At 68.3% G+C, this 55,571-nt stretch carries 54 protein-coding genes (1 of these 54 only partly in view); 31 read left to right on the top strand and 23 right to left on the bottom strand.

Annotated elements, in window-relative coordinates; genetic code table 11:
- Positions 1 to 48 precede the first annotated feature (48 nt).
- On the bottom strand, positions 49 to 1,062 hold the full coding sequence (locus ACIP5Y_RS03045) for an LLM class flavin-dependent oxidoreductase (RefSeq protein WP_400349083.1): 1,014 nt from the start codon (positions 1,060 to 1,062) through the stop codon (positions 49 to 51).
- A 146-nt stretch (positions 1,063 to 1,208) separates the two neighbouring features.
- On the opposite strand from ACIP5Y_RS03045, the gene map reads away from it, so the two are divergent.
- From map to ACIP5Y_RS03025, 4 genes are all read left to right on the top strand, one after another.
- Positions 1,209 to 2,072 (top strand): type I methionyl aminopeptidase, encoded by an 864-nt coding sequence (gene map / locus ACIP5Y_RS03040; RefSeq protein WP_400347070.1) that lies wholly within the window; start codon positions 1,209 to 1,211, stop codon positions 2,070 to 2,072.
- Positions 2,073 to 2,125: 53 nt separating this feature from the next.
- Positions 2,126 to 2,509 carry a hypothetical protein gene (locus ACIP5Y_RS03035; RefSeq protein ID WP_400347069.1) on the top strand — a complete coding sequence of 128 codons (384 nt, stop codon included), beginning with the start codon at positions 2,126 to 2,128 and terminating at the stop codon, positions 2,507 to 2,509.
- Positions 2,506 to 4,047, top strand: coding sequence for a cobyric acid synthase (locus tag ACIP5Y_RS03030; RefSeq protein WP_400347068.1), 1,542 nt, complete (start codon positions 2,506 to 2,508; stop codon positions 4,045 to 4,047). The genes ACIP5Y_RS03035 and ACIP5Y_RS03030 overlap by 4 nt, the downstream gene beginning before the upstream one ends.
- 66 nt (positions 4,048 to 4,113) lie before the next feature.
- Positions 4,114 to 4,680 (top strand): alpha/beta hydrolase, encoded by a 567-nt coding sequence (locus ACIP5Y_RS03025; RefSeq protein WP_400347067.1) that lies wholly within the window; start codon positions 4,114 to 4,116, stop codon positions 4,678 to 4,680.
- 211 nt (positions 4,681 to 4,891) lie between these two features.
- On the opposite strand, the gene ACIP5Y_RS03020 is transcribed toward ACIP5Y_RS03025, so the two are convergent.
- A complete protein-coding gene (locus ACIP5Y_RS03020; RefSeq protein WP_400347066.1) occupies positions 4,892 to 5,935 on the bottom strand; it encodes an alpha/beta hydrolase in 1,044 nt (347 codons plus the stop codon).
- A 175-nt stretch (positions 5,936 to 6,110) separates the two neighbouring features.
- Here ACIP5Y_RS03020 and mqo point away from each other — a divergent pair, with 175 nt between their 5' ends.
- Both mqo and ACIP5Y_RS03010 read left to right on the top strand, forming a co-directional pair.
- On the top strand, positions 6,111 to 7,631 hold the full coding sequence (gene mqo, locus ACIP5Y_RS03015) for a malate dehydrogenase (quinone) (RefSeq protein WP_400347064.1): 1,521 nt from the start codon (positions 6,111 to 6,113) through the stop codon (positions 7,629 to 7,631).
- A gap of 18 nt (positions 7,632 to 7,649) precedes the next feature.
- Positions 7,650 to 8,099 carry a GNAT family N-acetyltransferase gene (locus ACIP5Y_RS03010; protein WP_397002429.1) on the top strand — a complete coding sequence of 150 codons (450 nt, stop codon included), beginning with the start codon at positions 7,650 to 7,652 and terminating at the stop codon, positions 8,097 to 8,099.
- 145 nt (positions 8,100 to 8,244) lie between these two features.
- Here ACIP5Y_RS03010 and ACIP5Y_RS03005 read toward each other — a convergent pair whose 3' ends face one another.
- Positions 8,245 to 8,655 (bottom strand): YybH family protein, encoded by a 411-nt coding sequence (locus ACIP5Y_RS03005; RefSeq protein ID WP_400347061.1) that lies wholly within the window; start codon positions 8,653 to 8,655, stop codon positions 8,245 to 8,247.
- A gap of 163 nt (positions 8,656 to 8,818) precedes the next feature.
- On the opposite strand from ACIP5Y_RS03005, the gene ACIP5Y_RS03000 reads away from it, so the two are divergent.
- The 5 genes from ACIP5Y_RS03000 (at position 8,819) to ACIP5Y_RS02980 (ending at position 13,947) form a co-directional block, all read left to right on the top strand.
- Complete coding sequence (locus ACIP5Y_RS03000; protein ID WP_400347060.1) at positions 8,819 to 11,095, top strand: magnesium chelatase subunit D family protein; 2,277 nt, start codon at positions 8,819 to 8,821, stop codon at positions 11,093 to 11,095.
- A gap of 2 nt (positions 11,096 to 11,097) precedes the next feature.
- A complete protein-coding gene (locus tag ACIP5Y_RS02995) occupies positions 11,098 to 11,238 on the top strand; it encodes a hypothetical protein (protein ID WP_400347058.1) in 141 nt (46 codons plus the stop codon).
- 132 nt (positions 11,239 to 11,370) lie between these two features.
- A complete protein-coding gene (cobO, locus tag ACIP5Y_RS02990) occupies positions 11,371 to 11,991 on the top strand; it encodes a cob(I)yrinic acid a,c-diamide adenosyltransferase (RefSeq protein ID WP_400347056.1) in 621 nt (206 codons plus the stop codon).
- Positions 11,985 to 13,415: a cobyrinate a,c-diamide synthase gene (locus ACIP5Y_RS02985; RefSeq protein ID WP_400347054.1), complete on the top strand. Its 1,431-nt coding sequence runs from the start codon at positions 11,985 to 11,987 to the stop codon at positions 13,413 to 13,415. Before cobO ends, ACIP5Y_RS02985 begins: the two co-directional genes overlap by 7 nt.
- A complete protein-coding gene (locus ACIP5Y_RS02980; RefSeq protein ID WP_400347053.1) occupies positions 13,399 to 13,947 on the top strand; it encodes a cobalamin biosynthesis protein in 549 nt (182 codons plus the stop codon). Before ACIP5Y_RS02985 ends, ACIP5Y_RS02980 begins: the two co-directional genes overlap by 17 nt.
- Positions 13,948 to 14,234: 287 nt before the next feature.
- On the opposite strand, the gene ACIP5Y_RS02975 is transcribed toward ACIP5Y_RS02980, so the two are convergent.
- Both ACIP5Y_RS02975 and ACIP5Y_RS02970 read right to left on the bottom strand, forming a co-directional pair.
- Positions 14,235 to 15,338 carry a hypothetical protein gene (locus ACIP5Y_RS02975; protein WP_400347051.1) on the bottom strand — a complete coding sequence of 368 codons (1,104 nt, stop codon included), beginning with the start codon at positions 15,336 to 15,338 and terminating at the stop codon, positions 14,235 to 14,237.
- Between the two features lie 8 nt (positions 15,339 to 15,346).
- The gene (locus tag ACIP5Y_RS02970; protein ID WP_400347050.1) at positions 15,347 to 16,483 is read right to left on the bottom strand and encodes a phosphotransferase family protein; all 1,137 of its coding nucleotides are present in this window, start codon (positions 16,481 to 16,483) and stop codon (positions 15,347 to 15,349) included.
- A gap of 356 nt (positions 16,484 to 16,839) precedes the next feature.
- Here ACIP5Y_RS02970 and ACIP5Y_RS02965 point away from each other — a divergent pair, with 356 nt between their 5' ends.
- Positions 16,840 to 18,195 carry a DoxX family protein gene (locus ACIP5Y_RS02965; RefSeq protein ID WP_400347048.1) on the top strand — a complete coding sequence of 452 codons (1,356 nt, stop codon included), beginning with the start codon at positions 16,840 to 16,842 and terminating at the stop codon, positions 18,193 to 18,195.
- A 4-nt stretch (positions 18,196 to 18,199) separates the two neighbouring features.
- Here the strand turns inward: ACIP5Y_RS02965 and ACIP5Y_RS02960 are convergent, their stop codons facing one another.
- Complete coding sequence (locus ACIP5Y_RS02960) at positions 18,200 to 19,144, bottom strand: hypothetical protein (protein ID WP_400347046.1); 945 nt, start codon at positions 19,142 to 19,144, stop codon at positions 18,200 to 18,202.
- 120 nt (positions 19,145 to 19,264) lie between these two features.
- Between ACIP5Y_RS02960 and cobA the strand changes: the two genes are divergently transcribed.
- Together cobA and ACIP5Y_RS02950 are read left to right on the top strand one after the other, a co-directional pair.
- On the top strand, positions 19,265 to 20,554 hold the full coding sequence (cobA, locus tag ACIP5Y_RS02955) for a uroporphyrinogen-III C-methyltransferase (protein ID WP_400347044.1): 1,290 nt from the start codon (positions 19,265 to 19,267) through the stop codon (positions 20,552 to 20,554).
- A 49-nt stretch (positions 20,555 to 20,603) separates the two neighbouring features.
- Positions 20,604 to 22,064, top strand: coding sequence for an MFS transporter (locus ACIP5Y_RS02950; protein WP_400349081.1), 1,461 nt, complete (start codon positions 20,604 to 20,606; stop codon positions 22,062 to 22,064).
- Between the two features lie 13 nt (positions 22,065 to 22,077).
- Here ACIP5Y_RS02950 and ACIP5Y_RS02945 read toward each other — a convergent pair whose 3' ends face one another.
- Entirely contained in the window at positions 22,078 to 23,070 is a 993-nt protein-coding gene (locus tag ACIP5Y_RS02945) for an SMP-30/gluconolactonase/LRE family protein (protein WP_400347043.1), read from the bottom strand.
- A 58-nt stretch (positions 23,071 to 23,128) separates the two neighbouring features.
- On the opposite strand from ACIP5Y_RS02945, the gene ACIP5Y_RS02940 reads away from it, so the two are divergent.
- The gene (locus ACIP5Y_RS02940) at positions 23,129 to 23,764 is read left to right on the top strand and encodes a metal-dependent phosphohydrolase (protein ID WP_400347041.1); all 636 of its coding nucleotides are present in this window, start codon (positions 23,129 to 23,131) and stop codon (positions 23,762 to 23,764) included.
- Between the two features lie 30 nt (positions 23,765 to 23,794).
- Here the strand turns inward: ACIP5Y_RS02940 and ACIP5Y_RS02935 are convergent, their stop codons facing one another.
- The 6 genes from ACIP5Y_RS02935 to ACIP5Y_RS02910 all read right to left on the bottom strand — a co-directional run bounded on the left by ACIP5Y_RS02935 (position 23,795) and on the right by ACIP5Y_RS02910 (position 30,608).
- The gene (locus tag ACIP5Y_RS02935; protein ID WP_397002401.1) at positions 23,795 to 24,280 is read right to left on the bottom strand and encodes an Lrp/AsnC family transcriptional regulator; all 486 of its coding nucleotides are present in this window, start codon (positions 24,278 to 24,280) and stop codon (positions 23,795 to 23,797) included.
- Positions 24,281 to 24,296: 16 nt separating this feature from the next.
- Positions 24,297 to 25,712 carry an NAD(P)/FAD-dependent oxidoreductase gene (locus ACIP5Y_RS02930; RefSeq protein ID WP_400347039.1) on the bottom strand — a complete coding sequence of 472 codons (1,416 nt, stop codon included), beginning with the start codon at positions 25,710 to 25,712 and terminating at the stop codon, positions 24,297 to 24,299.
- Between the two features lie 134 nt (positions 25,713 to 25,846).
- A complete protein-coding gene (locus tag ACIP5Y_RS02925; RefSeq protein WP_400347038.1) occupies positions 25,847 to 25,999 on the bottom strand; it encodes a hypothetical protein in 153 nt (50 codons plus the stop codon).
- Positions 26,000 to 26,089: 90 nt separating this feature from the next.
- The gene (locus tag ACIP5Y_RS02920; RefSeq protein WP_400347036.1) at positions 26,090 to 27,577 is read right to left on the bottom strand and encodes a gamma-aminobutyraldehyde dehydrogenase; all 1,488 of its coding nucleotides are present in this window, start codon (positions 27,575 to 27,577) and stop codon (positions 26,090 to 26,092) included.
- 156 nt (positions 27,578 to 27,733) lie between these two features.
- Positions 27,734 to 29,098 (bottom strand): aspartate aminotransferase family protein, encoded by a 1,365-nt coding sequence (locus tag ACIP5Y_RS02915; RefSeq protein ID WP_400347034.1) that lies wholly within the window; start codon positions 29,096 to 29,098, stop codon positions 27,734 to 27,736.
- A gap of 19 nt (positions 29,099 to 29,117) precedes the next feature.
- A complete protein-coding gene (locus ACIP5Y_RS02910; protein ID WP_400347032.1) occupies positions 29,118 to 30,608 on the bottom strand; it encodes a CoA-acylating methylmalonate-semialdehyde dehydrogenase in 1,491 nt (496 codons plus the stop codon).
- A gap of 81 nt (positions 30,609 to 30,689) precedes the next feature.
- Between ACIP5Y_RS02910 and ACIP5Y_RS02905 the strand changes: the two genes are divergently transcribed.
- Positions 30,690 to 32,294 carry a PucR family transcriptional regulator gene (locus ACIP5Y_RS02905; RefSeq protein WP_400347030.1) on the top strand — a complete coding sequence of 535 codons (1,605 nt, stop codon included), beginning with the start codon at positions 30,690 to 30,692 and terminating at the stop codon, positions 32,292 to 32,294.
- A 28-nt stretch (positions 32,295 to 32,322) separates the two neighbouring features.
- Here ACIP5Y_RS02905 and ACIP5Y_RS02900 read toward each other — a convergent pair whose 3' ends face one another.
- Positions 32,323 to 33,816, bottom strand: coding sequence for a UbiD family decarboxylase (locus tag ACIP5Y_RS02900; RefSeq protein WP_400347028.1), 1,494 nt, complete (start codon positions 33,814 to 33,816; stop codon positions 32,323 to 32,325).
- 69 nt (positions 33,817 to 33,885) lie between these two features.
- Here ACIP5Y_RS02900 and ACIP5Y_RS02895 point away from each other — a divergent pair, with 69 nt between their 5' ends.
- From ACIP5Y_RS02895 to ACIP5Y_RS02880, 4 genes are all read left to right on the top strand, one after another.
- Positions 33,886 to 34,794: a LysR family transcriptional regulator gene (locus ACIP5Y_RS02895; RefSeq protein ID WP_400347026.1), complete on the top strand. Its 909-nt coding sequence runs from the start codon at positions 33,886 to 33,888 to the stop codon at positions 34,792 to 34,794.
- 134 nt (positions 34,795 to 34,928) lie between these two features.
- Entirely contained in the window at positions 34,929 to 36,434 is a 1,506-nt protein-coding gene (locus ACIP5Y_RS02890; protein WP_400347024.1) for an alpha/beta fold hydrolase, read from the top strand.
- 55 nt (positions 36,435 to 36,489) lie between these two features.
- Positions 36,490 to 37,203 carry a response regulator transcription factor gene (locus tag ACIP5Y_RS02885; protein ID WP_400349079.1) on the top strand — a complete coding sequence of 238 codons (714 nt, stop codon included), beginning with the start codon at positions 36,490 to 36,492 and terminating at the stop codon, positions 37,201 to 37,203.
- A complete protein-coding gene (locus tag ACIP5Y_RS02880) occupies positions 37,203 to 38,510 on the top strand; it encodes an ATP-binding protein (RefSeq protein WP_400347023.1) in 1,308 nt (435 codons plus the stop codon). Before ACIP5Y_RS02885 ends, ACIP5Y_RS02880 begins: the two co-directional genes overlap by 1 nt.
- A gap of 51 nt (positions 38,511 to 38,561) precedes the next feature.
- On the opposite strand, the gene ACIP5Y_RS02875 is transcribed toward ACIP5Y_RS02880, so the two are convergent.
- Positions 38,562 to 39,260, bottom strand: a complete 699-nt coding sequence (locus ACIP5Y_RS02875; protein WP_400347022.1) for a hypothetical protein — start codon at positions 39,258 to 39,260, stop codon at positions 38,562 to 38,564.
- Positions 39,261 to 39,299: 39 nt separating this feature from the next.
- Here ACIP5Y_RS02875 and ACIP5Y_RS02870 point away from each other — a divergent pair, with 39 nt between their 5' ends.
- Positions 39,300 to 40,064, top strand: coding sequence for a S1C family serine protease (locus ACIP5Y_RS02870; RefSeq protein WP_400347020.1), 765 nt, complete (start codon positions 39,300 to 39,302; stop codon positions 40,062 to 40,064).
- A gap of 21 nt (positions 40,065 to 40,085) precedes the next feature.
- Here ACIP5Y_RS02870 and ACIP5Y_RS02865 read toward each other — a convergent pair whose 3' ends face one another.
- From ACIP5Y_RS02865 to ACIP5Y_RS02855, 3 genes are read right to left on the bottom strand one after another with little or no spacing between them, the layout of a single operon-like run.
- Positions 40,086 to 40,850: a glucose 1-dehydrogenase gene (locus tag ACIP5Y_RS02865; protein ID WP_400347018.1), complete on the bottom strand. Its 765-nt coding sequence runs from the start codon at positions 40,848 to 40,850 to the stop codon at positions 40,086 to 40,088.
- Positions 40,851 to 40,893: 43 nt separating this feature from the next.
- Positions 40,894 to 41,742 (bottom strand): helix-turn-helix transcriptional regulator, encoded by an 849-nt coding sequence (locus ACIP5Y_RS02860; protein WP_400347017.1) that lies wholly within the window; start codon positions 41,740 to 41,742, stop codon positions 40,894 to 40,896.
- Between the two features lie 46 nt (positions 41,743 to 41,788).
- Positions 41,789 to 42,091, bottom strand: coding sequence for a hypothetical protein (locus ACIP5Y_RS02855; protein WP_400347015.1), 303 nt, complete (start codon positions 42,089 to 42,091; stop codon positions 41,789 to 41,791).
- A 110-nt stretch (positions 42,092 to 42,201) separates the two neighbouring features.
- On the opposite strand from ACIP5Y_RS02855, the gene ACIP5Y_RS02850 reads away from it, so the two are divergent.
- The 3 genes from ACIP5Y_RS02850 (at position 42,202) to ACIP5Y_RS02840 (ending at position 47,466) form a co-directional block, all read left to right on the top strand.
- A complete protein-coding gene (locus ACIP5Y_RS02850) occupies positions 42,202 to 45,372 on the top strand; it encodes a BTAD domain-containing putative transcriptional regulator (RefSeq protein WP_400347013.1) in 3,171 nt (1,056 codons plus the stop codon).
- 67 nt (positions 45,373 to 45,439) lie between these two features.
- The gene (locus ACIP5Y_RS02845; RefSeq protein WP_400347011.1) at positions 45,440 to 46,651 is read left to right on the top strand and encodes an FAD-dependent monooxygenase; all 1,212 of its coding nucleotides are present in this window, start codon (positions 45,440 to 45,442) and stop codon (positions 46,649 to 46,651) included.
- Between the two features lie 227 nt (positions 46,652 to 46,878).
- On the top strand, positions 46,879 to 47,466 hold the full coding sequence (locus ACIP5Y_RS02840; RefSeq protein WP_400347009.1) for a methyltransferase family protein: 588 nt from the start codon (positions 46,879 to 46,881) through the stop codon (positions 47,464 to 47,466).
- A gap of 4 nt (positions 47,467 to 47,470) precedes the next feature.
- Here ACIP5Y_RS02840 and ACIP5Y_RS02835 read toward each other — a convergent pair whose 3' ends face one another.
- Positions 47,471 to 48,313 (bottom strand): hypothetical protein, encoded by an 843-nt coding sequence (locus tag ACIP5Y_RS02835; protein WP_400347008.1) that lies wholly within the window; start codon positions 48,311 to 48,313, stop codon positions 47,471 to 47,473.
- A 98-nt stretch (positions 48,314 to 48,411) separates the two neighbouring features.
- Between ACIP5Y_RS02835 and ACIP5Y_RS02830 the strand changes: the two genes are divergently transcribed.
- Both ACIP5Y_RS02830 and ACIP5Y_RS02825 read left to right on the top strand, forming a co-directional pair.
- Entirely contained in the window at positions 48,412 to 48,561 is a 150-nt protein-coding gene (locus ACIP5Y_RS02830; protein ID WP_400347007.1) for a hypothetical protein, read from the top strand.
- A gap of 5 nt (positions 48,562 to 48,566) precedes the next feature.
- Positions 48,567 to 49,016 (top strand): nucleoside deaminase, encoded by a 450-nt coding sequence (locus ACIP5Y_RS02825; protein WP_400347005.1) that lies wholly within the window; start codon positions 48,567 to 48,569, stop codon positions 49,014 to 49,016.
- Positions 49,017 to 49,097: 81 nt separating this feature from the next.
- On the opposite strand, the gene ACIP5Y_RS02820 is transcribed toward ACIP5Y_RS02825, so the two are convergent.
- Complete coding sequence (locus tag ACIP5Y_RS02820; RefSeq protein WP_400347004.1) at positions 49,098 to 50,303, bottom strand: MFS transporter; 1,206 nt, start codon at positions 50,301 to 50,303, stop codon at positions 49,098 to 49,100.
- A gap of 113 nt (positions 50,304 to 50,416) precedes the next feature.
- On the opposite strand from ACIP5Y_RS02820, the gene ACIP5Y_RS02815 reads away from it, so the two are divergent.
- Genes ACIP5Y_RS02815 through ACIP5Y_RS02805 form a run of 3 tightly spaced genes read left to right on the top strand, consistent with a single transcriptional unit; the run spans position 50,417 to position 51,828 of the window.
- Positions 50,417 to 50,740, top strand: a complete 324-nt coding sequence (locus ACIP5Y_RS02815) for an ArsR/SmtB family transcription factor (RefSeq protein WP_400347002.1) — start codon at positions 50,417 to 50,419, stop codon at positions 50,738 to 50,740.
- Between the two features lies 1 nt (position 50,741).
- Positions 50,742 to 51,110: a YrdB family protein gene (locus ACIP5Y_RS02810; protein ID WP_400347000.1), complete on the top strand. Its 369-nt coding sequence runs from the start codon at positions 50,742 to 50,744 to the stop codon at positions 51,108 to 51,110.
- 43 nt (positions 51,111 to 51,153) lie between these two features.
- Entirely contained in the window at positions 51,154 to 51,828 is a 675-nt protein-coding gene (locus ACIP5Y_RS02805; protein ID WP_400346998.1) for an NADPH-dependent F420 reductase, read from the top strand.
- Positions 51,829 to 51,892: 64 nt separating this feature from the next.
- Here ACIP5Y_RS02805 and ACIP5Y_RS02800 read toward each other — a convergent pair whose 3' ends face one another.
- On the bottom strand, positions 51,893 to 52,255 hold the full coding sequence (locus ACIP5Y_RS02800; protein WP_397002347.1) for a DUF4189 domain-containing protein: 363 nt from the start codon (positions 52,253 to 52,255) through the stop codon (positions 51,893 to 51,895).
- A gap of 155 nt (positions 52,256 to 52,410) precedes the next feature.
- On the bottom strand, positions 52,411 to 52,917 hold the full coding sequence (locus ACIP5Y_RS02795) for a nuclear transport factor 2 family protein (RefSeq protein ID WP_400346997.1): 507 nt from the start codon (positions 52,915 to 52,917) through the stop codon (positions 52,411 to 52,413).
- A 167-nt stretch (positions 52,918 to 53,084) separates the two neighbouring features.
- Here ACIP5Y_RS02795 and ACIP5Y_RS02790 point away from each other — a divergent pair, with 167 nt between their 5' ends.
- Positions 53,085 to 53,573, top strand: coding sequence for a carboxymuconolactone decarboxylase family protein (locus ACIP5Y_RS02790; RefSeq protein ID WP_400346996.1), 489 nt, complete (start codon positions 53,085 to 53,087; stop codon positions 53,571 to 53,573).
- Between the two features lie 102 nt (positions 53,574 to 53,675).
- On the opposite strand, the gene ACIP5Y_RS02785 is transcribed toward ACIP5Y_RS02790, so the two are convergent.
- The gene (locus ACIP5Y_RS02785; RefSeq protein ID WP_400346995.1) at positions 53,676 to 55,433 is read right to left on the bottom strand and encodes a proline--tRNA ligase; all 1,758 of its coding nucleotides are present in this window, start codon (positions 55,431 to 55,433) and stop codon (positions 53,676 to 53,678) included.
- Positions 55,434 to 55,491: 58 nt separating this feature from the next.
- Between ACIP5Y_RS02785 and yaaA the strand changes: the two genes are divergently transcribed.
- Positions 55,492 to 55,571, top strand: partial view of a peroxide stress protein YaaA gene (gene yaaA, locus ACIP5Y_RS02780; protein WP_400346994.1) — the 5' portion only. Its footprint extends 667 nt past the window's final position; 80 of the gene's 747 nt are visible here — the first part of the coding sequence; the start codon lies at positions 55,492 to 55,494; the stop codon falls past the right edge of the window.

Here is a 55,571-nt window from a genome sequence, read left to right as displayed (position 1 = left end):
TTTTAATCTTTTGTCTTTGTCTCTTCCAGATGAAGCCAGCCCACGTGCTCAACGCACCTGCGGCGCAACCTTTTCCCCGAGGAGGGCAATATTGTGCAGCACCTTCTCATGAGGCAACGTGCCGACACTGGTATGCAGCATGAACCGATCCAGTCCGAGAGTGTCACGGACGTCCGCGATCTTCTCCGCGACATAGTCCGGTGTGCCGAGAAACAGCGAACCCTCAGGGGAGCGGAGCGCATCGAACTGAGCGGGAGTCATTGGGCCCCAGCCGCGTTCACGGCCGATCCCGGACATGGCCCGGGCATACGACTTGTAGAAGTCGGCGACAGCGTCCTTCTCGGTCTCGGCGACGTACCCGTGTGCGTGCACCGCAACCGGCTGCGGCTCATGCCCACCCTCGTCCAGCGCGCGGTGGTACAGATCCACCAGCGGCTTGAACCGCGCAGGCTGCCCGCCGATGATCGCGATAGCCAGCGGCAGACCGAGCAGCCCCGCCCGAACCACGGATTCAGGACTGCCGCCCACCGCGATCCACACCGGCAGCGGCCGATTGTCGGTCCGCGGATACACCACGGCATCCTGCAGCGGTGCCCGGAACTTGCCGGACCAGGTGACCGGCTCGTCCTCGCGGATCTTCAGCAACAGGGCCAGCTTCTCCTCGAACAGGTCGTCGTAGTCCGAGAGGTCGTAGCCGAACAGCGGGAAGCTCTCGATGAACGAACCACGCCCCGCCATGAGTTCGGCTCGGCCGCCGGAGATTCCGTCGAGAGTGGAGAAGTCCTGGTACACGCGTACCGGGTCATCCGAGCTGAGAACCGTTACCGCACTCGTCAACTGAATGCGTTCGGTCCGTGCGGCGATAGCGGCCAGTACGACCGCGGGCGCGGACGCCGCGAAGTCCTTCCGATGATGCTCGCCGACGCCATAGACGTCGAGGCCGGCGTTCTCGGTGGCCACAGCCTCCTCGACGACCTGGCGCAACCGCTCGCCCGCCGTCGGCACCGGCCCATCCCCGCCGACCGGATGGGTCTCGGCGAATGTCGTCAATCCCAGTTCCACGGCTTCCGCCCCGCTCTCTGTCTCAGAAGTTTCCAAGTCAACCGAAAGCATAAACGGACCACGGTCCGGAAAGATTCCCGCCGGTTCCGATCCTGCTCGTACGGGCGCGCGCCGGTGTGGGCGGCGCCGAACGCTAGTCTTGATCCATGTCAGTGCGCACCCGCCAGCCCCTCGTTCCCGGGACCCAGTCGCCCATTCGCGAGGTGCCGAAATCCATCGAGCGGCCCGAGTACGTCTGGAAGAAGACCGTCAACGAGGGCCACGAGCCCTGGGTGCAGACGCCGGAGACCATCGAGAAAATGCGCCTCGCGAGCAAGATCGCGGCGCAGGCCCTGGAAGAAGCCGGTAAGGCCGTCGCGCCGGGCGTCACCACCGATCGCCTCGACGAGATCGTGCACGAGTACCTGTGCGATCACGGTGCGTACCCGTCGACGCTGGGCTACAAGGGATTTCCCAAGTCCTGCTGCACCTCGCTCAATGAGGTCATCTGCCACGGCATCCCGGACTCGACTGTCATCGAGGACGGCGACATCGTGAACATCGATGTCACCGCCTATATCGATGGCGTGCACGGCGACACCAACAAGACCTACCTCTCGGGCAATGTGGACGAGGAGGTGCGGCTGCTGGTCGAGCGCACCGAAGAGGCCACCATGCGCGCCATCAAGGCGGTCAAGCCCGGGCGTGCGCTCAATGTGATCGGCCGCGTCATCGAGGCCTACGCCAACCGTTTCGGCTACGGCGTGGTCCGCGACTTCACCGGCCACGGCGTCGGCCCGACCTTCCACAGCGGACTCGTCATCCTGCACTACGACAACCCCGCCGTCGAAGCCGTCATCGAGCCCGGCATGACCTTCACCATCGAACCCATGATCAACCTCGGCGGCATCGACTACGAGATCTGGAACGACGGCTGGACCGTCGTCACCAAGGACCGCAAGTGGACCGCCCAGTTCGAGCACACCCTCGTGGTGACCGACGAAGGCGCAGAGATCCTCACGCTGCCGTGAGGGAGAGGGGAAACGGGGGCCAGACCCCCGAACCCCCGAATAGCGGGGTAGGCGTGAGAAACGGTGGCCGTGCCCCCGCACCCCCGGACAGCGGGGCGGGCGTGGAGAAGAGAGGCCAGGCCCCCGAACCCTCGGGCAGCCGAGTGGGCGCGGGCACAACCCTCGAACCCCGGGCGAACGGGGTGGCGGCGGGAATGGGGTTCCGCGTCCCCGAGCCCCCGGATGGCGGGGCGGGCGTGGGGGAAAGAGGCCGGGCCCCCGAACCCTCGGGCAGTCGAGTGGGTGCGGGTACAACCCCCGAACCCCGGGCGCGCGAGGTAGCGGCGGGAATGGGGTTCCACGCCCCCGCACCCTCGTTCGACGGCTGGGAACACCGCCGTGGCGGGCGGGAACTTGTCGTCCGTGTACTCCATGTGGCCGGCGCGGTGTGCCTGTGAAGGGCGCGCTGCTGGTTGCCGGCACGACTTCCGACGCGGGGAAAAGTGTTGTGGTGGCTGGGCTTTGCCGGCTGCTGGCTCGGCGGGGTGTGTCTGTGGCGCCGTTCAAGGCGCAGAACATGTCCAACAACTCGGTGGTCACGCTCGATGGTGGGGAGATAGGCCGGGCACAGGCTTTGCAGGCGCGGGCTTGTGGGCTGGAGCCGAGTGTGCGGTTCAATCCGGTGTTGCTGAAGCCCGGTAGTGATCGGCGGTCGCAGCTGGTCGTGCGGGGTAAGGCGATCGATACCGTCGGGGCCAAGGACTATTTCCGGCATCGGCAGGAGTTGCGCGCGATCGTTGCCGAGGAATTGGCTTCGCTGCGGGCCGAATTCGATGTCGTCATCTGTGAAGGGGCCGGTTCGCCCGCTGAAATCAATTTGCGGGCAACGGATCTGGCGAATATGGGGCTGGCTCGCGCTGCTGATCTGCCGGTCATTGTCGTAGGCGATATCGATCGTGGGGGAGTGCTGGCGCATCTCTTCGGCACCGTCGCGATTCTGGAACCCGAGGATCAGCGGTTGATCGCCGGATTCGTCATCAACAAGTTCCGGGGAGATGTGGATCTGCTGCAGCCCGGCCTGGACCAGTTGACCGCGCTCACCGGCCGTCCCACCTTGGGTGTCATTCCGTTCACCGATGAGCTTTGGATCGACGCCGAGGACTCGCTGAGCACCGTGTCCGACGCCCCCGTCGGCCGTCCGCGCCCGCCGGTGGGGTCCGAGTGGCTTACTGTCGCCGCGGTCCGGCTGCCGCGCATCTCGAACTCCACCGATGTCGAGGCGCTGGCCTGCGAGCCGGGTGTCGCCGTCCGCTGGGTGAGTGATCCCTCGCGCCTCGCCGGCGCCGATCTGGTTGTCGTGCCCGGTAGCAAATCCACCGTGAGCGATCTGGAGTGGTTGCGCCGCACCGGAATCGCCGACGCCCTCACCGCTCGCGCGGCGGCGGGCGGCCCGATTCTCGGCATCTGCGGCGGCTATCAGATGCTCGCCCGCGCGATCGACGACCGCGTCGAATCCGCCGCGGGCACGGTGCCCGGCCTGGGGCTGTTGGACCTGGAGATTGTGTTCGACGATCCCAAGGTGCTGCGCAGGTCGTCGGGCCGTGTGCTGGATCATCTCGACGCCGCCGGTAATAATGATCTCCCTGTCCACGGCTATGAGATCCACCACGGCCGCGTTCGCGGTAATAGCGACAAGCCCTGGCTCGAACTCGACGGCGCACCGGAAGGCAGTGTGCGCGGGGCGATCTGGGGCACCCATCTGCACGGCGCCTTGGAGTCCAACGAGTTCCGTCGTGCCTGGCTGCGGGAAGTGGCCGCTCGTGCGGGTCGGACGGGTTTCGTTGTGGCCGAGGATGTTTCGGTGGCCGAAGTGCGCAACGGGCAGTTGGATCTGCTGGCCGATCTGCTGGAGAAGCATCTCGATCCGGCGGCGCTGGAGCGGCTCATCGAGGGCGGGGCGCCGACCGGTCTCCCGGTTCTTACGACCTATAAGTGACGCCGATCACAGAAATCCGGGCGACACCGGCTCCGCCGCTCCGGATGCCGTGTAGTTTTTATCAACATGGAATCTCGGCGGATCACGGTCGGTGACCGCGTGTGGACGGTGCGTATTGGCGGCCCCCAAACCCGGCACCACGTCCTCCTGCTGCCCGATGCGGGCGACCCGGCCGACGTTTACGACCAGGTCTGCGCCCGGCTGCAGACCTCGGACCTGCAGACCATCGCGCTCGAATCGGCCGAAGGCCTCGACGCCGATACCGCGCTGGCCATCCTCGACGAGTTGAAGGTGTCCTACGCCAACCTCGTCGGCCGCGGCAGTGGCGCGCAACTGGCCTGGCAACTCGCGGCCCGCGGCGGATTCCGCCGCTTCATGAGTCTCATAGTCGCCGACAACGGCCATCCGGCCGCCGCGGACGGCGACGGCGTGATCGCCGACGCCAGCTGCCCCCCGGTCGAGATCCCCACCACCGTGCTGGCCACCAAGCGCCTGCCGCGCAAGGTGGCCGAGGCCTCCAGCCGCTTCGTCTACGGCGAATTCCGACTCGTCCCAATGGATGTCACCGACGTGGCCGGCGAGGCGAGCCACGAACTGGCCACCGAGATCGTCCTCCGCACCAGCCTCTGGTGACAGCGCGCTGCGCGGTCGTGATGCCGGCCGCAATGTGTCAGGGACTGACCGGGCGTCGGTTCTGCTGACCGAGCTCCGCGGCGTACGGGCGGCGGCACCGCCGAGCCGTGGAGTGTCGGTCCGTGCCCTGGCTTCGATGAGTCGCTGCACAACGGGCCGAACGGACCCGTTGTGCAGCCCCGGCACCCCAGGCGCAGCCGCCCGGCAACCGCTAAGCGCCGGCCTCCGGCGCGGTGGCCAGCCACTCCAGCCAGGAATCCAGTTCCTTGAACGCGGCCGTGCGCGGCTGCTCCGAGGAGAGGAACACGTCGTGGCGGGCGCCCTCGATCGGCACGATATTGGTTCGCTCGCCGAGGCAACCGGACCAGCGCTGGATCTGCTGCACATCCAGCACCACATCCGACACGTCGGCGGCCGGCCCGTACTTGCGCATGAACTTGGTCACCTTCGAGCGCAGGATCAGCGACGGCACACCGATATCCAGGCCCTGGTGCAGTCGCAGATGCCCGCGGCGGATGGCGCGCAGCCAGCCCGCGTGAACGGGGAAGCCCGTCAACGGCTTCCAATCCAGGTTGTAATCCCATTCGCCGGACACGCTGCGGTGCAGGCTGTCTCCGTAGGTGCTGGCCTCGCCGAGCGGTAGCCGCGCGAATGCCCGCAACCGGCCCAGCCCCTCCAATACGGCGGTGCCCACCGACCGGTAGTACGACGGCCCCTGCAGGTCGAACCACGGGCTGTTGAGCATGAGTCCCGTGATGCCCTGCGCGCGTGCGCCGCCCGCGGCGTTCAACCGGTTCAGCCACAACGAGGTGACCAGGCCGCCCGTGGAGTGCGCCATGATCAGCAGCGGCAGTCCCGTCTCCTCGCGGATGATCTTCAGCGACCGGTTCAGCTCCGCGTCGTAGAGCGCCAGATCGCTCACGAAATGCGGCGTCTGCCCCTTACGGGTCGACCGCCCGCACTTGCGCAGGTCCAGCGCGTAGAAGGCATACCCCTGCGCGGCCAGATGCTCGGCCAGGTGCTCCTGGAAGAAGTAATCGGTGAATCCGTGTACGTACAGCACGGCTTTCGTGGCGGCCGGGGCCTGGGCGGGCGTGTAGCGGACCAGCGTGGCGACCACATCGCCCTGCCCGTCCGGATCCGGCCCGAGCGGGATGGTGAGCTGCCGGTAGTCGGCGCCGAGCACGTCGGGCTGCCAGGCTCCGGTGGCCGGAATCGATGCGGATGAAGGGGCGGATGACGTATCGGAGGTCACACGCCCAATCTAAACTCCGTCGTAGGGAAGTGAACCCGCGAGGTATCTCTCACATTCGGCCTTTTCGTTGCGGGATTTCCTCGTGTCCAGGGGCACAATCGAGCGTAGGTGAACGACGGGTAACCTAACTGCCGCTGGGTTGCCCGAACTATGGACAAGGAAGTCGACTAACGCCGTGTCGAACGCTGCCACGATTCAGAAGACCGATGTAGTACTCATCGGGGCCGGCATTATGAGCGCCACTCTGGGCGCCTTGCTCCGGCAGGTCCAGCCGGACTGGTCGATCACCATGTTCGAGCGCCTCGAGGCCGCCGCGCCCGAGAGCAGCGACCCGTGGAACAACGCGGGTACCGGCCACTCCGCGCTGTGCGAGCTCAACTACACGCCGCAGAACGCCGACGGATCCGTCGACGTCTCCAAGGCCATCGACATCAACGAGCGCTTCCAGGTGTCGCGCCAGTTCTGGTCCTACGCCGCCGAGAACGGCGTGCTCGCGACCACGAACTTCATCAACCCGATCCCGCACGTGAGCTTCACGCACGGCGCGGACGGCGTGGACTACCTGCGCAAGCGCTACGAAGCGCTGTCGCGGCACCCGCTGTTCGAGGGCATGCAGTTCATCGACAGCGCGGACGAGTTCAGCAAGCGGCTGCCGCTCATGGCCAAGGGCCGGGACTTCTCCGACCCGGTCGCCCTGAACTGGACCGATTACGGCACCGATATCGACTTCGGCGCGCTCACCAAGGAACTGCTCGCCTACCTGGGCCGCACCGGTGCGGACATCGGGTTCGGGCACGAGGTGCGCAACCTGTCCAAGCAGTCCGACGGCTCCTGGCTGGTGAAGGTCCGCAACCTGCGCAGCGGCAAGGACCGCGTCCTCAGCTCCAAGTTCGTCTTCGTCGGCGCGGGCGGCTACGCGCTGCCGCTGCTGCAGAAGTCGGGCATCAAGGAGATGAGCGGCATCGGCGGTTTCCCGGTGTCGGGTCTGTTCCTGCGCTGCAACAACCCGGCACTGATCTCGCAGCACGAGGCCAAGGTGTACGGCAAGGCCGCCGTCGGCGCGCCGCCGATGTCGGTGCCGCACTTGGACACTCGCGTCATCAACGGTGACCGCGGCCTGCTGTTCGGCCCCTACGCCGGCTGGACCCCCAAGTTCCTCAAGGACGGCAAGCTCACCGACCTGTTCGGGTCGGTCAAGCCGAACAACCTGTTCTCCATGCTCGGCGTCGGCGTGACCGAACTGGGCCTGGTCAAGTACCTGGTTTCCGAGCTGCTCAAGTCGCCGGCCGGTCGCGTGCACGCCATGGAGGAGTTCATTCCGCGCGCCGAAGGGCACGACTGGGAGCTCATCATGGCCGGGCAGCGCGTGCAGGTCATCCGTCGTAAGGGCGCGGGCGGCGTGCTGGAGTTCGGCACCGCCGTCATCACCGCCGAGGACGGGTCGATCGCCGGTCTGCTGGGCGCCTCCCCGGGTGCGTCGACCGGTGTCAGCGCCATGCTGGACGTCCTGCAGAAGTGCTTCCCGCGCGAATACGCCTCGTGGGAGCCGAAACTCAAGGAAATGGTGCCGTCTCTCGGGCTCAAGCTGTCGGAGAATCAGGCCCTGTTCCGCGAGGTGTGGGACTGGTCGAACAAGGCCCTTCACCTGGACGATGCCAACACGCCCAAGCATGCAGGGGTCGACTCTCACGCCTAGGTGTGATAGCAACGGGCGATGATGTCAACGGTTGCTCTCAAACGGTCGTGGTCCCAAGACCTGGATACCGCGACGCTGTACAAGCTGTTGAAACTTCGCGTCGAGGTTTTCGTGGTCGAGCAGAAGTGCGCTTACCCGGAGTTGGACGGATTCGACCTGCTGCCGGAAACCCGTCACTTCTGGCTCGATGACGAGGACGAGGCCATCTGCACCCTGCGCCTCATGGAAGAGCACGAGGATGGGGTGAAGTCCTTCCGCATCGGCCGCCTCTGCACCACCCCCGCGGCGCGCGGCCACGGCTACACCACCCGCCTGCTGCAGGCCGCATTGGCCGAGGCCGGCTCGGCCACCGTGCGTCTCAACGCCCAGACCTACCTGGTCGACATGTACACCAAGCACGGTTTCAAGACCGACGGCCCGGAGTACATCGAGGACGGCATCCCGCACATCCCCATGCGCCGGGGCTAGCCTCTTCTCCACCCGCCGTCCGGTTGTTCGTCCACACGGCCGCTACGCCTGCCTCCGGGCCCGCGCAGCGGCCGTGCTGCATCTCTGGCCACGTGGTAGGCCCGGCGCGGTGTATGTAGTAGTCCGGTCGGTGCTGTCCCGCTTGTCAGGGCTCCACGCCCCACGGATCGTCGATCGCGATGCCCCAGGAGTCGTCGCCGCGCCGGCGGAGGATGTCGGTGCTCGTGGCCGCCATCATGACGGGTCGGCCGTCGGGGCGGATCCCGGTGAGCCGCCAGGCGGTGACCACGAAGGCCACATCGCCCGCGATCACCACGCGGCGGACGTCGTTCTGCAACTGCGGATGCAGTCCCGCCAGCTCGGCCAGGGCGCCCCGGATGTCTTCCCGCCCGATCAGCGGATCACCGCCCGGCGCAAAGTAATACACGGCATCGGGCTCGTACAGTGCCGCCGCGTCATCGGGCCGGCCATCGGCGATTGCCGCCCCGCGCAGCGACAGCACCGCCTCGGGTGTTCCGGCGTGCGGTTCGGGCTTTTCGTCGAGGGGCGCGGTCATCGGATCCTCCCGGCACGCTCGATCATCGGTGGCTGCCATTCGGGTACACAGATTTCGCAAGCCATGTCGCCATCATCCGCCCGTCGGCGGCGTGTCGGCTCGGATGCGCCGATGCGAATGCCCCGCGACCGGGGGCTGCGGGCGGCGCGCCTAGAGTTGGGGCGTGTCGGTATCTCCTGTGGCTTACTCCGAAAGTGTCGGTGCGACATCCCGTGACGATGCCGGGTTCCCGTTCTCCGCGGTGGTGGGGCAGGAACGGTTGCAGCTGGCGTTGATTCTGTGCGCTGTGCATCCGGGAATCGGCGGGGTGCTGGTGCGCGGGGAGAAGGGGACCGCGAAATCGACCGTGGTGCGGGCGCTGGCTCAGCTGCTGCCGCCGGTAGTGGACGAGACCGGGGCGCGGCCGGCGAAGCTGGTGGAGCTGCCGGTCGGCGCGACCGAGGACCGAGTGGTCGGATCGCTGGATCTGGAGCGGGTGCTGCGGGACGGGGAACAGGCGTTCAAGCCCGGCCTGCTGGCCGCCGCCCACCACGGCGTGCTGTACGTCGACGAGGTGAACCTGCTGCACGACCATCTTGTCGATGTGCTGCTCGACGCCGCCGCCATGGGCCGGGTGCACATCGAACGCGATGGCGTATCCCATTCGCATCCCGCACGATTCGTACTCGTCGGCACCATGAACCCGGAGGAGGGCGAGCTGCGGCCGCAGCTGCTGGACCGGTTCGGCCTCACCGTGGACGTGGTCGCCTCCCGCGAGGTGGACGTCCGCATGGCCGTCGTCCGCCGCCGCCTCGACTACGAGGCCGACCCCGCGGCCTTCGCCGAGCAGTACGCTCCCGCGGATCGTGAAGTGGCCGAACGCATTCTGACCGCCCGCGACCGCCTCCCCGCCGTCGGCCTCGATACCGTCGAGTTGCGCCGCATCGCAGCCCTCTGCGCCACCTTCGACGTGGACGGTATGCGCGCCGATCTCGTGGTGGCCCGCACCGCCACCGCCCACGCCGCCTGGCGCGGCCGAGACACCGTCACCGAGGCCGATGTCCGCATCGCCGCGGAACTCGCACTGCCCCACCGCCGTCGGCGCGATCCCTTCGACGAACCGGGCATCAGCGAACAGCAATTGGACGAGGCGATGCGCAAGGCCGCCGAGGAAGCTGCTCGCGAGGGTGGCGACAGCCTGGGAAAAGATGAGGCGGTCCCGGCCGACGGCCAGGGACCGCAGGATCAGGCTGTAGCACAGGACGATTCGCTCGCCGGTGACGGTGAGGCAGATGGTGAGCCGGGCGCCGCGCCGCAGGGTCCCGGTGGAGCCGATGCCAGCGCCGGCGGACTCGATGACCGCGGCGCCGACGCACAGCGGCTCGACGACCGGGACGCGGACTCGCAGCCGCTCGACGGCCCCGACTCCGCTGACAACCACGGCGCGCCCGACTGCACCTGCGACCGCCCGGACTGCCCGTGCGCACGCTGGGACCGCGCGTGCGACAACCCGGCTTGCCCGTGTGGCAGCCCGGATTCGATGAATGGCCCGGATTCGAATGGAACCGGCCGGAATTCGCAGGGCCCTGCCGCAGAGTTCGCCGAAGATGGCCGCGATCAGCATGGCCGCCCCGCCCGGGAAGGCCGTGTAGCGGCCCCCACCGGCCTGCTCCCCAAACCGCCTCGCTGGGAGGTTCCCGGCGTAGGCGAGGGCGCCCCCGGCCGCCGCTCGCGGGCCCGCACCCGCCACGGTCGCGTGGTCCGTGCCAGCGACGACACCTCCACCGGCCTGCACCTACTCGGCACCATCTTCGCCGCGGCCCCCCACCAGCACTCCCGCGGCCGCCTGACCGGCCCCCTCGAATTCGAGGCCCCCGACCTGCGTGGCGCGTATCGCGAAGGCCGCGAAGGCAATCTGGTCGTCTTCGTAGTCGACGCCTCCGGCTCCATGGCCGCCCGCGACCGCCTCTCGGCCGTCACCGGCGCGGTGGTCGGCCTGCTCCGCGACGCCTATCAGAGTCGGGACAAGGTCGCGGTGATCACGGTCCGCGGCCAGCATGCCGAACTGGTCCTCCCCCCGACCTCCTCGGTGGACATCGCGGTCCGCCGCCTGGCCGCCATCCGCACCGGCGGCAAAACCCCACTCGCCCAAGGCCTCCTGAAGGCCCGCGAGGTAATCCATCGCGAACGAGTCCGCGACCCCCACCGCCGCCCCCTGCTCGTCCTCCTCACCGACGGCCGGGCCACCGGCGGCACCGACCCCGTCCCGCGGGCCCGCACCGCCGCCCGCCTCCTGGCCCGAGACCACACCACCGCCATGGTCATCGACTGCGAACGCGGCATGATCCGCCTCGGCCTGGCCCACGACCTCGCCGTCGAAATGCGCGCCGGCTACCTCCAATTGGCCGAACTCACAGGCGATTCCGTGGCCGGCCTGGTCCGCGCCACCCGGGTCGCCTGACCATGCGTCTCTTCCGGCGTCGCACCCGGCAGGAATCCACGGCTCGCGAATCCGTCGAGGAGTTCGTGGCCGAAGGCATTGTCGAGGTGGGCCTCCGGGGCCTGTTCGCCGCCGTCAAAGCGCTCCTGCACGGCCTGACCTGACATCGAAACCGCATTGCCTGTCACCGCCACCCGTTGCGGCCGCCGGGCGCCGGGCCGAGGGGTAGCGGGGGAGCGGCCCGGCCTGTGTGGCACCGTTGTCCTGCGAACGGTCGGGTGGAAGGAGCTCAGACGATGCCCAAGGGTGTGCCGCTGCCGGAAAGCATTCCGGAGGACGGGCTGACGACGCGGCAGCGGCGGAATCAGGCCGTGCTGGCCGTGCATACGGGGCCGGGCAAGGGGAAGTCCACCGCCGCGTTCGGTATGGCTTTGCGGGCCTGGAATCAGGGGTTCGACGTAGCGGTGTTCCAGTTCGTGAAGAGCGCGAAGTGGAAGGTAGGGGAGGAGGCCGCGTTCCGGACGCTGGGGAAGCTGCACGAGGAGACCGGGGCGGGTGGCGCCGTCGAGTGGCACAAGATGGGGGAAGGCTGGTCCTGGACCCGGAAGCAAGGGTCGGATGAGGATCATGCGGCCGCGGCGCTCGCCGGATGGCAGGAGATCGCGCGGCGGATCGGCGCAGAGCAGCATCGGTTCTATGTGCTGGACGAGTTCACCTACCCGCTGAAGTGGGGGTGGGTGGATGTGGACGAAGTGGTCGAGACGCTGCGGAATCGGCCGGGTAATCAGCATGTCGTGATCACCGGGCGGGATGCGCCGCAGGCGTTGATCGAGATCGCGGATCTGGTCACCGAGATGACCAAGGTGAAGCACCCCATGGATGCGGGCCGCAAGGGCCAGCGGGGCATCGAATGGTGAGTGTGCCGGCGGTCGTGATCGCCGCACCCGCCTCGGGCAGCGGCAAGACCACCGTCGCCACCGGGCTGATCGGCGCGCTGCGCCGGGCGGGCCACCGGGTCGCGCCGTTCAAGGTGGGGCCGGATTACATCGATCCCGGGTATCACGGGCTGGCGGCCGGGCGGCCGGGGCGGAATCTGGATCCGGTACTGGTCGGGCCCGAGCGTGTTGTTCCCCTGTACCGCAACGGCTCCCGGGATTGCGATCTGGCGGTTGTCGAGGGCGTCATGGGGTTGTTCGACGGGCGCATCGACGAGCAGCGGACGGAACCGATCGCCGAGGGCTCGACCGCGCAGATCGCGGCCATGCTCGGCGCGCCCGTGATTCTGGTCGTGGATGCGCGCGGCCACAGCCAGAGCCTGGCGGCCCTGCTGCACGGTTTCGCCACCTTCGAGTCCGGAATCCGTTTGGGCGGAGTCATTCTCAACCGCGTCGGCAGCGAACGCCATGAGCAGGTGCTGCGTGCCGCCTGCGCCCGCGTCGGGCTGCCGGTCCTCGGTGCGCTGCCGCGACTGGCCGAACTCAATGTGCCGTCGAGGCATCTCGGCCTCATCCCCGCGGTCGAGCACGGTGCTGCCGCCCGGGCCGCGGTGGACGCCATGACCGATCTCGTTGCGGCACATATCGATCTGGCGGCGGTGGCGGCGCTGGCGGCGTCGAATACCCAGGGCGACCCCTGGGATCCGGTCGCGGAACTGGCAGCCGCCCAGCCGGATTCGTCCCCGGCCCCGGCCGCGAACGGTGGTCCGCAGGCCGCGCCGATCCTCGCGATGGCGGGTGGCCCCGCCTTCACCTTCGGTTATGCCGAGCATCGCGAAATGCTGGAGGCCGCCGGCGCGCGGGTAGCGGTCTTCGACCCCATTCACGACGAATTGCCGCACGGCACAGCCGGATTGGTCCTGCCCGGCGGCTTCCCGGAAGAGCATGCCCCCGATCTCGCGGCCAATACGCCCCTGCTGGAGAGCATTCTCGGCCAAGCACATCTCGGCCTCCCCATTCACGCCGAATGCGCGGGCCTCCTCTACCTGACCCGCTCCCTCGACGGCTACGACATGGCCGCGGTGGTCGACGCCGAAGCCGAATTCGGCCCCCGCCTCACCCTCGGCTACCGAGACGCGGTAGCCCTCACCGACTCCCCGCTCTGGCGCGCCGGTGAACGCGTCCGAGGCCACGAATTCCACCGCACCCGCCTCACCGAAACCGGTGACTTCCCGCCCGCCTGGGCCTGGCGCTCCCCAACCGGCGAAACCGTCCGTGAGGGCGTGGTAACCCAGCACGTCCACGCCTCCTACCTCCACACCCACCCCGCCGGAAATCCCACCGCGATAAGCAGATTCGTCACCACCGCCACACACTTCGCCCAAACCCATGCCGCCCACACCTGACGCGGCCGCACCGGTCGCAACAGGCTGCCACCACGGCCCCTCCGCCGGCTGTCTGCGCGACGTCGCGCCCCGAGACACCGCCACCGGCGCACGCGTCGGAGCGGGTGCCGCGAAAGACGCTGCCCTGGCCGCAGCCTCGTGGGCAAGCCCGCCCGCCGTGGCGCCCCAGGTCCCGCGCCTGGCGGTAGGCGTCGGTGCCCGCCCCGGCGTCCCGGCCGACGCTATTGTCGCCGCTGTGCGGGAAGGTATGGGCGAGGCCGTGATTCATTGTTTGGCGACAGTGGATCGGCGAGCCGCCGAGCCCGGCCCGGCCGCCGCCGCCGCGATGCTGGGCGTGCCGTTGCTGGTCTTCTCGGCCGACGAGCTGGCGGCTGTGCCGGTTCCGACCCCCTCGCCGCGTACAGCGACGGCCGTGGGGACCGCCAGCGTGGCGGAAGCCGCCGCCCTGCTGGCCGCCGGCAGCACCGAACTCGCCGTCCACAAGCGAGTCCTCCACGGAATCACCGTGGCAGCTGCCGCAATTCGCCGCTAGTTTCCGCGAGAGGGACCTCATGGTGGTTCGCTCTCGACGTTTACTTCCACCAGTTCCCGCTCACCGCCTCGGGCCGATGGGCTGAACGCCGAGTGGCACCTGATCGGGAGATTCGACGGCGTGTCGTCTCGGTCAGGTGCCACTCGGCGCAGGGGGAAAAGAGGTTTGGGGCCGCCGCACCCACGGCTGGTTGGGAGAGCGGGGGGTGCGGAGGCGGGCGAGCCACCCGCACGCGCTGGGGTGGCCGCCGTCTTTGGTTGGGCGGCTCGGGGTTCGGCTCCTCGAGGTTAGGGCGCTACTGCGCCCCAGTTGGCGAAGCCGGTGGGGTCGTGGCGGCCCATGGTGCCGTGTTCGAAGAGGCCGTAGCCCTCGTCGGTGCCGCAGCGGGCCTTGCCGGCGTGGTCGATGACGCCGAAGGGGATGCGGCCGGCGATGGCGGGGTCGGTGATGTCGTAGAGGCGGGACTCGGACCAGTTGCGGCCCTTCCATTGGCCGTGTTGCCAGTCGGGGTCGCCGCCGTAGCCGCAACCGGCGTTGAGGGCGATGAAGGTGCCGGCTTCGACTTCTACTTCGAGGGGTTTGCCGTCGGGGGTGGTGAGGTCGAGGCGGACGGCGGTGGGGATGCGGGTGCCGGACTTGTAGGTGAGATGCACTCGCGGCCAGCCCAATTGCTCGATGCGGCCGTCTTTCCAGATGCGGGTGGCATCGTTGAGGGTGCGGAAGCCGTTGGGCTCCTCCTGCACGATTACGATGATCGAGTAGTCGTCGAAGCGCAGCGGCACGTACAGCCACCAGAAGCCTTCGGACGGCTCGTCGGCCACGCGGCCCGGCGGGTCGGATTCGCCGACGGGGCGGATGCCCCAGGAGCGGTCGCGGGTGCCGACCCAGGTGGACGGATCCACCGGGATATCGGTGCCGTCCACGTTCAGCGTGCCGGACCAGGTGCCGACCTGCGCGAACCGCTGGGCGTCGATGATCGGCCGGTTGAGCCCGGTGATGATGGTGTGCGGTTCCTCGCGCACCACCGGGAAGGAGCCCTCCCAGGTGAGGTCCGCGGACAGATCCTCGTGCTCGCACACCACGCGCAGCTTCTGCAGCGGTTCCAGCACCTCGATGCGGTAGCCGCCGACGGCGAGATCGGTGCTGCGCTGGACGAGTGCGTCGGAGAACCGCACCGCGCGCTGGGTGTCGCCGCGTCGCACGGTGACGAAGGCATCGGTCACGCCGAGGTTGGGGTACACGCCGAAGCCGGTGATGAGCATGGTCTCACCGGTGGTGTCGATGGCGTTGAAGTAGCTGCGGTCGTAGAAGTTCCGATCGCTGGTGGCCACCCGCGCCATGGGTAGCGGCGTCTGGTGGATGGGGAATTCATCGAGCGGTCCGATGATCATCAGTTCTCTCAATCCCAGGAGTAGGTGCCGTCGAGCAGGGCTTCCAGCAGGGGCCGGTGCATCACGTAGTCGTCGCGGTCGTCATTGTCGGCGGCCTCGCCGAAGTGGATCATGCGGCGGCGGATGCGGGCCATGACGATGCCGTGTCGCAGGGCGGAGTACATGAGGTACCAGTCGAGGTCGCGGACGGCGTGGCCGCTGAATTCCTCGTACAGTTTCTCGACATCGCCGCGCCGCATGTAGTCCGCGAGTCCGGCCTGGTCGAAGCGGGTGGCGATGTCCTGGAAGAACCGGTGGATGAGGATGGTCCAGGCGACGTCGAGTTCGCGCGGCCCGATGGCGGCCATCTCCCAGTCCAGGACCGCGACCGGATCGAATTCGTCGAACATGATGTTGCCGGGCCGGGCGTCGCCCCAGCTGAGCACGTCGTCGCTGGGTTCGGCGGGCCAGTTCGCTTCGAGCCACTCGAAGGCGCGTTCCAGGATCGGAATGCGGTAGCCGTCGTTCGCGAGCGCCCAGTCGTACCAGGCCTTCTGGGCGTCGAAATGCCGCCGCAGCGAGGAGCCTTCGCCCGCGAACATGGGGAAGCGTTCGGCCGGATTGTCGATCGAGTGCACCTTGGCGATGGCCGCGACGGTGTGCCGGGTGATGGCGTACCGCTGTTCGGGGGTGGCGTCGAAGAGCCAGCCGGTGAACACGTAGGGCGGATTGTCCTCGGGTACACGGCCACTCACGCGGCGCATGACGAAGAACGGTGCGCCGAGCGCATTGTCGGATCCGGTCTCCAGCCAGCAGAGGGTCGGCACCGGCAGATCGGTGGCCTCGGCGACGCCGGCGATGACCGCGAATTGCGTAGCCAGGTCGTACTTCTCGAAGACGGGGAAGGCGTCGGCGTCCGGCGCGAGCCGGGCCACGAAGGAGCCGCCGGCGGGTTGCCCGTGCTCGGACCATTCGGCGTCGAACAGCAGCGTGGTGCTGGACATGCCGCCCGTTTCCGGCCGCGTGATCGAGGTGACCTTCGGCTCCTCGTCGGCCTCGACCTTGGTGCCGAGCCACTGCGCCAGCTCGGTGGCGAGCAGATCGATGTCCTGGCCCGAGACGGTGAGGTGCTGCCGCTGGTTGGGATCGGCGTCGGCCGATGTCATGGGTCCTCCTGCACAGGGGATAGCGAGACGTGTCAACGGATTACGTACATCTGGACACTAGTGGCCCGGTGGTGTAAGCCGCGATTCCGCGTTGGCTGAAATGTAACGCGTTCCAATTAGCTCCGGTAGGGAAAACGTGAGGCCAATTTCACGAGTACCGGTCACCGGGATGGCGGCTTGGCCGCATTCCTCTACTCGTGCTGCCACGTAATACCCGAGGAGGACAAACGGAACATACTCCAGGTGTATCGACAGGGTGGGCGAAACCCGGGTGGGATCGAGGAAACCTGGATGCGCGGCAGCCTGCCCGCGTCCTACCGTCGAGAAGTTCACATGCTGACAGGAGGGGATGCGGGATGAGTCTGCTGACAGTCGATACCGGCGCCGCGCCGGAGGTGAGCGAACCGGATGTGCCGAAGAGCTGGAATCCGTTCACCCGCTTGGTTTTCCGCTTCACCTTCCTGTACTCCGGGCTGTTCTGCCTCTTCTATCCGCAGCCGATATTCGCCTTCCTCGGCCCGATCCAGCACTGGGTGCCCGACAACTGGTTCCGCTGGTGGGTCGACCTCAGCGCGCCCGTGGTGCGCTGGGCCGGCCGGACCGTGTTCGACACCCGGCTGGTCCTGCACGACGGCGGCAGCGGCGACCAGGCCATCCTCTGGGTGCTGGTGTTCTGCATCCTGGTCGTCGCGGTGGCGGGAACCGCGGTGTGGAGCGTGCTCGACCGCAGGCGTCGCGAATACCGTTGGCTGGCCGGGTGGTTCCTGCTTTTCATCCGGCTCTGCGTGGCGGGCCAGATGTTCTTCTACGGTTTCGCCAAGGCGATTCCGAACCAGATGCCGGATCCGGGTCTGGTCGATCTGCTGATGCCGTACGGCGAGTTCTCGCACATGTCGGTGCTGTGGTCGCAGGTCGGCGTCTCACCGGTCTACGAGAGCCTGCTCGGCATCGCCGAGATCACCGGCGGACTCCTGCTCCTGCTGCCGCGCACGCAGCTGGCCGGCGTGCTGCTGAGCATCGTGAGCATGGCGCAGGTGTTTGTGCTGAACATGACCTTCGACGTGCCGGTCAAGCTGCTGTCGTTCCACCTGCTGCTGCTCGGACTGGTATTGCTGGCGCCCGAGGCGCCACGGCTGGCCGCCTTTCTCACCGGCGGGGCCACCGGTCCCTCGACCACGCCGCAACCGTTCCGTACCCGCCGGTCGTGGCGCATCGCGGCCGCGCTGCAGGTGGTCCTCGCTGTGTGGTTCGCGATCCCCTGCATCTGGGAGGGGATGGACAGTTACCACCAGTACGGGCTGGGCCGGCCGAAGTCCGAGCTGTACGGCATCTGGGTCGTCACCGACTTCAGCCGGGACGGTCGGCCGGTGCCGCCGTTGCTCACCGATGAGACACGCTGGCGGCGAGTGGTTTTCGACTACCCGCAGTTCGCGTTCTATCAGAAGATGGACGATTCGCTGGCCGTGGCGGATGTGCAGATCGACAGCGGCGCACACCGATTGGTATTGAGCGACAAGACCGGCGCGGCGCAGGGCACCCTGACCTATGACCGCCCCACGCCGGACCACATGGTGCTGACCGGTGAACTGAACGGCCATCCGGTGGTCATCGCCCTCGACCGCACCGACCTGGGCAAGCTACCCATCCGGCGCAGCGGCGGTCTGCACTTGATCCAGGAGAACGCCGACTTCGGCGCGGTGGTCGGGGAGTGAGACGTCACCGGGGACCGAGATCCCCGATCTGGTTGATCCAGTTCGGATTCGGCGCATAGAACGCGCCGGTCCCCGGGACGAACGCCTGCCGGGCATCCGCATTGCCCAGCAGGCGGGCCGCCAGCCAGGCCGTGGGATACCCGAGATACCCGTACACGCCCTCCACACATGGCCAGGAGGCAGTGGCGCAATCCGGTTGTCCCTGAACATCATTGTGATTCGGCCCGATCAGCGTGCCCCACACCTTGGGCACGCCCGCCGGAACGGCGTCGTAATACGCGCGCATCGATTGCAGGCCGACCAGCTGTGCCGGCAGCCCTTGCTCCGACGGCGCGATGATGCCATCCGACGAGCCGTTCACCAGAAACACCGAACCCCCGGTCAGACTTCGAGTATCGGGACACCACGACCCGGTGCTGCACCAGATCTGCGCCGGCAGCTCGATCGGCACCGCCGTCCGGATCCGCCCGCCGGATCGGATCATGGCATTGAGCGCCCCGGTAGCACCCTGCGAATGCCCCACCGCCGCAACGGCATCCGCATCGAGCCGATCATGAAAGACACTGCCCGGATCGGCGGCACGCCCCAGCAGGTAATCCACCGCCCCGGCGATATCGGCCCCGGAACCGGTCTGCGCGTTCTCGGTGGCGATCACCACGAACCCCCACGACGCCAGATGCGAAAGCAGATAGGCGTATTGGTTCGGATGCGCGGCGGTGCCGTCGCCCCAGGTAATGATGGGGTGCCGGAAGCCGCCCGCGCCGAGATCGGCCGGATACCAGATGTCGTAGGCGGCGCCGGTGGAATCGCAGCAGCCGAAACCTTGCTGGGCGGTCACCGCCCACGGCCCCGGCCCGGAGTACTTCGTTTCGACTCCCGGGGAGGGGACATAGGTCTGGGCGTTCGCCGTGACCGGCACGGTGAGCGGCAGCAGCAGAGCAATTCCCATGGCAAGCATTCCGAACACCACACGGCTTCTCATAACCCCACGGCGCTTCATAGCAGAAGAGCATAGAAGTAAGCCGGGTGCGTGTGATGCGTGTGCGCGCAGGCCGTAATCTCAGTCCTTGTGCAGAATGCGTCAGCCACCCCCGAGGACCAGGCAGGATCGAATGCCGGAGGAGACCCCAATTACTTGGTGGGTCTCGATCTGAGCGGTCGCCGTGTCGTCGTGGTGGGCGGCGGGACGGTCGCCCAGCGTCGCCTCGGCCTGCTCATCGCCTCGGGCGCGGAGGTGCACGTGATCAGCCGTGAGGCCACCCCGGCCGTCGAGGGAATGGCGAGCTCCGGCCTGCTGAAACTGGAACTGCGCGATTACGCCGACGGCGATCTGGACGGCGCCTGGTACGCCATGGCCTGCACGAACGAACCCGATACCAATGCGGCCGTGGTCGCGGAGGCCACCCGGCGGCGCATCTTCTGCGTGCGCGCCGACACCGCCCGCCTGGGCACCGCGGTCACTCCCGCGACCGCGCGCCACGACGGCATGACCCTGGGCGTGCTCGCGGGCGGTCAGCACCGTCGTTCGGCCGCGGTGCGCAACGCACTGCTGGAGGCGCTGCAATCCGGTGTGGTGACCGATGATTCGGCTCCGGTGGCGCCCGGGGTGGCGCTCATCGGTGGCGGTCCCGGCGATCCGGACCTCATCACTGTGCGTGGCCGTCGGCTGCTGGCGCGGGCGAATCTGGTTGTGGCGGACCGGCTCGCGCCGCCGGAGCTGCTCGCCGAGCTCGGTCCCGAGGTCGAGGTGATCGATGCCGCCAAGATTCCGTACGGTCGCGCCATGGCCCAGGAGGCCATCAACAAGGCGCTCATCGAGGGTGCGCGGGCGGGCAAGCTCGTGGTTCGTCTCAAGGGCGGCGACTCCTATGTGTTCGGTCGCGGCTACGAGGAACTCGAGGCGTGCGTCGAGGCGGGTGTGCCGGTGACGGTGGTCCCGGGCGTGACCTCCGCCATCTCGGTTCCGGCGCTGGCCGGTATTCCGGTGACGCATCGCGGTGTCACGCACGAATTCGTGGTCGTCTCCGGCCATGTGGCCCCCGACCACCCGGATTCCCTGGTCGACTGGCCCGCCCTGGCCCGGTTGCGTGGCACGATCGTGCTGCTGATGGCCGTCGAACGCATCGAGAAGTTCGCCGCAGCCCTCCTCGAAGGCGGCCGCGCTGCGGAGACTCCCGTCACCGTCGTCCAGGAGGGCAGCCTCCGTACCCAGCGGATCCTGCGCGCCGACCTCGCTACGGTCGCCGAACGCGTGCGTGCCGAGGCGATCCGCCCGCCCGCCATCATCGTCATCGGCCCGACCGCGGGTTTCACCGCGGGCGCCCCCGATGACGTGCGCCGGGATGAGAGCACTCACTGACCGGGGCATCCACTACAGTGGCGGGGTGCTCGATAACCCCGCTGCGACGATGCAGTATCCGGTGACCAAGCGGGCGTTCGGGCTCGCCATTCTCGTGTTGAGCGGGCTGCAGTTGATGGTGGTGCTCGACGGCACCGTCATGATCCTGGCGCTCCCGCGGGTGCAGGAGCAGTTGGGACTGTCCAATGCGGGCAGTGCGTGGACGGTGACGGCGTACGGCCTGCCGTTCGCGGGTCTCATGCTGCTGGGCGGGCGGCTCGGCGACTCGTTCGGTCGTAAACGGATGCTGATCATGGGCGTCGCCTTGTTCACGCTGGCTTCGGCGCTGTGCGGTACCGCGCAGAACGAGGCCTGGCTGATCGCGGCCCGCGCCCTGCAGGGCACCGGTGCGGCGATTGCCGCGCCGACCGCATTCGCCTTGGTGGCCAGCACTTTCGCGCCCGGCCCGGCCCGTAATCAGGCGGTCGCGATCTTCGGATCCATGGTCGGTATCGGTTCGGTCGGCGGTCTGGTGATCGGTGGTGCGCTGACGCAGGTGGATTGGCGCTGGATCTTCTGGATCAATGTGCCGATCGGCATCCTGATCGTGATCGGCGCCCTCTACGAGCTACGTGACACCGAGCACCACCGCACCTCCTTGGATGTGCGTGGCGCGGTGCTCGGCACCCTGGCCTGTGCGGCCATCGTCTTCGGCGCGACCGAGGGACCCGAAATGGGCTGGGGCAGTCCGATAATCCTCGGGGCGCTCATCGGCGGTCTGGTGCTGCTGCTGGCCTTCGTCTTCGCCGAGCGTAATGTGCTGAATCCGCTGCTGCCGTGGTCGCTGTTCGACAGCCGCGACCGCGTGATCTCCTTCGTCGCCATCTTCCTGGCCTCCGGCGTGCTCGGCGCGACCACCTTCTTCGTGGCCCAGTTCCTGCAGAATGTGCTCGGTTACAGCCCGCTCATGGCGGGTCTGGCCAGCATCCCGTTCACGCTCGGCGCGGGCGTGGGCACCGGTATCGCGTCCAAGGCCGTGCAGTTCGTGCAGCCGCGCTGGCTGTTGTTCGGGGCGGCGCTGGTGCTGGCGGCGGGCCTGGCCTTCGGTTCCACGCTGGATCGTTCCGTGCACTACTTCCCGACGCTGCTGATCCTGCTCGGCGTGGTGGGCGCGTGTGTGGGCATGACCATCGTGATCCTGCCGCTGTGTGTACTGGTCGGCGTGGACATGGCGAATATCGGCCCGCTGTCCGCGGTCGGGCAGATGTTCATGAACATGGGCACCCCGTTCGCGGTCGGCCTGCTGAGCCCGGTGGCCCTCTCTCGGACACTGTCGCTGGGCGGCAAGTCCGGCAAGGTCACCGAGATGACATCGACCCAGATCGGTGCGCTGGGTAGCGGCTACATGCTGGTGCTGGGAGTGTGCGCCATCGGCACCGCGATCATGGGCGTGCTCGCCCTGACCCTGCGCTACACACCCGCCCAGCTGGCCCAGGCCCAGCACGCCCAGGACGAGGCCCAGAAGAACTGACGGCCGGGCCGAACTAGGGCACCTGTACTACGGCGATAGCCGTTTCGCTCAGGCTGCCCAGGTACAGCGTGCCGTTCTGTTCGGCCACGCCGGTCACCATGCCGTAGTCGGTGCCTTCGTGCTGCAGGTCATGGACCAGCCGGCCGTCGAAGCCGTAGGCCATGATCCAGACAGTGCGGGCCGGTTTCGGTTGCAGCGCTTCGGGAATCGCCCACACCAGCTGCCGCAGGATGCCGGGCAGCGGAAGCAGTGTGTCCAGCAATGGATTTCGCGGCGCGACCATCGCCACCCACACCAGTCCGTCACTACCCAGGCCCATATTGTCGGGGAAGGCAGCCAGGTTCTCGGCGAAGTAATCGGTGGTCCCGGCCTGCGGCCCGGTCAGCCAGTGCCGCCGGATGCTGTAGCCGCCGGTCTCGGCGACCAGCACGCACGAGCGGTCCGGGGCGAGCACGATGCCGTTGCCGAAATCCAGTCCGTCGATGAGGATTTCGACGCTGCCGCCGGGATTGCGCCGCATGAGCCGGCCGGTGCCGGAGTGCTCCAGCATGTCGCCCATGTATTGCTGCAGCGGCCAGTTCCGGGTGGACTCCGAGAAGTAGATGGTGCCGTCGGTATCGGCGACCACATTGCTGGGGAAGTTCAGCGGCTTGCCCTCGACCTCGGAGACAAGCACCTCGAGCTGCCCGCCCGGCTTGTCGAGGCGCAGCAGTCCGCCCCCGAAATCGCAGATGAGCACGGCCCCATCGGGTTCGGCGTGCAGGCCCAGCGGCCGGCCCTTGGTGTGCGCGATCTGCTCGACGGCCCCGGTCTCGGGATCGACCGCCAGGATCGCGCCGTTCTCCAGTCCGGTGAGTACCCGGCCGTCCGGGGCGAGCACCACATCCTCGGGTCCACGTCCGGGGAGTTCCAACAGCCGGACCGGCGGTAATGGTGGGACGCTGCGGGTTTCACGGGCGCGGGCCGTGGCCTTGGGCGGGGTCCAGCGGCGCGGTTGCATAGACATGGCTCACAGTAACCTCGAGAGGGTGTCGCCCGGTCGGCATATTCGGCAGACTGCCTGGATGGACACGAGTCTGGACACGGAGTTGCTGAACCGCTGGACGAAACTGGCCGGCGACGCTGCCCGTGCGGTGGGGGTGGACCTGGTGCGCCGCTACAGCGAGCCGCATCGGCGGTATCACACCGTCGAGCATCTGGCGGCGATGCTCGCGGTGATCGACGATCTGGCCGCGGACGCAACGGATATCGATGCGGTGCGGTATGGGGCGTTCTTTCATGACGCGGTCTACGAGGTGGACGGCACCGACAATGAAGAGGCCAGCGCGCGGCTGGCCGAGGACACGCTTCCGGGGCTGGGCGTCCCGCCGGACACGGTGGCGGAGGTGGCGCGCCTGGTGCGGCTCACCGGCGGGCATCATCCCGCTCCGTCCGATCGCAACGGCGCGGTGCTCTGCGATGCGGATCTGGCCATTCTGGCGGCCGACGAATCCACTTATGCCGCATACACTTCCGCCGTGCGCGCCGAATACGCCCACGTCCCGGACGAGCTGTTCCGCGCGGGCCGGGCGGCGGTGCTGCAGGGCCTGGTCGATCAGGAGCGGCTCTTCCGCACCCCGACCGCCCAGGCCCGCTACGCCGCGGCTGCCCGTGCCAATCTCGCGGCCGAACTCGCTGCCCTCACTGCTCCCGTGGAGTGAGCCGGGGGGATCAGCGAATTCGGCTGCAAATCAGCGGGTTCCGTATTTGTAGGTCTGCTTGCGCAGCTTGAGGTAGACCATGATCTCCGCGTGCCGGACCCCGGCCAGGGTCCGGATCCGCGTCGACACGAGTTCCAACAGCGCCGCGTCATCCGGGCAGACGGCCTCGCACAGCAGGTCGTAGCGCCCGGCGCAGACCACCACGTAGTTGATCTCGTCGATGAGGGCCAGTGCGTCCGCCACCGGCTGCACCGGCCCGTCGACGGTGATCGCGATCATGGCCTGCCGGAACAGCCCGACCTGCAGCGGATCGGTGACCGCGACGATCTGGATGACCCCCGCGTCCGACAGCTTCTGCACGCGTTGCCGGACCGCCGCTTCCGATAGTCCTACCGCTTTTCCGATCGACGCGTACGCTCGCCGCCCGTCCTCCTGGAGTTCGGCGATGATGCGTTTGGAGATGTCGTCGAGTACCGGGCCGCCCCGGCCGGAATTAGCGTCGGGCACAGGGGTCATCCTTGTCGTAGTCAATTCAGCTGTCGAATCCCAGGCCGGTGTAGTCGAGGGTCTTCAACCACAGGTTACGGCGGCCGTGGTGGGCGTCGGCGCGGGCCAGCGACCAGCGGGTGAGGTTGATTCCGGCGGAGCGCAAGGGTTCCGGCGGCAGCGGCAGCGGCCGGGTGCGGACCAGCCGCAGCCGGGTGCGTTCGGTGTCGAGCCCCCACAACCGGTCCAGCATGACCTCCGCGCCGAACCTGGTCGCGCCCACCCCGAGCCCGGTGTATCCGGCAGCGTAGGCGAGCCGGCCCTTGTAGGCCGAGCCGAAGAAGGCACAGAACCGCGAGCAGGTATCGATGACCCCGCCCCAGCGGTGGGTGAAATGTAAACCGTCCAACTGCGGGAAGGTCTGGAAGAAATGCCGCGCCAGTGTTTCGAAGGTCTCCTCGTTGTATTCCAGTTGCGGCGCTATGCGATTGCCGTAGTGGTAGATGGCGTCGTAGCCGCCGAACAGAATGCGATTGTCACGGGTGAGCCGGTAATAGTGGAATCGATACGAGGCATCGCCGAGTCCCATGCGCGAACTCCAGCCGATGGCGTCGAGCTGTTCGCGGGTGAGCGGCTCGGTCATGAGCGCGTAATCGTAGACCGGCACCACATGCCGCGAAATTCGCGCCAGGGGTCCCTGGAATGCGCTGGTGCACAGTGCAACCCGGGGTGCGCGCACTTCGCCGTGCGGAGTGTGCAGCGCCAGCGCGCCGCCGTGTGAACGTGAAATGCGTTGCACGGGAGTGCCTTCGTAGATGCGCACACCCGATTCCAGGCAGGCGCGCCGCAATCCCCAGGCCAGTCGCGCCGGGTCCAGCATGGCCACGCCGTCGCGGTCCCACCAGCCGCCGAGGTAGGTGGGGGAGTGCACGTGCCGTTGCACGGCGGCGGCGTCCAGCAGTTCGCTGCGGTAGCCGAGGGAGGTGGCGGCGTCGTAGTTCTCCCGCAGCCATTCCAGCTCGTGGGGCGCGGTGGCGACCTCCATTTCGCCGGTGCGCTCGAAATCGCAGTCGATGCGGTAGCGCAGCACGGCGTCCTCGATGGCATCGAGATTCGCGCGGCCGAAGCGTTCCAGATCGTCTATCTCGTCGGGGAAGCGTTCCATCCCGTTGCCGAGCCCGTGAGTGAGGCTGGCGGAGCAGAAGCCGCCGTTGCGGCCCGAGGCGGCGTGGCCGCACATTCCGGATTCCACCAGCACCACATCGGAGCCGGGGTTCCGTTCCTTGGCCAGCAGGGCTGTCCACAATCCGCTGTATCCGCCGCCGATGACGGCCAGGTCGGCGTCGGTCGCGGTGGTGAGGGGCTCGGTGGGGACGGGCCGGTCGGGCCGGTCGGTCCAGTACGGCGTCGGCGCTGCTGCGGACAGTGCCGACGCCCACAGTTTGCTTCCTTTGGCCTGCATGGCCGATCAACTCCTTCTCTCTTGCCGTACGGTCCGGCCGTCCGGCCCAACAACGAGGTGCGTTGGTCTCGGGATGCGCGAAAGCCGCCGGAGATCGCCCGAAGCGGGGGATCTACCGGCGGCTTTCGCGGAAATCAGCTGGTGGCGGCGCGGTCATCGGAGCGGCGGCGCATGCGCAGTTGCCCGGCGATGACGAAGACCAGCAGTGCCATGGCGATGATTCGCGACGCGGCAAGGGGCTGCATGATGGACCGGAACGCCTTTCGGGGCGTCGGAAGGGGGTCCATTTCGGGGCTCCTGCGGTTGGCACAACGTGTGTGTGCGCCCGAGAATAACCCAAAAACGGCCCGCCGGCTGGAACCGTCGCCCAAATGCGCCTATCGCGGCCGGAAAATCACGTCATGCCACGGTTTGTGCGCGAGCCCGGTGATATCCGACATGACGTGCTTGATATTGGTGTATTCGTCGAACGCGTACGTGGACATGTCCTTGCCGAAACCGGAGGCCCGGTACCCGCCGTGCGGCATTTCGCTGATGATCGGAATGTGGTCGTTGATCCACACGCAACCGGCCTGGATTTCCCGGCTCGCCCGCTGGGTGCGGAACACATTCGAGGACCATGCCGAGGCGGCGAGTCCGTAGGGCGTGTCATTGGCGAGGGCGATGGCTTCGTCGTCGGTGTCGAAGGGCAGCACCACCAGGACCGGGCCGAAGACCTCCTGCTGCACGATCTCGGAATCCTGTGCCGCGCCGATGATGAGCGTCGGCTCGTAGTACGCGCCGCCGGCCGGGGTGTGGTCCGGAATCCGGCCGCCCCGAACGATTTTCGCGCCCGCCTCGCGCGCCCGGTCGACCAGGTCGCTCACCTTGTCCCGGTGCGGCAGCGAGATGAGCGGGCCCAGATCGGTTTCCGGGTCCTCCACCGGTCCGAGCCGCACCTGATCCATGAGATCGGCCACCCGGCTCACGAATTCGTCGAACAACGGACGCTGGACATAGGCGCGGGTGGCAGCGGTGCAGTCCTGCCCGGTATTGATGAGCGACCCGGCCACCGCGCCACGCGCCGCCGCCTCGATATCGGCATCGTCGAACACCACGAAAGGCGCCTTACCGCCGAGCTCCAGGTGCACCCGCTTGACCGAGCCCGCCGCGGCGGCTGCCACCCGGCGGCCCACCCCGGTGGATCCGGTGAACGACACCATGGCCACCTCCGGATGTTCGACCAGCGCCTGCCCGGCCGCCGCACCCGTCCCGGTGACGATATTGATCACGCCAGCGGGCACACCCGCCGCGATCGCGGTCTCCGCGAACAGCAGCGAGGTGAGCGGCGTGAGCTCGGAAGGCTTGAGTACCACGGTGTTTCCCGCCGCCACCGCGGGCAGGATCTTCCACGCGGCCATCTGCAATGGATAGTTCCACGGTGCGATGGAGCCGATCACGCCGAGCGGCTCCCGCCGGATCGACGAGGTGTGATCGCCGGAGTACTCGGCCGCCGCCTTTCCCTCCAGATTCCTTGCCGCACCGGCGAAGAACGCCGTGTTGTCGATGGTCCCCGGCACATCGAACTCGCTCGCCAGCCGAATCGGCTTACCCGCGTTGCGGCTCTCCATCGCCGCGAATTCGGCTGCGCGCCCGCGCAATACCCGCGCCCACTCGTGCATGATGTCCGACCGCGCGCCCGGGGTCGCCCCCGCCCACTGCGGAAAGGCCGCACGAGCCGCGGCCACGGCGGTATTCACGTCCGAGGCGTCCGCGCCCGCCCCCGATACGATGACGTCGCCGTCGGCGGGCGCGAGGACGGACAGCGCCGCCCCCGAACCCGTACGTCGTGCGCCGTCGATGAACTGCAGTTCTTGTGCGCCCACTGCGCGCTCCTCACTGGTCGAATACACGATGCGGGACTCCAGATTCGCTGCCGCCCAGGCTGTGCCGCAAGTGCCCGCGGCACCCGTACGACGAGGTATGGCCCGGCGCGAGCGAGGGTACTCGGGCGCGCCGGGCCGGGCATGGTCTGTCGTAGCTCAGGTCGTGTACCCATCTGCGATGGTGAGGGCCTGGTCCAGGATGGCCAGGCCCTCCTTCGTCTCGCCTTCGGTGATGGTGCAGGGCGGCACCACGTGCAGGCGGTTGAAGTTCACGAACAGCAGCAGACCGGCGGCCTTGGCGGCGGCGACGGTTTCGGTCATGGCCGGGCTGGTGCCGCCGTAAGGGGCGAGGGGTTCGCGGGTTTCGCGGTCGCGCACGAGTTCCACCGCCCAGAAGACGCCGAGACCGCGCACCTCGCCGATGCTGGGGTGGCGTTCGGCGAGTTCCCGCAGGCCGGGGCCGATTACGCGGGCGCCGATATCGGCGGCGTTCTCGACTATGCCCTCCTCCCGCATGGCATTGACGGTCGCCACGGCCGCCGCGGTCGCGAGGGGGTGGCCGGAGTAGGTGAGGCCGCCCGGGTAGACGCGATTGTCGAAGGTCGCGGCGATGTGCGGGGCGATGGCCACGCCGCCGAGCGGCACATAACCGGAGTTGACGCCCTTGGCGAAGGTGATGAGGTCGGGCACGACGTCGAAATTGTCGATGGCGAACCATTTCCCGGTGCGGCCGAAGCCCGCCATCACTTCATCGGCGATGAAGACGATGCCGTGGCGGTCACAGAGTTCGCGGACGCCGGCCAGGTATCCCGGTGGGGGAACCATGATTCCGGCGGTGCCGGGCACGGATTCCAGGATGATGGCCGCGATGGTGTCGGGGCCCTCGAGCGCGATGGTCTGCTCGAGATGCTCCAGTGCCCGCTGCGATTCCTCGGCCTCGGTGCCCGCGTAGAACTGCGAGCGGTAGAGGAACGGCCCGAAGAAGTGCACGACGCCACTGTTGCCGTGGTCGTTGGGCCAGCGGCGGGGGTCGCCGGTGAGGTTGACCGCCGTCTCGGTGCCGCCGTGGTACGACCGGTACCGCGCAAGGACTTTCGGCCGTCCGGTGTGCAGGCGAGCCATGCGCACCGCGTGCTCGACGGCGTCCGCGCCGGCATTGGTGAAGAAGATCCGGTTCAGCTCGCCGGGGGTGTGCTCGGCGATCAGCCGGGCCGCTTCCGAGCGGGCGTCATTGACGTAGCCGGGCGCGATGGTGCACAGCTTGGCGGCCTGCTCCTGGATGGCCGCGACCACCTTCGGATGCTGATGCCCGATATTGGTGTTCACCATCTGCGAGGAGAAGTCCAGCAGCCGGTTGCCGTCGCCGTCCCACACGTACGAGCCCTGAGCGGCGCTGATCACCATGGGTTTCAGCGCCGCCTGCGCGGACCAGGAGTGGAAGACGTGCTTGCGGTCGAGTTCGTAGGCGCGGGCGGCCTGTGCCCGGGCGGTGTCCGGGGTGAGGCCATTGGGGAGGCTCATGGTGGCGGTCCTTCCGGGCTCAGTGGTTCTGCGGGAAGCCGAGGTTCAGCCCGCCGTGGCTGGGGTCGAGCCAGCGGGTGGTGACGGCCTTGGTGCGGGTGAAGAAGTGCACGCCGTCGACGCCGTGCGCGTGCGAGTCGCCGAACAGCGAGTTCTTCCAGCCACCGAAACTGTAGTAGGCCATGGGCACCGGGATGGGGACGTTGATGCCGACCATGCCCACCTCGACCTCGTTGTGGAAGCGCCGGGCCGCGCCGCCGTCATTGGTGAACAGGGCGGTGCCGTTGCCGTAGGGGTTGCCGTTGATGAGGGCGAGGGCCTCGTCGTAGGACTCCACGCGGACCACCGAGAGCACCGGGCCGAAGATCTCGTCGGTGTAGACGGTCATCTCGGTGGTGACATGGTCGAGAACGGTGGGGCCGAGCCAGAATCCGTCCGCCGCGCCGTCGGCCTCGACCGTGCGGCCGTCGAGCACGACGGTGGCTCCGGCCGATTCGCCCGCCGCGATGTAGGAGGCCACCTTGTCGCGGTGCACCTGGGTGACCAGCGGTCCCATATCGGTGCCCCGGGTGCCGTCGCCGGTGCGAATGGTCTCGGCCCGCTGCGTGATTCGCGCCACCAGATCGTCGGCGATATCGCCGACGGCAACCAGTGCGCTGATGGCCATGCAGCGTTCGCCCGCGGAGCCGAAGCCCGCGTTCACGGCGGCGTCGGCGGCCAGGTCCAGATCCGCGTCGGGCAGTACCACCATGTGGTTCTTGGCCCCGCCGAGCGCCTGCACCCGTTTGCCGTGCTTGGTGCCGTTCTCGTACACGTACTTGGCGATGGGTGTGGACCCGACGAACGAAACCGCCTTGATGGCAGGGTTTTCCAGCAGTTCGTCCACCGCGACCTTATCGCCCTGGACGACATTGAACACGCCGTCCGGCAGCCCGGCCTCCTGCCACAGCGCCGCGATCCACAGTGACGCCGACGGATCCTTCTCGCTCGGCTTGAGCACCACGGTGTTTCCGGCCGCGATGGCGACGGGGAAGAACCACATGGGCACCATGGCGGGGAAGTTGAACGGCGAGATGACGGCGACCGGCCCGAGCGGCTGGCGCACGGAGAAGATGTCGACCTTGGTGGAGGCGTTCTCGGTGTATCCGCCCTTCAAGAGGTGCGGTATGCCGCAGGCGAATTCGACCACCTCGAGTCCGCGGGTGACTTCGCCCAGCGCATCGGCGAGCACCTTGCCGTGTTCGGCGGTGATGAGGGCCGCGAGCTCTTCCTTGCGCTCGTTGAGCAGTTCGCGGAAGCGGAACAGCACCTGGGTGCGCTTGGTGAGGGAGGCGTCGCGCCAGGCCGGGAAGGCCGCGGCGGCGGCGTCCACGACCGCCCGCACATCGGCGGCGTCGGCGAGGGCGACCTGTGCGGTCACCGCGCCGGTGGCCGGGTTGGTGACGGGCGCGGTGGCGCTGCTGGTGCCGGCGAAGGGCTTGCCGTCGAGCCAGTGGGCGATGGTCTGCATGGCTACCACTCTGCATCCGATCGGCCGGTTCGGCGGCCGACGATATGTACATGTTTTCGGCTGTCGTATTACGATTCGTCGGTGCTCCTTACCGTCGCGGACATCCTTGCCATACCGGTGGTGCGTGCCGGGGAGCCGGAGGTCGCGGGCGGTGGGTCGCTGGATCGACCGGTGCGCTGGGTGCACGTGAGCGAACTGCCGGACGTGGCGAAGCTACTGGTCGGCCGGGAACTGATCCTGACCACCGGGCAGGCATTGTCCGGTGGCGAGGGGCCGGCGGTGGCCTATCTGGAAGCGCTTGCCGCGGCGGGGGTTTCGGGTCTGGTCGTGGAGTTGGGCACCTATCTGCGGGAGCTGCCGCCCGTGCTCGCGCAGACGGCGGATCGGCTGGGTCTGCCGATCGTGGTCCTGCACCGGGTGGTCCGGTTCGTGGAGGTGACCGAGGCGGTGCACCGCGTCATCGTGGCCGATCAGTACGCGGAGCTGGAGTTCGCGCGCACGGTGCACGAGACCTTCACCGCGCTGAGTGTGCGCCGCGCCGCACTCGCCGAAATCGTGAAAACCGCTGCGGGGATGCTGGACGCGTCGGTGGTGCTGGAGGACCTGACCCATCGCGTATTGGCCTCCGCCGCACGGCACATGTCCACATCGGTGCTGCTCGAGCGCTGGGAGACCACGTCGCGGCTGCTGCCCGACGAGGACGCGAATGTCGTTCCGGTGGGCCCGCACACGCAACGCTGGGGCCGGTTGATCGTGCGCTCCAGCCGGGTTCCGGGCACCCGGGCGCGCATGGTGCTGGAGCGCGCCGCGCAGACCCTGACCCTGCATCGCATGATCGAACGGGATCGCTTCGGCCTGCACCGGCAGGCCCAGACCGGGCTCATCGACGACATGCAGACCGGGCGCCTCACCGATGAGCGGGATGCGCTGGCCCTGGCCGCCGCCCTCGGCCTGGCTCGTCGCGCCCGCTATGTGCCCCTCGCGGTGGATGTCGCGGCGCCGGTCGAATCCGATCCGGTGGCGCAGCAGCGGCGTACGGCCGCCCTGCTGGACGCGGCCACCCACGGCATCGGCCTGGCCAAGGCCACCGCGCTGTGCGCACCCGACCACGGCAGCCGGATCAACCTGCTGCTGGCCGTATCCCGCACCGGGGAGCTCGACGAGATCCTCACCCGGGTCTGCCTGACGGTGCTGGCCGAGGTGCGGCGGGTGGCGGGCGTGGACCGGGCCGTCATCGGCGTCGGCACCGAATCCGAGTCGCTGCTCGATACCGCGCGCGAGCTGGCGCAGGCCGCGCATGTGGCGGAAGTTGCGCTGTCGCTGGTGTCCTCGGCGTCGCGGCCGTTCTACCGCAGCGGTGATGTGCGATTGCGCGGGCTGCTGTCGCTGATTCGCGACGAGCCCGGCGTACAGCGTTTCGCCGAAACCGAATTGAGCGCCCTGCTGCGCCACGACATCCGCCAGGCCGCGGATCTGACCAGCACCCTGCGGGCCTTCCTCGACCTGGCCGGCAACAAGACCGAACTCGCCAAGCGCCTCAATATCAGCCGCCCCACGCTCTACGACCGATTGTCCCGGATCGAGCGCATCCTGGACGTGGACCTGGACGACGGCGAGACCAGGACCTCGTTGCACGCCGCCCTGCTGATCCGCGACCTCGCGGCCGCGGATCTCGAAATACGCTGAGCGCCGGCGATAGCAGTGACGCTGCGTATCAGCGGTAGCCGTACTTCTCCCAGTTGTCGAGCACCAGCTGCTGCACTTCGGCGGGCCAGCCGTTCTGGAAGCTGCCCTTGATCGGTCGATCGTTCTCGTCGAAAAGGTCAGCCAGCAGGCAGTTGTAGACGACCTTGCCTGCCTTGTAGCTGTGCTGTTCCACCTCGGACAGGTAAACCGACAGCGCCGCGGTGAGTTCCGCGGGGAAATGCACCTCGCCGTGTTCCGGATGCGCGCGGGTCGCGAAGGCCCACACCACCTCGTCCACATTGGTGATGTCGATATCGTCCTCGACCAGCAGTACCTTCGGGACGCCGAATCCGGCCTTGCCCGCGAAGACGATATCGCCGACCTGCTGCGCGAGTTCGGCCGAGGACAGCCCCGTCGTCGCGTGCCAATCCGAGCGCACGGCGACGATCAGCCAGTGCACGGCGGATTCGTAGCTGAACCAGGTCGAGGCCACGGGCAGTTCGGCTTTGCGCAGTTCGAAGAGGATTTCGGCGGCGTGCATGGTGCCGATGCCGGTGTGGTCCTCCTCGACCGGCGGCCCGGCCGCGACCACCGGCAGGATGGCCCCGTCGCGGTAGGTGACGGCGGAGACGCGGAACAGCGGCTTGAGCGAATGCTCCCGGGCGTTGTAGCCGGGGTATTCGTTCATCGGCCCCTCTTCGACGGTCTCGTCGAACGAAATATGGCCCTCGATAACGATTTCCGCGGTGGCGGGCACCATGAGGTCGACGGTCTCGGCGGGCACCACCTCGATGCCCTCACCGAAAAGCGCGCCCAGGAAATGGGATTCGTCCGCGCCCTCGGGCAGCGGCATGGCGCCGACGAACGGCAGGCCGGGTTCGACGCCAAGGGCCAGGGCGATGGGCGTCGGTTTGCCTTCGGCGGCCCATTGCGCGCGGATGATGCCCAGGTGCTGCGGCCCGGGAATGAGGCACGCGAGGGTGTTCTTGCCGGCGACCATCATGCGGTTGACCGACCAGTTCGTCCAGGACCCGTCGGGCGTCTTGACGATGTTCATGCCCCAGGTCTGGATGTACCGGCCACCGTCATTGCCGTGAATCAGCGGTGTCGGGAACACATTCAGATCGACCTCGTTGCCGAGCACGATGTGCTCCTTGCACGGCGCGGTATCCGCCGCCACGACCTGCGGCGGAATGCCCGGCTTACTGCGCGCCGCGACAATGGCTTCGATGATCTCCTGCCCGGAGGCGCCGGCCGGCAGGCCGAGGGACAGTGCGATGCGCGCGAGCCGGTGTTCCGGCGCGGACAGTCCGCCGGGTGCGCCGAGCACCCGGAATCCGGTGTCCTCGTAGTCCTTGATGCTGGTGAACAGGGGTGCGGGTGCGCGCAGATCGTACGAGCGGCGAATGACGGCGCCGATCTCCAGATTCCAGTCGACGGTCTTGTCGATCCGCTGGATCTCGCCGATCTCCTCGAGCGCTTCGATGAACGCCCGCAAGCTCTTCAGATGTGAGGTAGCCACCGAGTCAGCGTTCCCCGGTTCGAGTTGGCTATCAATGGCGAGTTCCGGCAGTATCGATCAGCAATGCTAATGAGTGAATCAGCAGGTAATTTCCGGGTCGATCCAGCGGAATTGGAAGCCTTTCTCGTGCTCTCGGAGGAGCTCCATTTCGGCCGGACGGCGCAGCGGCTGGGGTTGTCCCAGCCGAGGGTGAGTCAATTGATCCGGTCCTTGGAGAACCGGATCGGGCGCAGGCTGGTGGATCGCACCAGCCGCCGGGTCCGGATCAATCCGCTCGGCGAGCAGCTACTGGCGGGGGTGGCGCCCGCCTTCGCCGATCTGTGGCAGGCCTTCGTGGAGGTCCGGGAGAGCGCGCGGCGCCTGCGCATCGGTTTCCTCGGACCCTACGGCAGCACGCTGGACGGGCCCATCGGGCGATTCCGCCGGCAGTATCCGGACTATCCGGTGTCGTTCATCCAGGTGCAGTGGACCGATATCTACGGCCCGCTGCGGCGCGGCGAGATCGACTGCCAGATCTCACTGGCCCCGGTCACCCAGCCGGATCTGACGGTCGGTCCCGAACTGGCGGTGTTCCCGCGGCTGCTGGCGGTCGGCCGCAGCCATCGCTGGGCGGGTCGCGCCGAGGTGGATATCGAGGAGCTGGCCGAGGTGCGGGTGATCCAGCCGCACCCGGATGTGGTGTTCGAGTTCGCGCGCAGCTTCTGGCCCGGGTCATCCACTCCCACGGGCCGCCCGATCGCGACCGCGCCCCCGGCGCGCACCGAGCCGGAGATGCTGAGCGCGGTGGCGCACGGCGAGGCCGTCTTCGTGACCACCGCCGCCATGCCGACCCGCTTCACGCATCCGGAGGTGGTGTTCGTGCCGTTCACCGGATTGCCCGCGGCGCGAACGCTGCTGGTGTGGCGCGCGGACAATGCCGACCCGAAGGTACTCGAGCTGGCCCGCCTCGCCGAGCAGGAGCGGGACGCCGTCCGATAACGCTGCCGCACCCCGGTTCGCGGATTCTTACACGCTTTTGTCATCGGCTTGCGAGGGCTTTGACGTCGCGCACCCAGGATCGTCCTCGACGTTCCGGGAAGAACCGGGACGCGAGGATCGAAAGGGGCTGCGGTATGCGCGTATTCGTGCGTTCGGCGGTGAGTGTGGCGCTGGCCGCCGCTGTCGTCGGCGGGATGATCACGGGGTGCGACAGCGCGGATTCGGGCACTGCCGCCAAGACTCCGGACTGGTGCCCGACGGTGGCCGGGCACACCGTCGACTGCGGTGTGGTGCAGCGTCCGCTGGTGGCGGGACAGCCCGATCTCGGCACGGTGGATGTGGGTTACGCGATGGTGCGGCGCACCGAGACCGGTACGCCCGCCGCGGGCACCGTGCTCCCCAATCCGGGCGGGCCGGGCGTGCCGTTGATTTCGCATGCCGCCGAAGCGGTGTCGGTGGCGCAGGAGCTGATCTCCGATCACGACCTGCTGCTGATCGACGCGCGCGGCACCGGGGTCTCCGGCCCGATGAACTGCGGCGTCGACAATGAACGCTTCGAATACGGCACCCGGGAAGAACAACTCGCGTCCGTCGAGAGCTGCGGTAAGCAGCTGGGTGCGCGCGCCGCAGGCTACACCACCGCCGCCACCGCCGACGATTTCGACGCCGTACGCGAGCAGCTCGGCATCGACAAGGTGGTGCCGTACGGCATCTCCTACGGCACCTATCTGATGCCGGTCTACGCGCAACGGCATCCCGACCACGTGCAGTCCATGGTGCTCACCGGCGCCTATCCGGCCGAGTTCGATCGGCTGCAGCGGCCCAATGCGGAGGCGGTTTCGCTGACGCTGCAACGCATCTGCGAGCGCAGCCGGGCCTGCGACGGCCCGACCGCGGTGGCGGACCTGACCACGGTGGCCGCGCGGCTGCGTGAACATCCGGTCGAGATTCAGCAACCGCATCCGATGCTGCTGGACGAGGGCAAGCTGGCGAACCTGGTCTTCGAGGCGGCCAGTACCAATGTCGGCGCGCAGCCCAAGGAGCTGACCGCGCTCGGCCTGTTGCCGTCGGCCCTGCACGCCGGGGCCCGCGGTGACGACAGCGGGCTGAAGGAATTCGTGCAGTCCGCCATGGGCGGTACCGGCTACGAGAACATGAACGCCTATATCACCGTGGCCTGCAACGACTATGCGACCTTGTGGTCGATGAACGCCCCGGTGCCGCAGCGGCAGCAGCAGTTCGACGCCGCGCTGGCCAAGGTGCCGGCGACGCTGGGCGCGTTCAGTGCGCGGGGCTGGGAGGACGGTCAGCGTGACGGCGGCGATATCTGCGTGCGCTGGCCGGGCATCGCGAATCATGAACGCCCCGACCAGGTCCGGACGGCGATGCCCGATGTTCCGGTGCTGGTGCTCTCCGGTGATCTGGATGCCATCACCCCGGATGCCAACGGCAAGCTGGTGGCCGCGAAGTTCGCCCGGTCCACCTTCGTCTCGGTGCCCAATACCGGTCACGTGCCGGACCTGGAGCCGAGCGGTTGCGTGGTGAGCATGATCGCCGGATTCGTCCGCACCGGCGCCGTGGCCTCGACCGAGTGCGTGGCCACCGTCCCGCCGATCGTGGTGAGACCGGTCACGAACTGAGCGCCCGCGACACACCGGCAAATCCACCACCGTCCAGACTGGACGCATGACCACCATGAGGCAGGCCATGGGCTCGAGCCAGACCGTCGCGACCGTCCTGGTCGCCGAGGATGACCCGAACGTGCGCTCCACCCTCGACCAGCTGCTGCGCTTCGAGGGCTACCGGGTCCTGCTCGCCGCCGACGGGCGCGAAGCGCTCGAACTGCTCGAGCGGGAGCGCCCGGACCTGGCGGTGGTGGATGTGGTGATGCCGCAACTGGACGGCCTGTCGCTGTGCCGGCTGCTGCGCCGGCGCGGCGACCGGCTGCCCATCCTGGTCCTCACCGCGCGCCACCAGGTCGGCGACCGCATCGCCGGACTGGACGCGGGCGCCGACGACTACCTGCCCAAACCCTTCGACACCGAGGAACTGCTGGCGCGCCTGCGGGCCCTGTTGCGCCGCAGCACCTTCGACGTCCCCGAGGACGCCGGCCTGCTGACCGTCGCCGATCTGGTGCTGGACCCGGCCACCCGCGAGGTACGCCGCGGCGGCGTGTTGCTCGATCTGACCCGCACCGAATTCGACGTCCTCGAACTGCTCATGCGCAACGAACGCGTGGTGCTGTCGAGAACCCAGATCTACGAACACATCTGGGGCTTCGATTTCGACACCGAATCGCGCTCGCTCGACGTGTACATCGGCTACCTGCGGCGCAAGACCGAAATGGGCGGCGCGCCCCGGCTGATCCACACCGTCCGCACGGTCGGCTACTCCGTCCGGGTGCCGTGATGTTGCGGGCTCGCTTGACCTTGGTGGCGGTGATCGCCGCGGTGGCGGCCATTCTCATCACCGTCACCAGCGCCTACCGCAGTGTCGCGCCGCTGGTGGCCACCCAGATCGAACGCGGCCTGTCCGACCGCGCCGACACCGTGCTGGCCATCCTCGATACGGCCGCCCCGCTGCCGGTGCGACCGGATATGACCGAGCAACTCCTGCTGCCCGACGGCGGCGTGCAACTGCTGACCCGGGGCCGGAAACCCTTGCCGGTCACCGATGCCGACCGGGCCGTGGCCGCCTCGGGGCAGGGCAGCAATTCGAACAGCATCGTCGTCGACGGCGTGAGCTACGACGTGCTCACCAAGGCCCGCCCGCACGGCGGCGGCGCGGTGATGGTCAGTCAGAACATCGCCGAGGTGGAACGCATCGACAGCGAATTCCTGTGGCGCACAGTATCGCTCACCATTGCCGCGGTGGCGGTGGTGTCGCTGCTGAGCTGGCTGCTGATCGGTCGCATCCTGCGGCCCATCCGCCGGTTGGCCGCGGCGACGGCGCACATCACCAGCACCCAGGAGTTGTCCGCGGTGCTGCCGGATCCGGGCAGCGGTGAAGTCGCCGAACTGACCCGCAACTTCAACAGCATGCTTGCGGCCCTGCGGGTTTCACGCGCCCAGCAACAGCGGCTGGTGCAGGATGCCAGCCACGAACTCCGCACCCCGCTGACCTCGATCCGGGGCAGCGCCGAACTGCTGAAGCGCGCCCGCGGCCGGCTGGCTCCCGAGGACGAGACCCAGGTGCTGACCACGCTGGTACAGGAAGCCAAGGCGCTCGACGACCTGGTGGGCGAGCTGGTCGACCTCTCCGCCGACCGATACGCGACGGAAACGCCGGTGCCGGTGGACCTTCCGCAACTGGCGGAGGACCGCGCCGAGCGGGTCCGCCGGCGCACCGGCCGCGTGGTCACCGTGACCGCCGACGCCCCGCTCGCCGTGACCGCGCGGCCACGCGCCCTGGCCCGCGCCATCGACAATCTGCTGGACAACGCCACCAAATACAGCCCGGACGAAACTTCCGTCGCCGTGCACATCCACCACACCCGGCTGGTGGTGCGCGATCACGGCCCCGGCATCGACCCGCAGGATTACCGGGCGGTTTTCGACCGCTTCTACCGCGCCGACCGCACGCGCGCCACGCCCGGTTCCGGACTCGGCCTGGCCATCGTGCACGATATCGTCACCGCGCATCAGGGTGCGGTCTTCGCCACGAACCGTGCCGAGGGCGGCGCGGAAGTGGGATTCAGCCTCCCGCAACAGGATTGAACTCGAGGGCGGGCACTACTGCGACGCCGAGCAGCCGGGCGGGACTCCGCGCTACGTCAGCCGGGGCCGTTCGAAGATCGAATTGTCGATGACGACGTCCATGAAAGACAGCGGGTCGACCTCGGCGAGGTAGATCCGCTCGGCCGGAAGATACCGATCCCGGTGCAGCGCTTCATCATTGTCGCGGGCCGCGCCGCGTCGCACCGAAACCTCCGGCGACACCTCCAGCCAGATGCGGAAATCCCAGTGCGCGTTGATCTCCGGGCGAAACGCGAAGACGCCGTCCACGATCAGCACCGCATTCTCGGCGACCTGGATCAGCTCCGATGAATGGTCGATCTGCGTCAGTGGATCGGTGGCGCACAATGCGCACCGGCCGGAACCGTCCGGACCGCAGGGTTCCAGCAGCAGGGTCCGGATCGCGGGATAGTCGAAGGCATTGCGGTAGTAGCCCGCACCGGACAAGCGGTCGTACAGATGCGCCTCACGCCACGGCCGTTTGAAGTCGTCCAGGCTCGCTCGCAATACCGGCCGTCCCGCTCGGCTGATCCATTCGGCGACCTCATGGCCGAAACTCGTTTTCCCGGCGGCCGTCAACCCGTCGATGCCCACCCGCAGCCGTCCCGGCCCCAGCGCCAGGATGCGGTCGGCCACCTGTCCGACCAGTGCGGTGCGCTCGGCCGACGCCGATGCGGGAACGGGTTGCTGCCAGGTCGAAGCCGAACGATGGATCTCCCCCGGGGAACTCATGGGCCGAGGGTATACCGGCCTCTCCTATAGCTTGGAGGGGTGAGCGGCGATCGATGGGCAATCGTGCGGCGGTGGATCGGTAAACCGGAGCGGGTCGGCGGGCTGTGCGTCGGGCTCCTGGTCGTGGCGGTCACCGTCTTCGCCGGCGAACATCTGCGCGCGGATCGGGATGTGCGGGTTCGGTCGCAGCTGTCTCACCTGGGCGATATGGCCGTGCAGCTGGCGCGGTCGGTGGTCGCGGTGCACGCCGACGGCAATGGGTCCGGGTCGGGGATACTGCTCGACGGGTCGGGGCTGGTGCTGACCAACAGTCATGTCGTGGATCGTTCGTCACGGATCACGGTCGCGGATTCCACCGGCACCCGGAGTTATCGGGCCACGCGCGTGGGCACCGACGCATTGCGTGATGTCGCCCTGTTGAAACTGGATAGTCCGCCCGGATTACCGGTCGCCCGTATCGATTCCGTCGCGCGCCCGGAAACGGGTAGTGCGGTCCTGGCCGTCGGCTATGCGGGTGGCAGTGAGCTGCCCGTCACCGCCACCGGCACGCTGGTGGCGCAGAACCAGTCGACGCGATCGGACGGCGGTGGCGACCGCCCGATTTCGCGTCTCACCGGCATGCTGGCCATCGATAACCGTGTCGCGCCCGGTGATTCGGGTGGCGGCCTCTTCGATGCGGAGGGCCGGGTGATCGGCATGATCACCAGCATCGATACCGGCGAACCCGCGCCGGGCGGCGTATCCGCCTTCGCCATTCCGATCGACACGGCGGTGGCGGTGGCCCGCGGTTGGGCGAGCTGGTAGCACTGTTCGACTATTCGAATATCAGAGGAGTTGGGCGGGCAGGGCGGCGATCAGGCCGCCGTCCACCAGCAGGTCCTGGCCGTTGATGTAGGACGCCTCATCGGAGGCGAGGAAGGCGACCGCGGCGGCCACCTCGTCGGGCGTGCCCACTCGGCCGGCGGCGACCGTGCCGGCTGCCGCGGCCTGCGCCGCGTCCGACAGTTCGGCGCGGAAGGCCGGGGTGCTGATGTAGCCGGGGCTCACCGAATTGACGCGAATTCCCCTGGGCGCCAATTCGGCCGCGAGGCTGCGCGCCAGATTGTGCACGGCCGCCTTGGTCGCCGAGTAGAGGGCGCCGCCGGGGACGCCGCGATGCAGCGACCAGGACGCATTGATCACCACCGCCGCATGATCCGGCAGTAGCGGCAGCGTCTTCTGGATGGTGAAGTAGACGCTCTTGAAGTTGGCGTCGACCACGCGCACGAACTCGGCCTCGGTGACCGCCTCGACCGGCTGGAACGCGCCGATACCGGCATTGGCGAAGACCGCGTCCACCTGGCCGAATTCGGTGCGGAGCCGCTCGGCCAGGCTGTCCAGATCCGTGAGATCCGCTGCGTCACCGGCGATTCCGGTGGCGCGCTCGCCCAGCTCGGCTACCGCATTGTCCAGTCGGGTCTTGTCGCGGCCGGTGATGATCACCCGCGCGCCCTCCGCGGCCAGCCGGTGCGCGGTGGCCAGGCCGATGCCGCTGGTGCCCCCGGTCACGAGTGCGATCTTGCCGTCGAATCGAAAACCGTTGTTCGTCATGGCTTCAGCCTGCCGAGCGGCGCCGCCCGCGAACAGTGCGCGTTTATCGTAGGTGTGGCGCCACCAGTCTGGCGTCGAGCTGTGCGAGCCGGTCCAGCGTGCCGGTATCCGGTCGCGGGTTGTACAGCACCAGATTCCAGTCCGGGCGGTGGGCGAGGATGAGGGTGGTGGCATCGAAGTACAGCTCCCCGGCCTCGGGATGCTGCAGGACGTTCACCGCCTGCTCCGGTTCGCCGACATCGTGCCGCTCCCACAGGGCCGCGAATTCCGGGCTCAGCGTGCTCAACTCGGTGACCACGCGCTCGAATCCGGGATCGCCCGGCGCGTGCGCCGCATCCGCGCGATAGGCCGCCGCGACTGCCGGCGCCGCCGACTCCCACGGTTCCCGCGCGGCGAGGTAGCGCGGATTCGTGAAGAAGGTGACCAGGCAGTTCTGCGCGGTTCCGTCGAAACCGAACATCAGGCGCGCGATATCGTTGTACGCCAGCACATTCCAGTACCGGTCGCGCAGCACCACGGGTCGTGGCGACCAGGCGTCCAGCAGCTGCCGGATCTCCGCGGTGACCTCCCCGCCGGACGCGCCCCCGGCCGGCGGCGGGTTCAGCCCGGCCAGCAGATACAGATAGGACCGCTCGGCCCGGCTCAATTGCAGTGCCCGGGCAATGGCGTCGAGCACCTCGGCCGACACGGTGATATCGCGTCCCTGCTCGAGCCACGTGTACCAGGACACCCCCACCCCGGCCAGCAGCGCGACTTCCTCGCGCCGCAGCCCGGGAGTGCGCCGCCGCCCGGCGAGCGGCAGGCCCACCTGCTCGGGTGCGAGCCGCGCCCGCCGATCCCGCAGGAATTCCCGCAGCTGTCCCCGCCGCTGCTCCGCAAGCTCGCTGACCATAAGTCACGCCAACAGCCCTGCGGCGGCCGATATTTCGTACGGGTGATCACCGACCCTTCCGGCGGGACTTCAGCTCCTTGCCCTGGGCGAGGAGGTCGGCCTTCAGCTGCTTACCCTCTGCTCGTGCGTCGGCGCGGAGCTGCTTCAGCTGCCGACGGGTGGGGCGGGTGGGGTCTTCGGCGCCATCGGCAGCGAGCGCGAGGTCGACGGTTGCGGCGGCGGCGGCCATGCGCTGGCCGGCTTCGGTGCGGGCGCGCTGCATCCGGTCGGCGATCAGGTTCGCGACGGGCTCGGTGGCCGGGGCCGAGGCGGGGCCGGTGATGAGGTTGGCGATCGGGTTGTGCGACATGGTGACTCTCCTGTGCTGGTGCCGGACTGTTTCCGGCTGACAGGGAAGACGATGCGCGGCGGCGCTGACAGCACGCCGACAGTGCGCTGACGGCAGGCATACTGTCGGGCGTGCAGTTCGGGATTCTTGGGCCGGTCGAGGTGCGGCGAGACGACGGCGGTCCGGTTTCCGTCGGCGGGCCGCAGATGCGGTCGCTGCTGGCCCTGCTGGTGCTGGAGGCCGGACGTGGGGTCGGGCGGGAACGGCTGATCGACGGGCTGTACGGGGAAGAGCCGCCGGGAGATGCCGGGCATGCGCTGCAATCCCAGGTGTCGCGGTTGCGGCGGGCACTGCGGAACGGTTCCGGCGGCGGCGAACTCGTCGAATCCACGGCGGCCGGTTACCGGTTGGTGATCGACCCGCGGGACACCGATGTGCACCGCTTCGCCGAACTCGCCGAGCGCGGTCGTAAAGCTCTGCGCGACAAGGATCCCGCCACGGCCGCCACCCTCCTCGATGAGGCGCTCGGACTGTGGCGCGGACCCGCCCTCGCCGACGTGCGTGACGCCCCCTTCGCGGCGGCGCAGGCCGCGCGGCTGGACGAGCAGCGCTGGGCCGCCGAGGAGGACCGGGCCGAGGCCGCACTGGCCGTGGGCGAGCATCGTGCGGTCCCGGCTGCCTTGATCGCACTGGTCGCCGACCATCCGCTGCGGGAGCGGGCGCGCGCCCTGCTCATGCGCGCCCTGTACGCGGCCGGCCGGCAAGCCGAGGCCCTCGAACTGTTCGAGCAGGGCAGGCAGGTGCTCGCCGACGAACTGGGCGCCGACCCGGCCGCCGAACTCACCGCGGCGCACCTGGCCATCCTGCGCGCGGAAGAGGCCGCGGGACCGGCGATCCGGCGCCTGCCCACCCCGATCACCAGCTTCGTCGGCCGCGAAACCGAACTCGCCCAACTGCTTCCACTGCTGGCCCAGGCCCGGCTGGTCACCCTGATCGGGCCGGGCGGCACCGGCAAGACCCGGCTGGCGGTCGAGGCCGGTGCGCGGGCCCGCGGCGAGGTCTGCTTCGCCGACCTGGCGACGCTGGTCGACGGCGCACAGGTCGCGCAGGCGGTGGCCGCCGCGCTCGGCGGCCACGACCTCGCCACCCATTCGATCGCCGCGCATCGCGACGCCGAAACTCAGGTACTGAGCCTGCTGGCCGACCGCCCGATGCTGTTGATCCTCGACAACTGCGAGCATGTGATCCTCGATGCCGCCCGCCTGGCCCACCGCATGCTGCTGGCGCACCCGGGTCTCCGAGTGCTGGCGACCAGCCGCGAAGCCCTGCGCATCACCGGCGAAACAGTCTTCCCGCTGGGCCAATTGCCGGTCGCGTCGCCCGATTCCGCACTCGCCGAGCAGCTGTCGAGCCCGGCGGTGCGGCTGTTCGCCGAGCGGGCCGCGGCGGCGAGCCCCGGCTTCACGGTGGACGCCGGCACCGTGGGCATGGTGGGCCGTCTCTGCGCCCGGCTCGACGGCCTCCCACTGGCCATCGAATTGGCCGCGGCCCGCCTGCGTGTCCTCGGCCTGGGCGAACTCGACGCCCGTCTCACCGATCGCTTCCGGCTGCTCGGCCGCGGCGATCGCACCGCCGAGCCCCGGCACCGGACCCTGCAAGCCGTGGTGGCCTGGAGCTGGGATCTGCTCGACCCCGCCGAACAGCTACTGGCGCAGCGCTTCTCGGTCTTCACCGGCGGCGCCACCGTCGATGACGTGATCCGCGTCTGCGAGCTGGACGACGCCGACGAACTGCTGCCCGGCCTGGCCGAGAAATCCCTCGTCGAGGTCACCGCCGGCCGCTACCGCATGCTCGAGACCATCCGCGAATTCAGCGCCGCGAAACTGGCCGGCTCCGGAGACCGGGAGCGACTGCACCGCGCCCACGCCCGACACTTCACCACCTTGGCCGAGACCATCGACCCCCTGCTGCGCACCGCCGGCCAACTCGAGGCCCTGGCCGCCTTCACCGCCCGCCACGACAACCTCCAGGCCGCCCTGCACTGGTCCGCCCGCACCGACCCCGCCCTCGCCCGCCGCCTCATCGCCGCCCAGTCCTGGTACTGGTGGCTCAGCGGCCGCCCCGGCGACGCCGCAGACCTAGCCGCCCACCTTCCGGACCGAGCGATCGCAGATCTCGGGACACACGAAAAGATCAGCCGCGTGATCGCGCCACTGGGCGGCGAAGCGGCAACGCCGTCCGGGCCGATGCCGTGCTCGGCAGCGCAGCCCCCCGCGGTGCTGTCCACTGCGGAGCCATCTACTTTCGCCCCGTCCGCCGCGGTGCCGTCTGCCGCGATGCCGGACAAGGTTCGTCTTGCATCAGCGAATTCTGCTGCGGCCGAGGTGGATTCAGTGACCGAGGTCGAGGAGTTCGCCCTGTGCGCGGCGGTGGCGGCCTGGGGCGGTGGTGATGTCCGGGAGCGGGTGCGGGTTGCGGCGGCGCGGGTGAGTGCGTCCGGGACGCCGCTGCGGCGACCGCATCTGGTGTTTCTGCTCGCGCTCGCGGGTGGGTTGCTGGAGGGCGGGCAGGAGGCTCGGGAGCGGTTGTTCGGCAATGACGCCTGGTCTCGCGGGTTCGTGCGGCTGGGGGAGGGGCTGCGGTTGTACATGACCGGGGAACCGGCGGCCGCCGAACCCGAATTCCGGTGTGCGCTGGGCGAATTCCGGTCCGTCGGCGATCGGTGGGCCATCGCGTCGGTGCTGGAGAAGCTGGCGGCCGTCGCCGAACGGCAGGGCGATCGCGCCGCGGCGCTCGCCCTGATAGAAGAGGCGATCGAGCTGAATACCGAGATGGGGTCCGTTCCCGACACCGCCGATCTGCTGAACCGCCGCGGCGACATCCTGTTCGGCGGTGCGGAGGGGCAGCGTGATCTGCGCGCCGCCCGCGACGACTACGAGCGCGCCGCCGGACTGTCCCGCTCCATCGGCCTGACGGATATGCGCGCCAATGCCTTACGCGGGCTCGGCGATGTCGCCCGGGAACTCGGAGACGAGCAGGCCGGAACGCATTACGCGGCAGCGCTGGCCATGGCCGACGCCGGCACCATCGGCGCGATCGAGGCTCGCGCCCGCGCCCTGATCGGGCTCGGCCTCCTGGAACTCGCGGCAGGCAATGGCAATTCGGAAAGCGCAGCCTCCCGATTCGAGGCCGCGCTGGAGATCGCGCAGGGCGGCGGCCTGCGGCTGCTCGCCGACGAGGCCCGTCGAGGCCTCGCCGCCGTGACCGCTCGATCCGCTGAAATACCGCCCGACCAGCCCTGATCCGGCCGGTGAGCCGCGGTGCGCCGATGGTGAGGATTCGGTGAGCCCCGCCCCCGAAGCTTTGCCCATGACAAACGCACAGCAGTTCACCAACAAGACCGTCCTCATCTCCGGCGCCAGCATCGCCGGCCCGGCGCTCGCTTTCTGGCTCGACCGGTACGGCTTCACCGTCACCATCGTCGAGCAGGCCCCGAGCCTGCGGGAGGGCGGCTACAAGGTCGATATCCGCGGCGCGGCAATGGAAGTCATCGAACGCATGGGCCTGCTGGACGAACTCCGCAAGGCTTCCACCGATATGGCGGGCGGCGCCTGGGTGGACGCGAACGGCAAGCCGCTCGCCACCCTCGGCCCCGACCTGATCGGCCTGCGCTCCCCGGGCGACGACGAGGTGCTGCGCGGCGATCTGGCACGAATCCTGTTCGACGCCACCAAGTCCGGCGTCGAATATGTCTTCGGCGATTCGATCACCGACCTGGTGCAGCATGCCGACGGCGTCGAGGTGCACTTCCGCAATGCCGCCCCGCGCATGTTCGACCTCGTGATCGGCGCGGACGGTATGCATTCCACCGTGCGCCGCCAGGTCTTCGGCCCCGAAGAGCGGTTCGCCCGGCACACCGGCATGGCGGCCTGCGTCATCTCGGTACCCAACTACCTGGACCTGGACCGCTGGGAGCTGGTGCACCCCACCCCGGGCCGCATCGTGCAGATGTACAGCACCACCCGGGCCGCCGCCAAAGCGCAGTTCATCTTCCCCGCGCCGGCGCAGCTGCCCGATCGCGGTGATGTGCCCGCCCAGCAGCGGCTGGTCGCCGACACGTTCGCCGACGGCGGCTGGGAGACGGCGAACCTGTTGCGCCTCATGCCCGAATCCCCGGACTTCTACTTCGATTCGGTCAGCCAGATCCACCTCGACACCTGGTCGGCGGGCCGCGTCGCCCTGGTCGGCGATGCCGCCTACTGCCCCTCACCGCTGTCCGGGCAGGGCACCAGCATGGCGCTGGTGGGCGCCTACGTACTGGCCGGTGAACTGTTCGCCGCTGCCGGTGATCAGCGCGCCTTCGACCGCTACCAGGAGAAGATGCAGCACTACATCGACGAGAACCTCGCGCTCGGCTGGAAGAACGCCACCCAGATGGTCGCCGGCGGCAAGGGCGCGCTGCGCATGCAGACCTTCATGCTGCGCATGGTCAGCCGCCTGCCCTGGAAGGGCATGGCGCTGCGCTCGATCATCGAGCCGATCGAGCAGGCCGCCAAGGCAATCCACCTCGAGGACTACTGATCGGCATCCCGCGGGCAACCGGTGTCATCCCCGCGGCTGGCCCGAGTCATCCACAGGTATCGAATGCGGTCATCCAGGGGTCTTCTCCGGGGCATTCCGGGTATACGCCCCGACCCGCAGATGGTTGGTTTGAGACAGTCGAATGCTCGAGTTGGTCGGCCGCTCGAGTTGGTTCGACGCTCGAATTGGCTGGGCGCTCGAGTCGGTTGGGTGCTCGGGTTGCTTGGATGAAAGGAGCAGCTGTGGCTGCCGCGGTGGTGATCACCTGGGTGTGGATGGCTTTGGAGATCGGTTTGCGGGTGCGGGATCGCCGGCGCGGGGCCGGGTCCACCGCGGGCGACGGCAGGACGCGACTCACCATCACGCTGCTCATCGCCGCCTCGATGATCGTGGCCATCGTCGTCGCGATCGTGCTGCCCGCCGACAGCCCGCTGCGCTTCCCCGGCTCGTCGGTGCCCTGGGCGGTGCTCGGCATCCTGCTCATGGTGAGCGGGCTGTCCCTGCGGATCTGGTCCATCGCGGTGCTGGGCAAGTCCTTCCGCACCACCGTCGAGGTCGACGCGGACCAGACGGTGGTGAACAGTGGACCGTACCGCTGGGTCCGGCATCCCTCCTACAGCGGGATGCTGCTGCTGACGATCGGTTACGGAATCGCCTCGGACAACTGGATTTCGCTGCTGGTCACCATCGTGCTCCCGGCCGCGGCACTGCTGCGCCGCATCGGCCTCGAAGAAGAAGTCCTGGTCGAGACGCTGGGCCGCCCGTACGAGGAATACCGGATCGGCACCAAGCGGCTCGTGCCCGGCGTGTGGTGAACCCTCAGGGCGCGCCGGTGTGGAGCAGATCGGGGGAGCGGACCACACCGGTGCCCGCGACCGCGCGGGCCGCCGGAGTCAGCGCCGCCAGCGTCGCCTCGATATCGGGTACGTCCGTATAAGCGGTGAGTGCCAGTGCGTCCGTCCGTGATTCGATATGCGACCGCAAGGCCCGCCCCGCCTCGGTGATGCCGGACCCGTCCAGCAGTCCGCGCTCGGCGAGCCGGGATTCCGCTGCGGCCCACTCGTCTTCGCTCCAGCCGCGCAACTCCCGCCAGAGTTCCGGCGGTGTGCCGGTGTCGGCCGCGAACAGGGCCAGCGCCTCCCCACCGTCCAGCCCCGCCGCCAGCAGGCACCCGATATGCCCGTCCCCGCGGTGTTCCCGCAGCGCCGTCACGGCCTGCCACAGTGATTCGACCGGATCCTCGAGTGCGGGCAGATCCCGATTGGCGGCGAACAGCGGCCGCCCCACCGCCGGCGCCGCCGCGACCGCGGCCCGCAAACTCGGCAGCGCCTGTTCGGCCGCCGCATCGATCCCGGGAGCCATACCCCGCAAGGCCTCCGCCGCCGCCCGGCTGCGCGCCGCCAGCACCGCCTCCGGCGTCGCGAAACCCCAGGCATCGGGGATCGCCCGCCGGACCATGCGCGGATGGAAATTGAAGAAGGCGGCCTCCACCAGGTTCGGTCCGGCCGCCCCGAACGGCGCGCTGCGCCCGGCGAAGTAACCCATCCAGAAACCGCGCAGACCGGCGGCCTTGAAGGCGCCGAGGCATTCGGGTGCGAAGTAGGTGACCGCGTGCAGCGGTTCGAGAACTCGCCATATATCCCGGGCGAAAGATTCGTTCACGGCTCGACGATACGAGTCCGAAACTCCTTTTCATATCGCCGCAATGTGCCGACCTCACAATTCTTCTCAGGTCGTACGGCCTGTGAAGGAGCTCCACCATGAAAATCGGTCTGACTGTCGCGCTGGCGGTAACGGCCCTGCTGTTGATCGGCTACCTGCCGGGCCTGGTACTGGCCCTGGTGCTGGCCGGTCTCGGTTACGCCACCTACCTCGAACGCAAGGATCGCCGCCGCTGCATGGCAGCATGATCGGCATGAATTCCGCAGCGGATCTGCTGGTCACCGCCTACGAAGAGGCGCAACTGGGGCTCGATGAGGGCGGCATTCCCATCGGCGCCGCACTCTTCGACCGGGACGGAAAACTACTGGGCCGCGGGCACAATCGCCGCGTCCAGTACGACGACCCCAGCGTGCACGCCGAAACCGACGCCTTCCGTAATGCGGGGCGCCGCCGCGACTATCGCGACACCATCATGGTGACCACCCTGTCGCCGTGCTGGTACTGCAGCGGTCTGGTGCGGCAGTTCGGCATCGGCGCGGTCGTGGTCGGGGAGGCCCGCACCTTCCACGGCGGTCACGATTGGCTTGCCGCGCACGGGGTTTCCGTGACCGTCCTCGACGATGCCGCGTGCATCGACATGATGACCCGTTTCATCGCCGAACGGCCCGAGCTGTGGAACGAGGACATCGGCGTCCCGGAGTGACGCCAGGGACCATCGGGCGAGTTCCCACGGCCGTCGGAGGATGCGGCGGCCGTGGGGGCGAACTCACGCGGCAGGTTCGTCTCAGGCGGCAGGCTGCGTCGCGGGCGTGGCGGTCGTCCCGGGAATCGTTGCCGCAGCGGCCTTCCGGTGCCGTGCCGTGCGCAGGCTCACCGTGAGCAGGCCCAGCGCGCCGAGCACCAGCACCGCGCCGATCCAGCCCAATGATCCGGCGCCCCACCACTGCAGGCCGAGACCGCCCACCGCACCGCCGAGCGCGGTGCCGAAATACTGGGCCGAGGCATTCAGCCCGAGCAGTAGCGGGGTATCCCGCGGCGCCAGCTCGACCAGCCGATGCTGTTGCGCCACCGCCCAGATCCAGCCGGGCAGTCCGAAGCACATGATCCAGATCAGTGCCGTCACGAACGCGTGCCCGGCCAGTGGCGCCGCCGCGAGAATGACGATATTCGCCACCAGGGTCAGCGGCAGGACGCGCTGTGGCCCGATCCGGTCGACCAGTCGCCCGCTCAGCGTGCTGCCCGTGAAAGCCATGATGCCGTAGACCCACAGCAGCAGCGAGAAGGTGCCCGCACTGCCGCCGGTCGCATGATGCAGGATCGGCCCCAGGTAGGTGTAGGCGGTGAACATGCCGCCGAAGAGCAACACCGTGTGCAGCAGGGTGGTGGCAACGACCCTGTCCCGCAACGGTCGCAGGCGTTCCCGCAGCCGGGCCGGGGTGGGCAGGTGCACGGCGGGCACGATCAACGCGACGCCGGCCAGGGCCACCAGACCCAGTCCCGCCACCATCCACAGCGTGGCGCGCCAGCTGAACGCGCCACCGATCCACGACCCGAGCGGCACCCCCAGCGCGGTCGCCACCGTGAGCCCGCCGACCACCACCGCGATGGCCCGCCCACGCCGTTCCGGCGGCGACAAGGCCGCCGCCACCGCCGAGGCATTGGGTGTGTACATGGACGCGCCCGCTGCCGCGATCACCCGTGAGGCCAGCACCAAGGTGAACGAACTCGCAAGCGCCGTAACGATATTGCCGAGCACGAACACCGACAAGGCGATGAGCAGCACATGTTTGCGGGAGAGCGTGGCAGTCGCGGTGCCCAGCAGCGGGGACAACACCGCGTAGGACAGCGCGAACACGGTGACCAGCTGCCCGGCCGCGGAAGTGGATACGTGCAGATCCTTGGACAGTGGCGCGACCAGGCCGGCGGTGACGAAGGCGTCGATGCCGATGGCGAAGGTGCCCGAAGCCAATGTGAGCAAACGTGAATTCACCCGAGACCCCTCATGGAGTGGGAGCGGAGAGCCCGCAATTAGTTTGACGATCGTCATACTAAGTAGCTAGTTTGATAACTGTCAAACTATCCAACAATTGCTACGCTGACCGCATGCGGTACCTGCCCCAACCGGCCACCGGCGACATCCGATTCGTCGCGGTCATGCACGCACTCTCCGATCAGGTGCGGCTCGGCATCCTCGTCACCCTCGCTGACGACGAGGAACACTCCTGTGCCGCCGCGGCCGAAGGCGTCGACGTCCACAAGTCAACGGCCACACACCACTTCCGCGTACTGCGCGAAGCTGGTTTGATCAGCACACGGCAGGAAGGACGATCCCGTTTCGTCCGGCTTCGTCGTGCCGATCTGAACAACCGCTTCCCCGGGGTCCTGGACGCAGCCCTGACTGCCGGGAGCATGACTGCCGAGGTTTGACATGAAGCTCCCCAAATCCCTGTTCTGGGCCAATGAAACCCTGGCCTTCGTGCTGGAGCTCGTCGCCCTGTACGGCCTGGGGTGGTGGGGATACCACCTGGCCGGCGGGGGTTTCGGCGGAGTCGTGCTCGCCATCCTCTTCCCGCTGATCGCGGCCGTGCTGTGGGGCGCGTTCGCCTCGCCGCGCGCCAAATACAAGATTCCGTTCGCCGCCATCATGGTCGTCAAGGCCGTCGTATTCGGCGCGGGCGCCATCGGTTTCGCCGTGGTGGGGCATGCGGTGTGGGCCATCGTCTTCGCGGTCATCGCCCTGGTCAATACCGCGCTCGCCGAGGCCAATCGCCCGCTGCAGCAGGTGGAGGCCCGGTAGCCGCCCGGGAACATTACCGCCCGGCGCCGTGTTGGCAGCGGTCATGACGACGCTTGGATTGATCGGCAGCGGGCGGATCGGCAGTACCCTCGCGAAGCTCGCCATAGCCGCGGGAATCGATGTGGTGCTGAGCAACTCGCGCGGACCGGAGACACTCGCGGCACTGGTCGCGGAACTGGGGGACAAGGCTCGCGCCGCCACTCCCGAAGAGGCGGCGGCCGCGGACATCGTGGTGGCGACGGTACCGTTCCGCGTCTACCAGCAACTGCCCGCCGACCAGCTGGTGGGCAAGGTGGTCATCGACACCGGCAACTACAGCTCGGCCCGCGACGGCCACATCGCCGATCTGGACGCGGGCGGAACCACCAGTTCCGAACTGCTGCAACGGCATCTGCCGCGCTCCCGCGTCGTCAAGGCGTTCAACAATATCTACTTCCAGCACCTGGCCGTGCTGGCCCGCCCGGCCGGCGCCGCCGACCGCACCGCACTGCCCATCGCGGGCGACGATACCGAGGCCAAAACCGCTGCGGCGCAGCTGATCAGTGCGCTCGGCTACGACACCTTCGATATCGGCGACCTGAGCCAGAGCTGGCGCATCCAGCCGGATACGCCCGCCTACGGCGCCCCCTACGCGGCCGGAAAACCGTTCTGGGAGAACGAGGCCGCACCCGCCGGAGTGGAAGCCGTCCGCAAGGCCGTCGAGGCCGCGGAACGCTGAGATTCCGGCACTGCGCTGAGCTTCCGGTACTGCGCGGCGGTGTCAGGGCCGCCGCGCCGTCCGGTCAGTCGTTGCAGATGGCCGCGCGGACGATATTCGAGTCCGGGTACCACTTGGCATTGTTCTCGGCGTCGATCGGGGTGGCGCCGTAACCGCCGGTGTACTTGTTCATGCTCTGCGAGAAGGCCGCCGCGCCACAGCCCTGGAACGTGGTGATGGTGGAGCAGTCGGACTTGCCGCACTTGTCCTCGGCCGCTTGGCTCGCGGACGTTTCGGTGTCGTAGTTGTAGGCCCAGCCCAGGTCGCCGTTGCCGGAGACGGCAATGGCGCCCCACGAGCTCGCGTCGGCCTGCGCCGAGGCGACGGGCAGCACCGCCGCAGCGGTCACGGCGGTCAGCCCGGTCAGGGCCAGCAGGGTCTTGCGCATGAGATTTCCTTGCGTTGAATCGAACTGATACGCGCAGGAGACAAGACCCGGTCCGGCCCCCCGCGAACCACTACACCCCAAAGATCGAACTCCGGCGCTACAGCGTTAACCGGGGTGGATGTTCGGGCCGCAGTGGCTGATCCGATTCGAACCGATCAGTCGTGGCTCGAATCGGAGACTTGGCTCGGCGCCCAGCGATTCGCCGTGATGGCGAATCCCGGTAGCGCCTCGGTGGCCATCTTGGCCTCGAAGATGCGCTGGTAGCCGGTGCCGGTGATGCGCCACTTGCCGTCGCTCTCGCGGCGGTAGGTGTCCTCGTAGTAGGCGGCGCCGCGGATCAGCATCCCGAAGTCCGGGACGATCACCGTGTCCTCCAGGCACCAGCTGCCGGTGGCGGTGTCACCGTCCACCGTGATCTCCGGATGGTTGGCGACGTGCACGGTGATCACATTGCCGCTCAACGCATTACGCATGTAGTCCACCACCTGGTCGCGGGAGGTGAACTCCAGCGGCTGCCCGCCGGACGGCGAACCGTACGACGCGACGATGTCCGTGCTCAAGGTATCCGCGAACTCGTCCCACAACTTCAGGTCGAGCGTCCGCAGATACCGGTGCTTGAGCTGTCGGATCTGCTCCGAGGCCTCGAAGTCCGTGCTGCTCATACCGACTTACCTCCCGTACTGCTTTTGCCGGTAGACGCGCTCAACGTAGAGCACGGCACCGACATGTTCCAATCGACGAACGGGATGAATTGGACCACAGGCCGAGCAAGCAATTGCTAGCCTTCCGAGATGATTCCCACTGACCGCGACACCGCCCGCGACCCGTCATGATCATCGACATCCCCGAGGGCAAAGACCCCATCACCTACGTCTGGGGCGAAATGGTCCCCGGTATCGGCATCGCCGCCGCCAACCTCTCCCTCGCCGTCTACTCCCACAGCACCCTCGCCCTCCCCGAATTCGAAGCCGCCCGCCTCCGCATCGCCCAGATCAACGGCTGCCTCTTCTGCCTCGACTGGCGCACCGACCGCAACGGCGAAAAGGTCCCCGCCACCTTCATCGACGACGTGACCAACTGGCGCACCACCCCCTCTTTCACTCCGCGCACCCGCCTAGCCGCCGAATACGCCGAGCGCTACGCCCTCGACCACCACACCCTCACCCCCGACTTCTTCGACCGGATGAAAACCCACTACACCCAACCGGAGATCGTCGAACTCTCCATGTGCCTCGGCTCCTGGCTGGCCTTCGGCCGCCTCAACCGAGTCCTCGGCCTCGACACCATCTGCGTCCTGCCCAGCCACCCCGCCCGCTGACAGCGGCCGGAAAACCGAGCCCCGGAAAAAGCGAATGGCTCATGAGTGCGGTGATTCGCGTGAATCACCGCGCCCATGAGCCATGCGAAAGAGCCGCGCGTGTCAGCCGCGGAGTTCGGCGGCTACCGAGGCCACCGCGGTGTCGACGGGGAGTTCCTCGCTGGTGCCGGCGAAGCGGTCGCGGAGTTCGATCTTGCCCTCGGCCCAGCCGCGGCCGACCACGACGACGTAGGGCATGCCGAGGAGTTCGGCGTCCTTGAACTTGACGCCGGGGGAGGCGGTGCGATCGTCGAGGAGGACCTCGAAACCGAGCGAATCCAGTTCGGCCGCAACCTGTTCGGCGCCGGAGCGGGCGCCCTCGTCCTTGTTGGCGATGACCACGTGCACATCGAACGGGGCGACGACGGACGGCCAGCGCAGGCCCTTCTCATCGTGCATCTGCTCGGCGAGCACGGCCATCATGCGGGAGACGCCGACACCGTAGGAGCCCATGGTGAGCCGGACCGGCTTGCCGTTCTCGCCCAGCACATCGACCTCGAAAGCGTCGGTGTACTTCTGGCCCAGCTGGAAGATGTGGCCGATCTCGATGCCGCGCGCGGCCTCCAGCACGCCGCGACCGTCGGGCGACGGATCGCCGTCCCGGACCTCCGCGGCCTCGATGGTGCCGTCGGGGGTGAAGTCACGACCGGCGACCAGACCGACATAGTGCTTGCCGGGCTCGTCGGCGCCGGTGATCCAGGCCGAGCCGGACACCACGCGCGGGTCGACCAGGTAGCGAACGCCATTGGCCAGCAGCGCCTTCGGGCCGATATAACCCTTCACCAGGAACGGGTTGGCCTTGAAATCGGCCTCGTCCAGTAGTTCGACCTCGGCGGGCTCGACTGCCGCGCCGAGCCGCTTGTCGTCGACCTCACGGTCACCCGGAATGCCGACACCGAGGATCTCGGTCTTGCCGTCGGGGTAACGCAGCTTGACCATCACGTTCTTCAACGTGTCCGCCGCGGTGACCGGACGGCCCAGCACCTGATCGATACCCGCGCCGTTCGCCCACTCGACGAGCGTGGCAATGGTCGGAGTGTTCGGGGTCTCGTGCGCGACAGCGTCGGCCTGACCCTCGATCGCGATCTCCGGCGGCGCGGCGGTCACCACGGCCTCCACGTTTGCGGCATAACCGCTTTCGCGGCAGATGACGTAGGTGTCCTCGCCGACCGGGCTGTCCGCCAGGAACTCCTCCGACGCCGAACCGCCCATCGCGCCCGACGTGGCCGCCACGATCACGTACTTCACGCCCAGCCGCGCGAAGATGCGCTGATACGCCTCGCGGTGCGCGTTGTAGCTCTTCTTCAGCCCGTCCTCGTCCAGGTCGAACGAGTACGAGTCCTTCATGATGAACTCGCGCCCACGCAGAATGCCCGCCCGCGGCCGGCCTTCATCGCGGTACTTGGTCTGAATCTGGTACAGCGTGACCGGCAGATCCTTGTACGAGTTGTACTCACCCTTCACGGTGAGCGCGAACATCTCCTCGTGCGTCGGGCCGAGCAGGTAATCCTGTCCCTTGCGGTCCTTGAGCCGGAACAGCGCGTCACCGTATTCGACCCACCGGTTGGTGGTCTCGTACGGCTCGCGCGGCAGCAGCGCCGGCAGCGAGATCTCCTGGGCGCCGAAGGCGTCCATTTCCTCCCGGACGACATTCTCGATCTTGCGCAGAGTGCGCAGACCGAGCGGCAGCCACGAATAGACACCGGGCGCGACACGCCGCACATAACCGGCGCGCACCAGCAGCTTGTGGCTGGGCACCTCGGCGTCGGCGGGATCGTCGCGCAGCGTGCGCAGGAACAGATGCGAGAGGCGGGTGATCACGGCTCCACAGACTAGCCGCTGCGTACGCAATGCTCACAAGGCATTACCGTGTTGCCTCGTGCTGGTGCTGCTGCCTCCCTCAGAAACCAAGTCCGACGGCGGGTCGGGCGACCCCCTCGACCTTGATTCCCTTGCGAT

It is taken from the genome of Nocardia sp. NPDC088792 (genome assembly GCF_044750615.1).
Taxonomy (GTDB): Bacteria; Actinomycetota; Actinomycetes; order Mycobacteriales; family Mycobacteriaceae; genus Nocardia.
This window is presented reverse-complemented; position numbering and strand designations above follow the sequence as displayed.

Coding starts and splice junctions, on each gene's coding strand:
- ACIP5Y_RS02940 (WP_400347041.1), top strand. CDS start 23,129: ATGGACACGAGTCTGGACACGGAGTTGCTGAACCGCTGGACGAAACTG.
- ACIP5Y_RS02975 (WP_400347051.1), bottom strand. CDS start 15,338: ATGATCATCGGACCGCTCGATGAATTCCCCATCCACCAGACGCCGCTA.
- ACIP5Y_RS02965 (WP_400347048.1), top strand. CDS start 16,840: ATGAGTCTGCTGACAGTCGATACCGGCGCCGCGCCGGAGGTGAGCGAA.
- ACIP5Y_RS02945 (WP_400347043.1), bottom strand. CDS start 23,070: ATGTCTATGCAACCGCGCCGCTGGACCCCGCCCAAGGCCACGGCCCGC.
- ACIP5Y_RS02890 (WP_400347024.1), top strand. CDS start 34,929: ATGCGCGTATTCGTGCGTTCGGCGGTGAGTGTGGCGCTGGCCGCCGCT.
- ACIP5Y_RS02845 (WP_400347011.1), top strand. CDS start 45,440: ATGACAAACGCACAGCAGTTCACCAACAAGACCGTCCTCATCTCCGGC.
- ACIP5Y_RS02970 (WP_400347050.1), bottom strand. CDS start 16,483: ATGACATCGGCCGACGCCGATCCCAACCAGCGGCAGCACCTCACCGTC.
- ACIP5Y_RS02985 (WP_400347054.1), top strand. CDS start 11,985: ATGGTGAGTGTGCCGGCGGTCGTGATCGCCGCACCCGCCTCGGGCAGC.
- ACIP5Y_RS03005 (WP_400347061.1), bottom strand. CDS start 8,655: ATGACCGCGCCCCTCGACGAAAAGCCCGAACCGCACGCCGGAACACCC.
- ACIP5Y_RS02815 (WP_400347002.1), top strand. CDS start 50,417: ATGCGGTACCTGCCCCAACCGGCCACCGGCGACATCCGATTCGTCGCG.
- ACIP5Y_RS02885 (WP_400349079.1), top strand. CDS start 36,490: ATGAGGCAGGCCATGGGCTCGAGCCAGACCGTCGCGACCGTCCTGGTC.
- cobO (WP_400347056.1), top strand. CDS start 11,371: ATGCCCAAGGGTGTGCCGCTGCCGGAAAGCATTCCGGAGGACGGGCTG.
- ACIP5Y_RS02960 (WP_400347046.1), bottom strand. CDS start 19,144: ATGGGAATTGCTCTGCTGCTGCCGCTCACCGTGCCGGTCACGGCGAAC.
- ACIP5Y_RS02830 (WP_400347007.1), top strand. CDS start 48,412: ATGAAAATCGGTCTGACTGTCGCGCTGGCGGTAACGGCCCTGCTGTTG.
- ACIP5Y_RS03010 (WP_397002429.1), top strand. CDS start 7,650: ATGATGTCAACGGTTGCTCTCAAACGGTCGTGGTCCCAAGACCTGGAT.
- ACIP5Y_RS02860 (WP_400347017.1), bottom strand. CDS start 41,742: ATGGTCAGCGAGCTTGCGGAGCAGCGGCGGGGACAGCTGCGGGAATTC.
- ACIP5Y_RS02915 (WP_400347034.1), bottom strand. CDS start 29,098: ATGAGCCTCCCCAATGGCCTCACCCCGGACACCGCCCGGGCACAGGCC.
- ACIP5Y_RS02910 (WP_400347032.1), bottom strand. CDS start 30,608: ATGCAGACCATCGCCCACTGGCTCGACGGCAAGCCCTTCGCCGGCACC.
- ACIP5Y_RS02925 (WP_400347038.1), bottom strand. CDS start 25,999: ATGGACCCCCTTCCGACGCCCCGAAAGGCGTTCCGGTCCATCATGCAG.
- ACIP5Y_RS02950 (WP_400349081.1), top strand. CDS start 20,604: ATGCAGTATCCGGTGACCAAGCGGGCGTTCGGGCTCGCCATTCTCGTG.
- ACIP5Y_RS02790 (WP_400346996.1), top strand. CDS start 53,085: ATGATCATCGACATCCCCGAGGGCAAAGACCCCATCACCTACGTCTGG.
- ACIP5Y_RS02865 (WP_400347018.1), bottom strand. CDS start 40,850: ATGACGAACAACGGTTTTCGATTCGACGGCAAGATCGCACTCGTGACC.
- ACIP5Y_RS02875 (WP_400347022.1), bottom strand. CDS start 39,260: ATGAGTTCCCCGGGGGAGATCCATCGTTCGGCTTCGACCTGGCAGCAA.
- ACIP5Y_RS02825 (WP_400347005.1), top strand. CDS start 48,567: ATGAATTCCGCAGCGGATCTGCTGGTCACCGCCTACGAAGAGGCGCAA.
- ACIP5Y_RS02805 (WP_400346998.1), top strand. CDS start 51,154: ATGACGACGCTTGGATTGATCGGCAGCGGGCGGATCGGCAGTACCCTC.
- ACIP5Y_RS02935 (WP_397002401.1), bottom strand. CDS start 24,280: ATGACCCCTGTGCCCGACGCTAATTCCGGCCGGGGCGGCCCGGTACTC.
- ACIP5Y_RS02980 (WP_400347053.1), top strand. CDS start 13,399: ATGCCGCCCACACCTGACGCGGCCGCACCGGTCGCAACAGGCTGCCAC.
- ACIP5Y_RS03025 (WP_400347067.1), top strand. CDS start 4,114: ATGGAATCTCGGCGGATCACGGTCGGTGACCGCGTGTGGACGGTGCGT.
- ACIP5Y_RS02810 (WP_400347000.1), top strand. CDS start 50,742: ATGAAGCTCCCCAAATCCCTGTTCTGGGCCAATGAAACCCTGGCCTTC.
- ACIP5Y_RS02880 (WP_400347023.1), top strand. CDS start 37,203: ATGTTGCGGGCTCGCTTGACCTTGGTGGCGGTGATCGCCGCGGTGGCG.
- ACIP5Y_RS02895 (WP_400347026.1), top strand. CDS start 33,886: ATGAGTGAATCAGCAGGTAATTTCCGGGTCGATCCAGCGGAATTGGAA.
- ACIP5Y_RS02840 (WP_400347009.1), top strand. CDS start 46,879: ATGAAAGGAGCAGCTGTGGCTGCCGCGGTGGTGATCACCTGGGTGTGG.
- ACIP5Y_RS02795 (WP_400346997.1), bottom strand. CDS start 52,917: ATGAGCAGCACGGACTTCGAGGCCTCGGAGCAGATCCGACAGCTCAAG.
- ACIP5Y_RS02930 (WP_400347039.1), bottom strand. CDS start 25,712: ATGCAGGCCAAAGGAAGCAAACTGTGGGCGTCGGCACTGTCCGCAGCA.
- ACIP5Y_RS02800 (WP_397002347.1), bottom strand. CDS start 52,255: ATGCGCAAGACCCTGCTGGCCCTGACCGGGCTGACCGCCGTGACCGCT.
- ACIP5Y_RS02855 (WP_400347015.1), bottom strand. CDS start 42,091: ATGTCGCACAACCCGATCGCCAACCTCATCACCGGCCCCGCCTCGGCC.
- ACIP5Y_RS02995 (WP_400347058.1), top strand. CDS start 11,098: ATGCGTCTCTTCCGGCGTCGCACCCGGCAGGAATCCACGGCTCGCGAA.
- map (WP_400347070.1), top strand. CDS start 1,209: ATGTCAGTGCGCACCCGCCAGCCCCTCGTTCCCGGGACCCAGTCGCCC.